Source organism: Arthrobacter glycogeni (genome assembly GCF_054511155.1).
This window is the reverse complement of record NZ_JBTNDE010000006.1, coordinates 1-55,543: the sequence shown is the minus strand read 5'-3', so window position 1 is coordinate 55,543 and position 55,543 is coordinate 1. Positions and strand designations below refer to the sequence as shown.

The window sequence follows — 55,543 nt, the reverse complement described above, 5'->3', positions numbered from 1 at the left end:
TCGGCCGGTCAAACACGCCGTGCGCATTCGTCACGGTGACCGGAGATTCGACCAGGCCAGGGAACAGGAGCTTGTCGACGCCGGCCGCCGCGACGTGGAGCCACTGCAGGGAATCCGCGTGTTTCCAGGCCGGCTCCAGCGCACCAGAAAAGAAGTCCCACAGGTAGAGCACGTCGGCTCCGCGGAGAGCCGACGGCAGGCCAGGGGCGTCGGTCTCACGGATGTCCGCTACTGCTGCCACCCGATCCAGTCCCACCACGGGCCGGTCCCCCACCAGCACGGCAACGACGGGTTTGCGGCCGGCCTGCTCGGTGAAGTTCATGGTCAGCATCTTCCCACGTCCGGATGAGCGCAGTTGTGGCGGGTGTGCCCAGCTTGGGAGGCCGCCGTCGTCAACAAAAGCGCAGCAGTGGTGGGTAAACCACGCGCCAACCCACCACTGCTGCGCAAATGCGTGAAACCACCCACCACAGCTGCGCAGCCGGGGGCAGAGGTAGAGCCGGGGTAGGGGTGGCGCCCGTCCCTACGCCGGGACGGGGAAGCGGTCCCAGACGCGGTGCTTCGCGAGCAGCCCGGTCAGCGTGGTGAGCACCGGCGTTGCGTCGCCGACGACGACGCCCGGCGCGTCAGGGCTGATTCCGGCCGCAGCCAGCACTGAGGACACGTCGCCGATCCCGCCGATGGCCTTCGAGTGCCGGAACGCTTCGGAGAGGAGCAGCGTAACCCGCGGATCGATCGTGGCTCTTGGCGAGCCGGCCTTCGCGTCGCGGCTGTTGGCTGCGTCGTCGCCCGGTGTCGCAGCACCGGCGACGATCAGGGCGTCGAACTCGGTTGAACGCGCGGTCAGGTAGGTCCGCTGGACCACCAGGCCGCCGTCGAGCTTCCCGCCCGTGGGGGCAATGATCAGCGGCACCATTGCGGCGTCGTTGATCGCCGAACTGAGGCTGGCGACGGCGGCGACGTCGCTGTTCGGGTCCGCGATGATGCCGATAATCCGTCCTTCAACCGGCCAGGTGCCCCCGATTTGCGACACCGTCGGGCTTGGCTCGTGATCCTCAACCTCGACGGTCGGCGCCGGGGCGGCCAGGCCCAGGCCGTTGGCAACCTCGGCGCACAGGCGCTCGTCGATGTTGGCGAGGTGCTGCAGCTGACGGATCCGTAGGTTCTCTTCGTAAAGCTTGCCCAGTTCGAACGTGTAAGAGGAGATGACGTGATCCTGCTCCAACGCGGTGAGGGATCTGAAAAACAGCCGTACCTGGCTGAAGTGGTTCTCGAACGTGGCCGGGTTCTCCCGCACCTTGAGCGATGCCGGCAGCTCCTGCGGCACGTCGATGTAGGCACTCATGTCCTCACCGGCCAGGAACGGGCAGCCACCGTCGAGGGAGTTCGGCTTGTACGGTGCCGCTCCCCCGTGGACCGCGGTCTGGTGCATACCGTCGCGCAGCATGTCATTGACCGGCGCGTGCGGCCGGTTGATCGGCAGCTGGGCGAAATTCGGGCCTCCCAGGCGGCTGATCTGGGTATCGATGTAGGAGAACAGCCGGCCCTGTAACAGGGGGTCATTCGTGACGTCGATTCCCGGCACCAGGTGCCCCGGGTGAAACGCGATCTGCTCGGTCTCGGCGAAGTAGTTGGTCGGATTGGCGTTCAGGGTCATCGTGCCGATGATCTGGACGGGAGCCAACTCTTCGGGGACAAACTTGGTGGGGTCGAGCAGGTCGATTCCCTCGAACATTTCGTCGTCGGTGTCCGGGAAGGTCTGGATGCCCAGGTCCCACTGCGGGAAGGCTCCGGCCTCAATCGAGTCCGCCAGGTCGCGGCGGTGGAAGTCGGGGTCCATGCCGTTGATGATCTGGGCTTCCTCCCACACCAATGAATGAACGCCCTGCCTGGGCTTCCAATGGATCTTCACCAGGGTGGTGTCGCCTGCTTCGTTCTGCAACCGGAAGGTGTGGACGCCGAACCCTTCCATGGTCCGGTACGACCGTGGGATGCCGCGATCAGACATGTTCCACATGGTGTGCGCCTGCGCCTCGCTGTGCAGGGAAACGAAATCCCAGAACGTGTCGTGGGCGCTTTGGGCCTGCGGGATCTCACGGTCCGGGTGGGGCTTGGCGGCGTGGACGACGTCGGGAAATTTGATCGCGTCCTGGATGAAGAATACCGGGATGTTGTTCCCCACGAGGTCGTAGGTGCCCTCGTCCGTGTAGAACTTGGTGGCGAAGCCGCGGGTGTCCCGCACTGCGTCGGCCGACCCCCGCGAGCCGAGCACCGTGGAGAACCGCACGAAGACTGGCGTCTCGACGTCTTTGGCGAGGAAGCCAGCCTTCGTGACGCCTGCTGCGGCACCGTTGGCCACAAAGGTGCCGTGAGCACCAGCGCCGCGAGCGTGGACTACCCGCTCCGGGATGCGTTCGTGATCGAAGTGGGTGATTTTTTCACGCAGGTGGTGATCCTGCAGCAGGACCGGCCCCCGCGGGCCCGCCTTGAGCGAATGGTCGGTGTCGGCCACTCGTGTGCCCTGGGCGGTGGTGAGGAACCGGCCGCTCTGGGAGTTCACCGATTTGGCGGCGCCGGTGGGGGTGCCGGTGGGTGACACCGTCTCGGGGGAATCCTGATCCGGTTTGGGCGGCAGCGGCTCGCGGGGTTCCACCGGCTCCGCCAGGCTGGGCGGTTCGACCGACGGCGCACCGGGGATAGGTGGGTTGGTGGCTGGGGAATTCGCTTTGCTCATCGATCGCTCCAAACGCTTGGGTAGTGACAGTGACCACGCCGTTACCCTCCCAGCCTACCCCCACTACTAAGCATGCTTTGTATATGAGTATGGCTGAGCGACCCTAGACCGGGGTGAAGGCTCCGGGGGTGGCACCACCCTTTCGGCGAATCTCGTGCACCAGCCAGTCCACTAACAGGCGGCCCGCTGCTGAATGGCTTGCATCAGGGTCGTGCTGCTGGGCGTGCCAGCGCATTACGTCGTCGACGGCGGGACTGTTATCGAGCAAGCCCGTGAGGGGGCATTCACCGAGCGGCCGCGGATGTGGGGCTCCCAGACGGGCGAACTGCCAGTGATAGGCCAACCCGCCCAGGTAGGTTCGCGGATGGACCGGGTGCACATCAATGACAAACCCGGCGGCCCACGACGCCGCCTCACCGGCAGGCAAGGGACGGGTGAAGTAGTATCCCTGGCCGAGCGGGGCGCCAAGGATCACCGCGGCCTCGGTGATGCCCAGATCCTCGAGCCCCTCGATCGCGACGTTCATTCCGAAGTCCCTCCCCATCTGAATCAGGGAAGCGATCATACTCAGCGTCTCGACGGGCTTCCTGCGGATCTCGGTGAGAAGCTCGCGGTCCAGCTTGATGGCGTTGAACGGGAGAGCCGACAACCGTTTGAGGCTGCTGTAGCCAGCACCGAGGTCATCCATCGCCAGTCCCACACCCAGCCCCACCAGTTGGTCCAGGGCATCCCGCTGTATTTCCCACTCCAGGGTCTGGGATTCGAGCAGTTCCAGTCCCAGCCGGTCCGCGGAGACATGATGACGCCGCAACGCATTACTGACCAGATCCAGGCAATCCGGATTCAGCAGGGTGCTCGGGGGCAGATTCACCGAGATGTTCGCGTGCAGACCCTCCCGATCCCACTGCGCCACCCATCCGAGCGCCTGATCGAGCATCCCGACAAATAGCAGGTCCAGCTCGACGTCGGATAGAAAGGGCAGGAACTCACCGGGTGCCGCGAGGCGCCCGTCGGGCATCCGCAGGCGGGCCAACGCCTCGAACAGGTGAACAGATCCGTCGCGCAGGTCAATCACGGGCTGCATGAAAGCTTCGAGGCCACCCGAGCGCAGCTGGGCCCGGTAGCGTTCGATGACGGCACTGTCGGGGCGCCCGCCGGCGTCAGCAATTCCTGCCTGCAGGTAGGTCAGATCCGACCCAACTTCGGCGGCAGGTTCAACCGCGGCGAGCGTCCACCACCGGTCACGCTTCTTCTTTGTCTTCTTCGATTGATACAGCGCATCATCGGCGTTGCGCAGCAGTGTTGCCATGTCGCAGCCGTCTCGGGGATACAGGGCCAGTCCCATACTCATCCCCACCCTGACACTTTTCCCCGAGGCGAGGAACGGCCGCTCCACAGCGTCAAGCAGCGAGTCCAGAATCCCGGCCAGCACTTCTGGCGCTGTGGCACGGTCAATGTCCTTCACCACGAGAATGAACTCGTCGCCTCCCATCCGTCCGAGGAAATCGCCGTCGCGGAGGTTGGCCTGCATGCGCACAGCCCATTCCTTGAGCACCCGGTCCCCGGCTTCGTGGCCAAACGCGTTATTGACTGCCCGGAAATCGTCGAGATCGATCATGCCCACTGCTGCGGTCACGTAACTGTGGTCGCCTCGAGCGAATACGTCCTGGAACCGTTCGGCGAGCGCCACCCGGTTGGGCAGTCCCGTCACCGGATCGTGCAGCGCCTGGAACCGCAGCTGCTCGTGCAGGGCCATCCGCGTGTTGATGTCCCGTTGGACACTGACGAAGTGAGTGACGTGACCGGCGGCATCGCGCAACGGAACCACACTGAGGTCATTCCAGAACGCTGACCCGTCCTTGCGGTAGTTGAGGATCTCCCCGCGGAAGGCCTCCCCCGCAGCCAGTGCGGTGCGCATGACACGCTTGGTCTCCGGATCGGACCCCGGCCCCTGCAGCAACCGGCAATTGTGCCCGAGCACCTCCTCTGGACGATGCCCGGTGATGGCCGTGAAGGAATCCGAGACGTGGAGGATATTCTGGCGGGCATCGGTGATCAACGAGACCTCAGACGTAGCCGCGTGCGCCCGCGCAAACAATGACTCAGGCAATCCCTCCCCCTTGAACCGGGGTCCCCACTTCAGCGCCATTCAACTCATCCTTTGTTGTTCTTCGGCACCCACACCCACGCCTGCTACCGCCGGAGAGCGTTGCCGGGCAATCGCCGATCTGTCTCCCCAGACCGATTCCTCTACAGGAATGGTAGCGGCAATTGTGAGAGGTACGTCACCACCGCTACATTGGGGCCAGACCCACCCGCCTCAAGGAAGGACGTTGTGAGCAATCGGCAGCTACCGGAGCCAGCCCTTAGAGAGGCGGCTGAGCGCCTGTATGGTCTGCCGCTGGAGGAGTTCACCGCCGGACGCAACGCGCTAGCCAAAAGTACCAAAGACAAGCCGCTTGCCGAGCAGATCAAACGGCTGCCCAAGCCGTCGATGGCCGGGTGGCTAGTGAACATGCTCGTTCAGCGGCACCAGAGTGCCATGAGGGAGGCGCTCGAACTCGGCGTCGCGCTGCGCAGCGCCCAGGATCGTCTCGACCAGAAACTGATGAAGGAGCTCGGGCAGCAACGGCAGCGGGTCCTGACTTCACTCGGCCAGGACAGCGTCGCAGTGGCCACGGAGCTGGGTCACGGTGTGAGCGCCTCCGTCGCAGCGGAAGTGGAGCAGACGTTCCGCGCCGCGATGACCGATCCCGACGCCGCCGCCGCCGTTTCGAGCGGACGCCTCCTCCGCGCCCTGAGCGCCAGCGGTTGGGACGCCGTCGACCTCGCTGGCGCGGTGGGCGGGCCGTTTGAACGACCCACCGGTGCCGGAGCCGACTCAACCGGGGCAGGGGACGGGAACGCAGGGAACTCCGGGGCCGACGACGAGGCGACCGGGAACGCTCGCGCCGACCTTGAGGACGCCGAACGCACCCTGACCGATGCCGACGACGACGCCGAGGACGCAGGACGCCGGCTCGCCAAGTTTCAGAACCGCCGCACCGGCCTGACCGCCGAGATTGAGGATTTGCAGCGCCGTCTCACCGAGCTGAGGGCCGACCTGTCGACCCTCGACGCCCGCATCGACGACGCCGAACGGGAACAGTCGGCCGCAGTCCGCGCCGCCCGTAATGCACAGCGCGCCGTGGACAGCGCGCGGCGCCACCTTGAGAAGCTGCTCTAGCCGAGCCAGCGGTCCTTGCGCGCCGGGCGCTGCCGGGCCAGACTACAAACATCGACCGCCCAGCCCAGCCCCAGTCACGCCACGCCACGCCACGCCACGCCACGCCACGCCACGCCACGCCACGCCACGCCACGAGGAGTCCACCATGTCAGCAATAGCACCGTGTCTCTGGTTCGATGCGCAGGCCGAAGAGGCCGCTACCTTCTACGTTTCCCTCCTCGGCAAGTCGCGGATCGTTGACGTGTCCCGATATGGCGACGGCGGCCCGCAGCCCGCCGGCACGGCGATCATGGTGCAGTTCGAACTGGACGGCGTCGCGTTCCAGGCCCTCAACGGCGGTCCGCTGTTTCCCTTCACCGAAGCCGTATCCCTTGCCGTCAGCACCACGTCGCAGGAAGAAACCGACCGGCTTTGGGCCGCGTTGATCGCCGACGGCGGAGAGGAATCGAGGTGCGGCTGGCTGAAGGACAAGTACGGGTTGTCCTGGCAGATTGTCCCCACCCGGCTCGGGGAACTCCTGTCCGGTCCTGACGCCGAGGGAGCCGGGCGCGCCATGCAGGCGATGCTCGCGATGCGAAAAATCGACATTGCTGGACTGGAGCGCGCCTACCACGGCTAGCTCAACCACGGCCGAGGGCTCTTTTACTGCTAATCCGCCCGAAACCCGGTGTTAATCCGGCGCTGTCACCATTGAGGTAACCACCCGGCCCTCCCCCGAGGAATCAATGTCACGCATCGGCCTCATCAGAGTCCTCACCGCCAGCGATCCACGACTGCTGAACGTCCACGGCCGCGCCCTCCAGGAAGCGTTCGGCGTCGAGGTAATTTCGCGCGCGGTCCACGACCAGCCTGAGGGCGTCTACGACCAGCACACCCACGACTCCGCAGCCCCGAAGGTCCTGGCCCTCGCCGCCGACCTGGCGCCGCACGTGGATGGCATCATGATCAGTTGCTCGTCCGATCCTGGCCTCGCGGAGGTCCGTGCCCTGGTCGGCGTTCCGGTGGTTGGTGCCGGCTCGGCGGGCGCAGCGGCGGCCCTGACACTGGGCTCGCGGATCGGGGTGCTGGCGTTGAGCGCCGACCCGCCCCCGGCCGTCGTCGACGTGCTGGGCCGTCACCTCCATACGGTTCAGTCGCCCGACGGCGTCACCCACACCCAGGAGCTGCTCACGCCGTCGGGGGTGTACGAAACGTACCTCGCGGCTGAGCGGCTGGTCGACGACGGCGCCGACGTCATCCTTCAAGGCTGCACCGGCCTGACCAGCATGGGCGTTTCCCGTGAACTGCGCCGCCGGTACGGTCTTCCCGTGATCGATCCGGTGCTGGCCGCCGGGTCGGCGCTCACCCTCCATCTGGGCCAGGAGCCACCATCCGAGGCGAGGGCGTTCACCTCCGGCCGGGATGGGCTGGTCCCGGCCGGGGGACTTGCCAGTTAGTCGCGGAACAGTAGGTGCTGGCGTTGCGCGAGGTGATGGGTTATCTCGCGGGTGGCCGGATACAGGTCGCGATACAGCGAGTACAGCTCATCATAGTTGTCCCTAACCGCCGGATTCGGGACAATAACCCTGGCGGTGGGATTCCACGACCGGATATCAACGTGTGAATTGCCGGTTGCCAGCGCCGCAAAATAGGCGGCGCCGTAACTGGCGCCGATGGTGTTGGTCGGGACCACCTGCGGAAGACCGGTGATATCCGAGACAATCTGCATCCACAGGTCCCCCTGGGTGCCGCCGCCGACGGCGATAATCCGTTCGATCGCACCTCCCGCCGCTTCGATCTGCTCGATGTTGTGACGCACCCCTAATGCCGTCGCCTCGAGGGCTGCCCGGTAGAGGTCACCGCGTCCATGGGACAACGTGAGCCCCGCGATCAGGCCGCGGGCATCCGGGTCAGCGATGGGTGTGCGCTCCCCGGCGAAGTAGGGCAGCATCACCAGGCCGCCCGCCCCAGGCCCGGAGCGCTCTGCCTCGGCCAGCAATTCCGGGTAATCCACTGAGCCGAAAAGCTCCTTGAGCCACCCGGTGATCGCACCGGAGGTTGCCATGCCACCCGCCAGGCTCCTCGTCCCTTCAAAGGCGCCGATTGTCCCCCACAGGTTCGGGGTGAAAACCTTCCCGGGGACGGTGTGCACGAGGAACATGGTCGAGCCGTACATCAGCATCAGGTCGCCGTCGTTTTGTGCGTCCACGCTGACGGCCTCCGTCCACGCATCGATCGTTCCGGCAATCACCGGCACTCCCGGGGGCAGCCCGGTCTCGCGGGCCGCGCCCGTAGACACCGTCCCCGCGATACCCGACGGCCAGATCAGCCGCGGCAATTGCAGGTCCGGGGCGATGTGCTGCGACCACGGGTGGTACCAGTCGAGGAGATTGGTGTCGTAGAGCGGGGTGGACTGACTGGCTGAGTGATGGTCCAGAACATATTCGCCGGTCAGTTTGAACGCCAGCCAGGACGATGGCATGAACAGTTTCCGGGCTCGCCCCAGCACGGTCGGCTCATGCTCGGCAATCCAGGCGAGCTTCGGGCCAACCGCCTGCGTGGACAGCACGGATCCGCAACGGTCCAGAATTGCCTGGTCCCCACCCAGTTCACTGGTCAGCCTGGAAATCTGGGCGGTAGCGCGGGTGTCCACACCGTAGAGGATGGCCGGACGCAACGGCTGGTCGTGATCGTCAGTGAGCAGCACGCACGGGCCCATGCCGCTGACGCCCACGGCGACGACGGTGTCGGGTGAGTCAGCATTGACGGAATCGAGCAGCAGCGCCCGGCAGATGGCGGTGAATTCGTCCCACCAGATGTGAGCATCCATCTCCACCCAACCCGGGTACGGGCGCTCCACCCGATGCTCGATCACCTTGGTGCGCCGGACCGTCCCGTCCATTGCAACCAGGACACCCTTGCTGCTGCCGGTGCCAATGTCGACTCCGAGGACGACGTCAGCCACTATAGAACCCTTCCCGACCGGTCCGCTTCATGGTTACAGGTCAACCGTCCCGCAGAGGTGAACGTGTACGCCCAACTCAGCGAAAAATGCCGCCTTCGCGACGAGCGCCCTATCCGCTGTCTCCGCATCCGGCGCGTAGACCACCTGGACATGATTGGCCTTATGCCGGGCCATCAACTGGTCCCGGGACACACCGTGAAGTACCGCGTGCATGATGGGCCATTGCTTGTCGGTGGCGTCGAGCCGCCGTTGAGTCTCCTCCTCCGGAAGCTCCACGACGTGCCCGCGACCGAGGTCGAGGTGCAATTCGCCGTCCATAATGAACACCCGGGACCAGACGATGTCGCCGGGCCTGGAAACGCCCGACAAGGTCGAACCGCCCCGCGGGAAGAACACCGCCGGTTGACGCATTCCGTACGACTTCTCGTACCCCCCGTTATGCGATGCTGGCACCGAACCCGAAATTTCGAATACCCACACAAACTCACCGTTGTACTTCTCACCCCACCGGATGTCATGGAGGGTGTTGGCCGGATCCAGGCCCATCGCCGTCCAGATCCTGTTGGTGATCAGTGCGTCCACCGCAACACCCTCATCGACCTCGTTGAAGTGCGGAAGTGCGGCGCCGGGGTAGAGCTCGCGGGATCCGCTCCGGGACAGTACTGGGGGACGGGAGACATTGTTGAGCAGGCCCTCCACCAGGTCCGAGGCGGGGGTCATATCTTTCAGACCCTGCTGGTATTGGATTCCAATGGCGTCGGCGCCGAAATCGTCGGCGATCCGCACAGCTGCGACATACATTTTCAGTTGCTCATGCACCTGCGCCTCGGTGAGTTCAGTGGCGTCGTCGGTACCAAAGTGAAAGGTAAATCGTGCTTCGTCGAGCCAGTTGCGGACAGCCTGTGCCTCCTCGTCGGACACCTTCCCCATTTCGGCCAGAAGCGCCGACTGGGAGAGGCGTTCCTTATAGATGCCCAGCGGATTGAGCAGTTCGTCGTCGATGATGGCGTTGTACATCCCCATGCAACCCTCGTCGAAGATTCCGATGATCGCCTTCTCCGTTGACAATTGCTGGGCAAGGGCCTGCCCCAGTCTGGTTTCAGGTGTCGGGGGCAGCTGGCCCAGATCGCGTACATGGCTGAGATCGTGAACGATAGTTCCGGTCCGCAACCACTCCGCTACCTTGTCGAGCGCCCACGTATCGGTGAAGTCTTCGCTCCACAGCGACGAATAGGCAATCCCGGCCTTTGTCAGGGAGGCTGTCAGGTTCAGTAGCCCCACCAGCCCGGGAAAGTCGCCTGCCCAGTTCGCCACCACCAGGATCGGACCGCGGTGGGACCGCAGCCCGGCCAACACGTGGTGGCTGTACTGCCACACTGCGTCCACCACCACCAAAGGCGCTTCGGCGGGAATGCTGCGAAAAACGTTCATGCCGGCGCGCTGGCTGTCAATGAATCCGTGCCCGGTTTCGGGATTCACCTCATGGCCGCGGTGAACGGCGAATCCGGAACGCTCGACGGCGCCGGCGAAGTCTGCTTCAAGCTTTTGCTGGGTAGTCCAGCCCGCCGTGTTCGCGCTCAGGCGAAGGTCACCGCTGGCCACCGTGTACACGGTTTTGTCCCGCAGGACAGGCAATTCAAGTTCTTTCGGAAAGGCGTAACTGGTCATCTCATTCTCCTTTGAATAGGTCGGGTGTTGGCGCCGCAGGGCGCAGGCGTAGACCCTGCATTCCGCCGTCGACGGCTAGGGACGTTCCAGTGGTCGATCCGGCGGCCGGCGACGCCAGGTACACAATGGCGGCAGCGACTTCATCTGCCTGGACCAATCGTCCGTGTGGCTGGCGGGCGTTGAGCGCCGCACGTTCCGTTGCGGGGTCGTCAGCTTTCGCCAACAGCTTTCCGATCCAGGGGGTGTCCGCCGTTCCGGGGTTCACGCAGTTCACCCTGATGCCTTCGCCCACGTGGTCGGCGGCCATACTGAGGGTCAGAGCCAGGACGGCGCCCTTGCTCGCGCTGTACAGGGCTCGCTGCGGAAGGCCCACCGTAGCGGCGATGGAGCAGACGTTCACGACGGCGGCCGACGGCGATTCGCGCAGGTAGGGCAGCGCCGCCCTGGTCACCCGCACAATTCCCAACACATTGATGTCGAGGACGCGATGCCATTCGTTGTCGTCGTTATCGGCCACCGTGCCCTGGGCACCAATTCCGGCGTTATTCACCACGATATCCAGCCGCCCGAACTTCCCGATCACTGCGTCGATAGCGGCGCGGACCGATCCGTCGTCGGCGATATCACACTGCAGCGCCAGGTGGTCCGGTGCCGCGTCATCCGGGTTCAGGTCCAGCACTGCAACCGAAGCCCCGTCGGCGGCGAGCCGGGCGGCCGTCGACGCACCGATTCCAGATGCACCTCCAGTGACCAACGCGACGAGACCGGTGAAATCCGCCGTCACCGCCCACTCACCGGTTCTCCGGGCGCGTCGAGCTGGGATACGCCGGCAATTACCTGCCGTTGTCGTCCGAGCCCGTCGATTTCAACCTCCACCACGTCACCAGGTTTCAGGTACGGGAATCTGCCGGACAGCGCCACTCCTTGAGGCGTTCCGGTAAGCACCACATCTCCTGGCTCAAGGACGAGGTACTGGCTCAGGTGGTGCACCAGATAATCGGCAGGGAAGATCATGTCCGCCGTGCTGGAATCCTGACGCCGTTCACCATTGACCCAACAGCGGAGACCCAACCTGCCAGGATCCACCTCGTCAGCGGGGATGAGCCAGGGTCCCAGCGGCGAAAACCCGGGTGCACACTTGCCCTTCGACCACTGACCACCGGATTCCTCCAGTTGGAACGTCCGTTCGGAAACGTCGTTGGCTACCAGATAGCCCGCGATATGATCGGCCGACTGCTCGCGCGATTCCAGGTAGCTTGCCCGCCGTCCGATCACGACGCCGAGCTCCACCTCCCAATCGGTGGTGGTGCTGTTCCGTGGAAGGACAGTGGGGTCGTAGGGACCTGCCAGGGTGTTGGGGGTTTTCAGGAAAATAATGGGTAGAGTCGGCGGCTCCGAACCTGACTCAGCTGCGTGTGCTGCGTAGTTCATGCCGACACAAATAATTGCTTGCGGCCTGGCGATGGGCGAACCGATCCGGCCGGCGTGCTGCAGCTCCGGCAGCGTTCCCTCAGCCAACGCCTGCCGGGTTCGTTCAATGCCGTCATCCGCGAGGAACCCGCCGTCGATATCGGCAGTCAGACCAGATAGATCATACGTCTTTTCGACCCCTGACGAGTCTGTGTTAAGGACGGCAGGAGCCTCCACGCCTGGCTCGCCGATTCTGATCAGTTTCACTCGTTGCTCCCTAACTTCTTCCTACCTAGAACCCTGGTGTACCAAACCTGGTGGCGCCGCTTGCCGGGACACCTCGCGACGCCGTCGCCTGTCATGATCCAGAATACAGAATCTGTCGACGTTGACAAGGTAGACATCGGATGTCTAGTCTCAGGAGCACCTGGGCCACGCCAGAAGGTATCGTCCGGGGCCGCAGCAAGGGAGTCAAGTCAGTGAGTACCATCACAGCCGTCTCGATCAGCGACGTCCGCTTCCCCACCTCCACGTCGCTGGACGGTTCGGATGCGATGAATCCTGATCCCGACTATTCGGCCGCCTACCTCAGGATTGAGACCGACGCCGGGGACGGTCACGAAGGCCACGGCTTCGTCTTTACGATTGGTCGCGGAAATGACGTCGTGGCTGGCGCCCTGGCAGCCCTGGTCCCGTTCGTCAAAGGCAGGAACGCGGAGCACCTCCTCGCTGACATGGGTGCTGTATCCCGGAGCATGGTGTACGACTCCCAGCTCCGGTGGTTGGGTCCGGAGAAAGGGGTAATGCATATGGCCATCGGCGCCGTGATCAATGCCCTCTGGGACCTCAAGGCCAAGCGTGCAGCCCTGCCCCTGTGGAAACTACTCGCCCGGATGACACCGGAGGAGCTGGTGTCCCTGGTGGACTTCCGTTATTTGACCGATGCCCTCACCGAGGCGGAGGCCCTTGCTATCCTCCGTGCTGCCCACCCCGGACGAGCCGCGCGGGAAGCCGAATTGCTCGCCGAGGGGTACCCGGCGTACACGACCACACCGGGCTGGCTCGGATACAGCGACGAAAAACTTGCCCGCCTGTGCCGGGAGGCGGCGGCGGAAGGGTTCCACCAGATCAAACTCAAGGTTGGTGCCCACCTGGAGGACGACATTCGCCGGCTGAAAGTAGCCCGCGCGGCATGCGGGCCCGCCATGCGGATTGCCATCGACGCCAACCAGCGCTGGGACACTGCTGAGGCCGTCGCCTGGGTCAAGGCCCTGGCGGATTCCGATATCGCGTGGGTGGAGGAACCGACCAGCCCCGACGACATCCTGGCCCACGCGGCCATCGCGAAGGCCATCGCCCCAATTCCGGTCGCCACCGGCGAACATGCGCAGAACCGGATCATTTTCAAACAGATGCTGCAGGCCGGGTCGCTGGAAGTCCTACAGCTGGACGCTGCGCGGGTGGCGGGGGTGAACGAAAACATTGCCATCCTGCTCCTGGCCGCCAAGTTTGGAGTACGGGTCTGCCCGCACGCTGGCGGCGTTGGATTGTGTGAAGCTGTGCAGCATTTATCGATGTTCGACTTCGTAGCAGTGTCCGGCACGAAGGAGAACCGGATGATCGAATTTGTCGATCACCTGCACGAGCACTTCATCGCCCCGGTCGAGCTGCACCATGGACACTACCGGGCCCCGCTGGTCCCGGGAGGCGGTAGCGAGATGAAGGCAGCCTCCCTCGTCGAGTTTGCGTTCCCTGACGGACCGGTGTGGTCGACCGCCACCCTGACTATGGCAAAGTGACATCATGAAAAGCGAAACAATTGCGGTGCACACCCGGCTCAAACCGGGCAAAGAGGCGGACTATGACCGGATCCACCAGCATATTCCAGCCGAACTTGATGAGGCGATGCGCCAGATTGGTGTCCACAACTGGCGCATCTGGCGCAGCGGCCGGGACTTGTTCCACGTCATCGAGGTCGACGACTATTCCCGCATGCGAACGTTCCTGGCGGAGCACCCAGCCAACCTCCCCTGGCAAGCCCGGATGTCCGAGCTGCTGGAGATCGAGGACAGCTACTCCGGTGAAGACCGCGGCATTCCACTGGTCTGGGGTCTACGTCAGCGATGACCACGCTTGCGCTGGGCACCCTAGGCTACGGAGCCGCCGCGCTGGGGAACCTGTACTCGAGGATTGACGACGACGAAGCCGTCTCAACGCTCGACGCAGCCTGGGACGGCGGCATTCGCTATTTCGACACCGCACCGCATTACGGGCTCGGTCTCTCCGAGAAACGGCTTGGTGCATTCCTGCGAACCAAACTACGTTCAGACTTCGTGCTTTCTACCAAAGTTGGCCGCCTTCTGGTCGACAATCCCCAGTTTCAGCCGGGGAACAGGGACACCGAGGGTTTCGACGTTGAGGCCCGCACACTCAGGCGGTGGGACTATTCGGAGGCGGGCATCCGCCGCAGCCTGGAGGAATCGCTTACCCGGCTCGGCGTCGACTCGGTGGATGTCCTGTACCTGCACGATCCGGAAGCGCACGGGCTGGCAGCCGCCCTTTCGACCGCGCTTCCGGCATTGCAGAAGCTCAAGGCCGAGGGTCTGGTCCAGGCGGTCGGCGTCGGTTCCAACTCGGCGGAAGCCGTCGCCGCGCTGCTCGCCGAGTCCGAGCTCGACGTCGTGATGCTCGCCGGACGCTACACGCTGCTGGAACAGCATGCCCTCGGCACCGTGCTCCACCTCTGTGAGGAGCGGGGCACGCGGGTAGTCGCGGCGGGGGTCTTCAACTCCGGCATCCTGGCGAGGAGCGCGGTTCCGGAGACGGCCCACTACAACTATCAGCGGGCCCCGGCCGATCTGCTCCACCGGGCGCGACTGTTGGCTGGCATCTGCCGCCGATACAGTGTCGAGTTACCCGCTGCCGCCCTGCAGTACCCGCTGCGACACCCAGCCGTGTGCAGTGTGGTGATTGGTGCCCACGGGGCCGATCAGATGTCCAGCAATATCGCCAATATGGCCGCAGCCATACCCGAAGCACTCTGGGCGGACCTCGCCGCTCAAGGCCTGGTTCCTCCGGAGTCCAGCACCGCATGATCGACGCGCACCTCCACCTCTGGGACCTCAGCCGGGGCGGCTATGACTGGATCACACCGCATCTTGGTGCGCTGCACCGCGACTTCACGGCAGCACAGGCACGAGACGAGTTGGACCGGGCCGGTATCGCGGAGGCTGTCCTGGTCCAGGCTGACGACTCGGTCGACGATACCGCGTTCCTGCTCGCTACGGCGGAGGCTAACACCTGGATCCGCGGAGTTGTGGGGTGGGTCCGACTGGACAATTCCCGCACGGCGGCCGCCCAGCTGGAGCGGTGGATGGACCATCAGTTGTTTACCGGCGTGCGTCACCTGGTCCACGACGACCCGCGGGACGGTTTTTTGGCGCTGCCGGAGGTCCGGCGATCGCTTGCACTGGTGGCAGCGGCCGGGCTCCCGTTGGACGTCCCCGACGCGTTCCCCCGTCACCTCTCTGCCACGGCAGACCTGGCCGCCGCACTGCCCGACCTAACCGTGGTGGTGGACCACCTAGGAAAGCCGCCACCCGTTGACGCCGACGCCTGGGACAGGTGGCGGGAGCAACTGGCCCGCTGTGCTGCTTCGCCCAACACCGTGGCGAAACTCTCGGGATTGCAGATTCCTCACGCGGGGTGCAGTGTTGAACTGCTCGAGCCTGTCTTCACCACGGCCCTGGAATTATTCGGCCCGAACCGCCTGATGTACGGCGGAGACTGGCCCATGACCGTACCCTTCGGTGGGTACCAGCCGACGTGGGAAGTGCTGAAGACTCTGATTGGTTCGTTGAGCCCCGCCGAGCAGGAGGCCGTGCTTGCGGGAACCGCCACGCGCACGTACCGGAGAAACACCCTGTAGAAACGCCCCTCAGCTGGAGTGCGACCCTGAATTGTGCCGGAGCCAATCGAGGCTTGACCGTTGATGGCCCCCGCGGGTGCGGAGGCCATCAACGGTCGTTGTTTCCTATTCGTACAGAACCGGAGCGATTTCCGGATCGTCGATGTTGTCTGCGTTATAGAAGTAGAACGGGGTATCCGTGATGGGCTCCTGCTCTTCACCCTCGATCGCCTTCATCGCGGCCTCAACAGTTGCGGCTCCCATACCGATCGGGTCCTGGGTGATAGCACCGGCCATCACTCCACTCTTGATGGCGTCGGTCTGTGCCTTGCCCGAGTCGAATCCGATGATCTTCAACTCGCCCGGTTCAAGTCCGAGCTCGTTGACGCCATTGACGATGCCGATCGCGGAGCCCTCATTTGTGCCGTAGAGGCCTTTGAGGTCGGGGTTGGACTGGATCATGGCCTTCGCGATATCGGCTGATTTCAGGTGGTCGCCGTCCCCGTACTGGATGTCAACAACAGTGATATCCGGGTATTCGGACTCCATCCGTTCCACGAAACCGTCCCTGCGTTCCACTCCGGTGCTGTTGATCTGGCTGTGACCGACGATCCCGACTTCGCCGGATCCCCCGATCAGCTCAGCCATATTGTCTGCGGCGAGCGCCCCAGCGTCCTTGCTGTTGGTCTGGGCCAGGTTGACCGGGTAGTCGCTCGCACAGCCAGCATCGAACTGCACCACCGGGATGCCCGCCGATTCGGCTTCATCCATCAACGCAACACAGGCTTCGGGGTCGAGTGCCGCATAGGCAATGGCGTCGGGGGCGCGGTCGATGGCCGCCTGAAGCATCTGCAGCTGCGCATCTACTTCGGTTTCCGATGCGGGGCCCTCGAACGTCACTTCGACGCCAAGTTCCTCTGCCTTCTCTTCGGCGCCCTGTTTGACAGCCTGCCAGAACTGGTGCTGGAACCCCTTCGAAACCATCGCGATGTAAAGCTCGTCGCCAGTCCCTGCCGAGTCGAGTTCCGAATCGGTGCTGCCAGCTGAATCACCGCAGGCGCTCAGTGCGAGGGCCGAGACCATCAAACCTGCCGCGAGTGCTTTCTTTCCAAATTTCATGATTTCTCCATTTTCGTGTCCGGCTGGCATCGGTGCCGACCTTCGGTGTGGGGTGAGACGTAAAATCGTGTCGGCCTACAGGTGATGGCTGGATGCCCTGGCTGTCAAGCTTTTCGGGCGCCATCGTGATGGTTGGCCAACGGTGTTAGACCTCACGGCGGCGCCGGAGGGAATCGGTGAAGACGGCGACCAGAATCACGACGCCGACGACGACGTTCTGCCATTCGGTCTGCACGGACATGATGCGCAGCCCGTTGATCAGGACGCTCATAATGAGCGCGCCGATCAGGGTACCGAGGATGGACCCCCTGCCTCCCATGAGGGAGGTGCCGCCGATGATGACGGCGGCTATGGCCTGCAGCTCATATCCAACGCCTAGCTGGGGTTGAGCTGAGTCGAGACGGGCCGCGATGACCACTCCGGCGATGCCGGTGAACACGCCAGCAACGGTGTAGATGAGGATCTTCCATTTTTTCGTGTCCACGCCCGAGATTTTTGTTGCTTCCTCGTTGCTGCCGATAGCGAACGTGTACCGGCCCAGAAGTGTCTTGCTCAGAAGCAGGTACGCCACTATCCCCATGATGAACAGGATGAGGACCGCATTCGGCAGCCCGGGTACCAGCTGGCCCAGGGAGATGTCCCGAAAACCTTCCACGTTGCTGAAATAGATCGGGCGGACGCCGGAAATGACCAGCGCCAGACCCTGGGCAATCAGCATCATGGCGAGCGTGGCGATGAACGGGGGCAGGCCGAAGATCGATACGTTGACGCCGTTGATGAATCCCATCAGGGCGCCAGTGGCTATTCCGCCCAGCACTCCCACCAGCAGTGGCAACTCCAGGTTGACCAGCAAGATTCCGGTCACCACGGCACATAAGGTCATGCCCGTTCCGATAGACAGGTCGATGCCCGCGGTGACGATCACCAGGGTGGTGCCGAACGCCAGGATGCCGATCACCGCCGTTGCCAGCAGGATGCCGGAAATGTTACTCCAGGAGAAGAAATTTTCACTGGCTAGCGAAAAGAACAGCATTAGGACCAGCAGGGTGCCGAATGCCAGCGATTGCTGTAGCCGCTGACGCAGGAATGATGCCTGCCTGGCGCCTGGCCGTTCCGGAGCCAGCCTTGACGGCGCCGATGTCGAAGTTTTACTCATTCTGATGTGCTCCCTACTGCGTCATTCTCGTGGCATAGTCCATGATTTTGGCCTGATCGGCGCCTTCGCTGTCTATCTCCCCGGTGATACGACCGGACGCCATCACGATGATGCGGTGGGACAGCCGGAGCACTTCAGGCAGTTCGGAGGAGATCATGATGATCGATTTTCCGCGGTCTGCAAGTTCGTTGAGCAGCCGGTAAATCTCTTCCTTGGCACCAACGTCAATCCCGCGGGTGGGCTCGTCGAAAATCAGGATGTCGCAGTCCCTCGCCAACCATTTGGCAATGACTACCTTCTGCTGGTTTCCACCGGAGAGATTCTTCGTGGTGGCGAACATCGAGGGAGTCTTGATCCGGAGTTGCTCGATGTATTTCTTTGATGTCCCTTTGCCTGGACCGGTCCGCATAAACCCGAACGGATTCGCGTATTGGCCCAGGGATGAGAGGAGTATGTTGGTGTTGACATCCCGGTCGAGCAGCAGGCCGAGGGCCTTGCGGTCTTCCGATAGGTAACCCACGCCCTGGCGGACAGCGTCGGCTGGCTGGCTAATGCGGGTCTCATCACCGTTGATGAAAATCTTTCCGGCGATGATGGGATCGGCTCCGATGATCGCCCGGGCTAGTTCAGTCCGGCCGGCGCCCATGAGTCCAGAGAATCCGAGAATCTCACCTCGCCGGAGTTCAAAACTCACGTCCCGCAGCAGCTTCTTGGTACTGAGGTTCTCGACCCGCAGGACGACATCGTCGACGTTGGACCGCTGGATGCTCGCAGGCCGCGCATTCTCATCGATCTCACGGCCCACCATCATTTTGATGATCTCGTGCTGGTCCACCGTTGCTTTGTCCCGAGTGCCGATGTACTTACCGTCCCGCAGGACCGTGATGCGGTCGGCAATCCGCTTAAGTTCTTCCATCCGGTGGGAAATGTAGATGATCCCTATCCCCGAGGCCTTGAGGTCGCCTATCAGTCGGAAGAGCGTATCCGTCTCCGCGCTGGTGAGAGCCGACGTCGGTTCGTCCATAATGACGACCTTCGCGTCGAAGGACAGAGCCTTGGCAATTTCGACCATCTGCTGCTTGGCCACCGTCAGGTCCTCCACCAGGTCCCCCGGCACAATCTCGGTGATCGCCAGCCGTTGCAGTAGCTCTTCGGTCTGCCTGTTGAGACCGCGTTCGTCCAGCAGTCCCATTCGGAGTGGTTCGCGTCCGATGTAGATGTTCTGGGCGACGGTGAGGTGGGGCATCAGGTTCATCTCCTGATGAACAATGATGATTCCCAGTTCCTGAGCGTCGCGGGGGCCGTGGATCTCCACCGGCAGCCCCTCCAGGTAAATGGTGCCAGCATCTTTTGCATAGATCCCGGAGAGAATCTTCATCAGACTGGACTTACCGGCCCCGTTTTCGCCTACCAGCGCGAGGACTTCTCCACGGTTCACATCGAACTGGACATCACTGAGCGCTTGCACGCCGGGAAAGCTTTTGCTTATCCCCTCAACCTTCAACAGTGTTTCGCTCACTGACGCTCCTGCCTCATCGAAGGACACTTCTCGATCGCTTCCGCGCCCGAACCGAAGGTACCCCTGCTGACAGGCCCAGGGAGAGCGGCCTGTATCTGGATGTATCTTCAGATGATTCATAACTAGAGTAAGGGTAAATATGACGTAGCGCACAGTTTTGGTCGGATGTTTGCAAATAGTTATAAGGAGACGCATGCTCATCGGATGCCACGCACGGGTTTGGACTTGCTCACAGGACGGCCCGTCAATCGAGAACTCGATCCGACGGACCGCTAAAGCGGATTTCGACCTACTGGAAATACCGCTGATGAACCTGACAGATTTCGATACCACGTCCACCAAGAAATCCCTCGCCGGCCACGTCCTGACTGCAACCGCGTCACTCGAGCTCACCGCAGCTACGGATCTAAGCAGCGAGGACGACGTCGTCGCCGCAGGTGAGGCACTGCTTGGACGATGCCTGGAAACAGTTCACGAACTGGAATCAAGCCACCTCCGCGGTGTGATCTACAGCGCCATGAAAAAACCTATGGACCGCTTCGGCCGGGCTGGGAGCCCACGCCAACCGTTACATTCGCGATCGATTGATGGCGGTTAGATCCATCAAACCGCACTAAACATCCGACCTATACTAGGTCGTAGCTACCCGTAGCCGAACGACGCATAGCCGTGCAGGACGAGAAGAAGGAACCCCATGGCCAAGGACCCGCCGGACCCCCCGAATGCTGGTGTGATCATCGTCGGGAGCGTGACAGCCGACGTGACCACGTTTTCTGAGCGGCTCCCCAAGAGGGGAGAAACAATTCTGGGCGATCAGTTCACCCTGCTGCTTGGCGGGAAGGGCGCCAACCAAGCCGTTTCCAGTGGGCTTGCTGGAACTGATTCCTTCATGGTCGGTTGCATTGGCAACGATCTGTTTCAGGAGCTCGTCGGTGGGGGGTTGAGGACTCATGGGGTCGACACTTCCGAATTGCGGGTGGTGAACGCTCCAACCGGTATCGCTCACATCCGCGTCGATGCGTCAGGCGAGAACGACATCGTGATGGTGCCGCTGGCGAATAGCCTCCTCAGCGTGGAACAAATTGACGGCGCAATCGGCCGTCTCAGGTCCCGCGCTTCGGTACTGCTGACCCAGTTGGAGATCCCCCAGGAGATCGCTATTCACGCAGTCCGTGCCGGTCGTGCAGCAGGGCTGACCGTCATCCTGGACCCGGCACCGGCGGCTGTCCTCCCCGAGGACGCCTGGGGCACCGTGGACTATGTGACTCCAAACGAAACCGAGGCGAGCCTCATCACGGGTATTGAAGTGACTGATTTTGCGTCAGCAGTGGAAGCTGGGCATTGGTTCCTGGCCCGGGGGGTGAGGAACGCCATCATCACGATGGCTTCAGCCGGCGCAGTCCTTGTGGCGAAGGACCGCGAGACCGTCTTCCCGGCCTACTCGGTCGTCCCCGTCGATACCACTGCCGCGGGAGATGCATTTTCCGGATATTTCGGTGCGTCGCTGGCGGCCGGTCTGAGTGTCGACGACTCGATCGCGCGGGCTATGGCGGCTGGCGCTCTGGCTGTCACGAAATACGGCGCCTCGAGCAGCCTTCCCACCTCCGACGAGGTGGGTGCCTTCCTTGCAACGCAGACTGACCCGGATGGAGCATCCACATGAGAAAAAATCCCGGAATCCTGAACCCTCAACTGTCAGGGATCATCTCGGCGGTGGGACACACCGATCTCCTGGCCGTTACCGATGCTGGCCTGCCCATCCCTCGTAATGTGGAACGTGTGGATCTGGCCTACCTCCCAGGAGAGCCACCGTTCCTGAAAGTCCTCGACGCTGTACTGTCCGAGGTGGTGATCGAAGGTGCAATTCTGGCCGCTGAAATCAAGGATCACAGTCCCGAGCTGCTCGAGCGTATTCTCGAACGGCTGGAAACGGCGGGGGTCAGACCCTTGTTCGTACCGCACACCGATTTCAAGGCAATGACCGTAGCTGCCCGTGCCGCGGTCCGCTCGGGCGAATTCACGCCTTATGCCAACGTGATTCTTCAGGCGGGCGTCGCCTACGGGTGATCCACCAGGCCGAGCTGATTGACCGGGGGCGGTGGATCTCGTGATTGCCAGGTACTCCCGGGCCCAGGCTGTCCCCCGCCCTCGCGGCGAGAGAAGGTCACGGAGGAGAAGTGAACAGTGGGGACGTTAGCCCGGCCGGTTCGTTTCGTCGAAGTCAGCATTGCCCGACCGGCGGGTTGGGTCCGCCAAGAGGGCCGCGCGTAGCCACTGCTCGACGCCGCTGATGTGGACCACCGTAGCAGCCCGCGCCAGCTCCGCATCGCCACTTTCCAGGGCGGCCGCGATGGCGCGATGTTCGGCAAGGGTTCGCTCGACCGCGTTCTGCTGCGTGAGTGCGCGCCAAATACGGGCCCGCACGGTTCGGCTGTTGAGCCCGGAGAGCAGTCCCGCCAGATACGCGTTGCCAGCAGCCTCAGCGATGATTCCATGGAACCGCAGGTCGTGGTCGAGGAGGTCCTCCACCGAACTGGCATCGACGTCGTCAATCTCGGCGCCCAGCCGGGCGATATCGCCGGCTGTGATCCGGTTTGCGGCAATAAAGGCCGCTGACGATTCGAGGATGCGCCGTACCTCCAGCAGCTCCATCACCGAGGTGTCGCTGTGTAGTTCCACCATGAACGATACTGACTCCTGCAGCAGCTTGGGTTCGAGGCTGGTCACATAGGTGCCATCGCCGCGGCGTACGTCCAGCACACGGATGGTCTCAAGCGCCTTGACCGCTTCGCGCAGCGAACTGCGTGAGAGGCCGAGCTGTTCGCTCAGTTCCTTTTCGGGAGGAAGCCGGTCGCCCGCCGACAGTTGCCCGCCAAGGATCATGTCCTTGATTTTGGTGATCGCGTCGTCGGTGAGAGCCATAAACAGATCCTAGTCGTCAGCAAACCTTTCCAGGTCCGCAAGGCGTGCTACTTCACGCGTCCTTCGCCATCTTGGATGGCCTATGAATGCCGTCATCCGCGCTGACTGTGCACTCACCCGCGTACCGCCCGGCGCCGAATCGAGTAGCCACCACTCGTTACACCACCGCTGTGTTCTTTTAGCCTGTTATCCAACGGGAAAGAAGAGGACACCATGATCGACTACGCCATTGAAGCTTTGCCTCTTCATTCGCCGCGCGCCCTGGACCGGCTGGAGCGCGAACTGGAGAACCCGGTGGCGTGCCAGGCCTTCGTCCAGATCTCCATCGGTATGTGGGACCAGCGGTTCTATCGGCTGACTCGTGCCGCCGAAGCCCGCGACGAAGCCCGACTGATGGACGTCATCCTCAGTATTGAGAGCTCCAGCAAGATGCTTGGGCTCGAGCAGCTCGCCGCTTTGGCCGGGGTACTGAAGTCCCGCCTGGAACGCCACGACCTGGACGCCGTGCTTGGCCTCCTGCCGCCGCTTGAACAGTGCGGCAAGCTCAGCATGCGCGAACTGCGAGCGGCATACCCCGCCTGAATCGCGGATCAGGAATACTCAGCCGCGGCGGCTGTTGTACCGTGCATGACTAACCAGATCAGAACCATCGGATTGATTGGCAGCGGCAACATCGGCTCACAGCTGGCCCGGCTCGCCGTGGCTCAGGGATACGACGTTGTCCTGAGCAACTCACGCGGACCCGAAACCCTTACGGACTTGATCGCCGAGCTGGGGACCTCGGCCCGAGCGGGGACGGTTGACGAGGCAGCGGCGGCCGGAGACGTCGTCGTCGTGACCATCCCCCTGAAAAACATTGACTCGGTTCCCGTCGAGCCGCTCGACGGCAAGATCGTTATTGACACCGGCAACTATTATCCGGAGCGCGATGGGCAGATCGACGTGCTCGACGCCGAAACCACCACCACCAGTGAGTTGCTGCAGGATCATCTGCCGCACTCGCACGTAGTGAAGGCGTTCAACAATATTTACTCCTCCGACCTCACTACCAAGGGCACGCCGACTGGAACTCCGGGGCGCCGCGCACTCCCCATCGCCGGCGACTCGGCTGATGCCAAACAGGCAGTCGCCGCTCTGATCTCGGAGTTCGGCTTCGACACTGTCGACGCCGGGGCGTTGGCTGAGGGCTGGCGCTTCCAGCGGGACACCCCGGGCTATGGTCCAGCATTTGATGCCGGCCAACTGCGGGATGCGCTCGCCCAGGCGAAACGCTACGCGGACATGGGCTAGAAGCCAGCGCCGGTCCGCTACCAGTCGTGGATGGTCCCGTCCTTGAGCCGGTTGAAGGGGAGGTAGGCGGGCGTATAGGGGTGCGCCGCGGCGGCGTCGAGGTCCAGTTCGACGCCGAGCCCGGGTTGCTCGCCCGGGTGCAGGTAGCCGTCCTTAAAGGAGAACGACTGCTGGAACACCTCGTTGGTGAGGTCACCGTGGCGCATGTACTCCTGGATCCCGAAGTTGTGGATCGCCAGGTCCAGGTGCAGCGCCGCGGCCATCCCGACCGGTGAAATGTCGGTGGGCCCGTGGATGCCCGACTTGATCTGGTATTGCGCCGCGTAGTCGAGTATTTTCTTCAGCGCGCTGATTCCGCCGGTGTGGGTGACGGCCGAGCGGACGTAGTCAATCAGCTGCTCACGGATAAGGGTCTGGTAGTCGAACACCGTGTTGAACACCTCGCCGATGGCCAGCGGCGTGGTGGTGTGCTGCCGGACCAACCGCAGCGCCTCCTGGTTCTCCGCCGGTGTGCAATCCTCCAGCCAGAACAGGTCATACGGTTCCAGCGACTTACCCAGCCGCGCGGCCTCGATCGGCGTCATCCGGTGGTGCCCGTCGTGCAGCAGTGGCAGTTCCGGGCCGAACTCGCTGCGGACCGCCTCAAACACTGTCGGAATGTGGCGTAGGTAGGCGCGGGTATCCCAGTCCTCCTCGGCGGGAAGTGCTGCCCGCTGCGCCGGCTCGTAGTCGTACCGGGTGCCACCGGCGCTGGGCTGGGCTGCCACCCCGTAGACCGCGTCGATACCGGGCACGGCGGTCTGAATGCGGATGGCCTTATAGCCCAGGTCCAGGTGCTCCCGTACCGAGTCGAGAATTTCGGGAATGTCCCGTCCGCTCGCATGACCATACGCGCGGATACCGTCCCGGGATGCGCCGCCCAGTAACTGGTACAACGGCATCCCCGCGGCCTTCGCCTTGATATCCCAGAGTGCGACGTCGACGGCAGCGATTGCCGCCATGGTCACCGGCCCTCGACGCCAGTACGCTCCCCGGTACAGGAACTGCCAAGTGTCCTCGATCCGGTGCGCGTCACGCCCGATCAGCAGCGGCACCACGTGGTGCTCAAGGTAGGCGGCGGCTGCGAGCTCACGCCCGTTCAGGGTGGCGTCGCCGAGCCCGGTCAGGCCGTCCTCGGTGGTGATCTTCAGGGTGACGAAGTTCCGGTCCGGACTCGACACGATCACTTCTGCGCTCTTGATCTTCAACTGGGATCTCCTTGGTACGAACTGCTGTAGTTGAACAGGACTGTTCAGCGGATGGTGCTGCCGGCGGATTGCGCGGCCAGGCTCAACTCGCTGCGGTAGGGCAGGTTCTCCCAGTCTCCGGAACCGGCGACGGCGAACGCCCCGAGAGTGACGCCGCGGAGCAGACGCCCGGCAGTCGGTTCTCCGTCCAGGAAGGCGGACAGGTAGCCGGCAGTGAATGCGTCCCCCGCTCCCACCGTGTCCACCACGGGGACCGGTAGCGCCCCCTGGTGGATCGCCGGTTCCCCGGCGGCATAGGCGGAAGCGCCCGCCGCGCCCCGCTTGATGATGACCTCCCTGACCCCGCGCCGGTGCAGGCCCGCCACGGCTTCGGCTTCCGGGACACCGGGAGCCACGAGGGCAAGTTCGTCGTCGGAGGCAATGATGAAGTCGGCCAGCTCCGCCAATGGGCCCAGGATTGCCGCGGCGTCGGAAACGGTCCACAACTTTGCACGGTAGTTAACGTCAAAACTGACCAGGATTCCGCGACGCTTCGCTTCGACCGCAGCCCACAGTGTCGCCGCCGCGGCGCTGCTGGACAGCGCCGGGGTGATCCCGGTCAGGTGCAGGATCCGCGGGTGCCCGTCGAGCGACGCCCGCAGGTCGTCGATGCACAGCGCCGACCCCGCGGAACCCGCCCGGTAGTAGGCGGCACGTGATACATCGGCGATCCGCTTCTCCAACAGCATCAGCCCCGTCGGCCGGGCAGAATCGATGACGACGCCGTCGGTCGCCACAGCTTCGGCCCGCAGGGTCCGCAGCGCGAAGGTGCCCACCTCGTCGGCGCCGAGCCTACCCACCCAGCTCACCCGGTGGCCGAGCCGGGACAGGCCGATCGCGACGTTGGTTTCTGCACCGCCGAGCGACATGGTCATCGCTCCCCCGGCCCGCAACAACCCAGCAGCGCGCAGGGACGCCATCGTTTCACCGAAGGTAACCACGTCCATTTTTAAAGTGCATGCATTGCAGGCAGTGCCTGCACTTTCGCCTTCCCCAGGTGCATGCAGTGCAGGCATTGCCTGCACATTTCCTGAGGGCCTCCCTCGCCCGGCCCCCTCATCTGGGACGGGACCATCCCCGAACGGACCGCTGTCAGTGCCCTCACTCATCCGGCAACCGCCGCCCCAAGCCAAGCTCCAGGTACCGCCGTGCCCGCTGGCGCAACGCAGCGAGGTCCCCACCCGACGCCGAGTCCCCCACCAGCGGCGAGCCAACCCCGACGGCGACGGCACCGCGGGCCAGGTAATCGGCCGCTGCAGCCTCGTCCACTCCACCGACCGGCACAAACGGAATCAAAGGAAAAGGGTCACGCAGGGCCGAGAGGTAGCGCGGCCCGCCGAGGGAGGCCGGGAAGAGTTTGATGCCGGTGGCACCCTGGTCCACCGCCGTGAACACCTCGGTGGGTGTCAACGCACCGGCAATCACCGGCAGCTGGAGCCGCACCGCCGCGGCCACCGACGCCGACACCGCCGGGGTCACCACGAACTGCCCGCCGGCGGCAGCGACCCGCCCGGCGTCGTCGGCGGTCAGGACCGTTCCGGCACCGACGGTCGCCCGGTCCCCCACTTCCTGGCGCACGGCGGCGATGACGTCGACTGCGTCGGGCGTGTTCAGCGACACCTCCAGGTAGCGGATCCCCTCCTCCACCAGGGCGACGGCGACGCGGATCGAGGCGTCCCGGTCGGTGCCGCGGATAATGGCCAGCAGGCGGGAGCTGGAAAGTCCTGCAAGAAAGTCAGACATGGGTGGTCCTTTCGTCGGGCTGGGAGGCCGGCTGCCACGCGGCTTATCCACTCGGGTTTACCTGGCCGGTCTACCACTCGGCGTAGGAACCGTCGTCGTGCCGCCATACGGGTGACCGCCAGGCGTGACCGCTCTTGTCCACCCGGCGGACTGCTGCCTCGTCGATCTCGATCCCGAGGCCCGGACCGGTGAGGCGCTCCACATGCCCGTCCACAAACTTCAGCGGAGTTTTGTCGAGGACGTAGTCGAGCACCTCGGCGCCCTGGTTGTAGTGGATGCCGATGCTCTGTTCCTGGATCAGGAAGTTCGTCGTGGCGAAGCCCACCTGCAAGCAAGCGGCGAGCGCCAGCGGCCCCAGCGGGCAGTGCGGCGCCAGCTGCACATCGTAGATTTCGGCCAGGGACGCGATCTTGCGGACCTCGGTGATGCCGCCGGCGTGGGAGAGGTCCGGCTGCGCGACGGCGATCCCCGCTTGCAGCACCGGGAGGAACTCCTGCCGGTTGTAGAGCCGCTCCCCGGTGGCGATCGGGATGCTGGTGGAGCCGGTGAGGCCACCGATCAGGTGCGAGTTTTCCGGCACCGTCGGCTCCTCCAGGAAGAACGGGTGCAGCGGTTCCAGCAGCGGCGCGACCCGCCGCGTGTTGGCGAGGGTGAAGCGGCCGTGGAAGTCCACGGCGACGTCGCGGTGCGGGCCGAGCACCTCGCGGGCCGCGGCAACCCGTTCAACCACGGCGTCGATCTCAGCGACGCTGCCGAGCGGGCTCATCCTGCCGCTGGCATTCATCTTCACGGCGGTCAGTCCCACCTCAAGCTGCGCGGAGATGGCATCGGCTACCTCGGCGGGTTCGTCGCCGCCCACCCAGCCGTACATCCGGATCCGGTCGCGGACGTGCCCGCCGAGCAACCGGTGCACCGGCACACCGAGAGACTTCCCGGCAATGTCCCACAGGGCCTGGTCCAGGCCGGCGACGGCGCTGGCCAGGATCGCTCCGCCACGGTAGAAGGACCCTTTGGTCATGACCTGCCAGTGGTCCTCGATCCGCAGCGGGTCGGCGCCGATCAGCAGTTCGGACAGCTGCTCGACGGCGGTCCGCACCGTCTCGGACCGTCCCTCCACCACGGGCTCGCCCCACCCGACGATGCCGCTGTCGGTCTCCACCCTGACAAAGAGCCAGCGCGGTGGGACCAGGAAGGTTTCAATCCTGCTAATGCGCATGAATGGTGCTTTCGGTGAGGTACGCGACAATGTGGTCAACCATTGCCTGCGGCGGAAGGGACAGGTCGACGGTCAGGCCACGTTCGTCGTCGCCCAGGGTCTGCAGGCTCTCGTATTGGGACGCCAACAGCGACGGCGGCATGTACTCGTGCTCGCGCGCCGAGATCCGCGCGGCCACCAGTTCCATGGTCCCGTGCGGGTGCACGACCACCAGCTCCGGGGCATGGCCGCGGAGTAGGTCCCGGTAGGCGTGCTTCAGGGCCGAGCAGGCGACGACGACGCCGTCCGGGCTCTCGTCGGCGAGCACCGCGCCGACGGTGTGCAGCCAGGGCAGCCGGTTGTCGTCGGTCAGCGGGGTGCCGGCAGCCATCAGGGCCTTGTTGTCCACAGGGTGCAGGTCGTCGCCGTCAACGAATCCGACGCCGAGACGTTCAGCGAGCAGGCACCCGATGGTGCTTTTGCCAGAGCCCTGCACCCCCATCACCACGATCGGTAGGGTTGATGTGTGTGCCATGGTCTAGCCCTTGGTCGCGCCGGCGGTCAGGCCGGACACGATGTACTTCTGGGTGAACAGGGCGATGACCATGATCGGAATAGTGACCACCACTGAGGCGGCCATCAGTCCTCCCCAGTCGATGCTGGCGTAGGCAACGAAGTTGAAGATCGCCACGGGCAGGGTCTTCGTCTCAGCACCCGAGAGCACCAGGGCGAACATGAAGTTGTTCCACGAGAAGATGAAGGACAGGATCCCGGCCGTCGCCACGCCGCCGATGGACAGTGGCAGGGTGATCCGCAGGAAGGCGCCGATGTGGGTGAGCCCGTCCACCCGGGCCGCCTCCTCGAGTTCCAGAGGCATGGAGTCGTAGTAGGACATCATGATGTACACGATCAGCGGCAGGGCCACGAACATGTGCGACAGGATCAGCACCCCGTACCCGCCCACCAGCGACAGGTTCGAGAACACGTAGTACCAGGGCACGAGCAGGCTGACGCCCGGGATGATGCGGGCCATCAGGACCACCAGCGCCGACCGGCGCATCGCGAACCGGCTCATGGAATAGGCGGCCGGGACACCGATGATCAGCGAGAGCGCGGTTGACGCGAACGCCACCCAGAAGCTGTTGAACACAAACGAGAAGTAGTTGTTGCGGCCCAGCACCGTCTCGTAGTTGGCGGTGGTGGGGGTGAAGACCAGGGTCTTGGACGCGTCGTAGATGTCCACGTTGGTCTTCAGGGAGGCAAGGAACATCCACACCAGCGGGGCGATGAACGCCAGGACCACAAGGGTCAGCGCCACAATGCGGAAGATCTTGTAGCCCTGCCGGCGCAGGGGCTTCTTCCTGCGCTTCGGGATACCGGTGGGCCGGATACTGCCCTGGGCGCGGTGGGGGGTGATCGTGCTCATGAGCTACACGTCCTTCCGGCGTCGGGTGAGAACCCACATGGCCGCAATGATGATGAGGAAGAAGAGGATCAGGACGGTTGAGGACAACCCGTAGTCGTTGTAGTCGAAGCTGAGCCCGTAGGCATAGATGTTCAGCGTCTCCACCTCATTGAAGGATCCGCCGCCGCGGCCCTTGGTGGCGTACAGCAGGTCGAAAGTCTTCAGCGCGTCGATGCTGCGCAGGAGGACGGCGACGATGATGGTCGGCATCAGCAGCGGGGCGGTGACGTAACGGAATCGCTGCCACGCGTTGGCGCCGTCAATCCGGGCCGCTTCGTCGGGCTCCTCGGACAGGGAGGTGAGGCCGGCGAGCAGGATGATGACCACCATGGGGGTCCATTGCCAGATATCAATGAAGATTACCGTGGGCAGGGCGGTCGCCTGACCGGAGAGCCAGGGCTGGGGCGGAATGCCCACGAAACCGAGAACCTGGTTGGCGAAGCCGATGTTCGGGTCGAAGATCAGCCGCCACATCATGCCGACGGCAACCGGGGTGGCGACCAGGGGCAGGAGGATGGCCACGCGGACCCATTTTTCGCCCTTGAACGGGCGCCACAACAGGAGCGCAATGCCCATCCCGAGGATCATCTGGACGGCGAGCGCCACCGAGGTGAAGGCAAAGGTGCGTCCGACGGCGGGCCAAAAGCGTTCGGTGTCGGTGAGCACTTCGGCGTAGTTGGCGAATCCGATGAAGTCGGATTCGGCGCGGACCGACCCCGAGGAGTCGGTCAGGCTCAGGTACATCGTCCAACCGAGCGGGAAGATGATGAGGATGCCGACGAAGATCATGGCCGGCGCTGCGAACAGCCACTTCCGGTGATTGTTTGCCCAGTCGGAATAGGCCTTGTAGCGGGTGTTCCCCGGCCTACGGTCCTTCGGCGGGTTGGTCCTCCGTGGGGAGGCGACAGTCATGCTCAACGTCCTTGGTCCGTTCTGGCTGGGGTGGAGCGCCTAGAGTGGAGCGCGTGAGGGTGATGCGGCCGGTGGTTGCGTCTCTCGGCGGAGGTTGTCTCCGCCGGGCGGCGCCGCATCGCAGGGCAGACTACGGGAGCCGCCGTCGTCCGCTATTCGCGTTCGTCATCCAGGAAGGCCTGGAAGGACTCGCTAGCAGCGTCAGCGGCCTCCTCGACGTCGCCGCCGGTGATGCCGACGACGATCGGATCGCCCACCACCTCGCGGGCTTCAGCAACGTTGATCACGAGCGGGCGGTCGTAACCGACGCCATTTTCGGCGCTGGCTTCGATTGCCGCAGCGAGATCCTCGGGGTAGGTCGAGGTGCCTTCAGGGTCGGCCCAGACCGAGGTGCGGGGGCCGGGGACGCCTTCCTGCTGGATCTCGAGGACCATTTCCTTGCTGGTGGCCCATTCGAGGAACTTCCAGGCGTTGTCCTGGTTGTTGGACGCCTCGTTGATGCCAAGGCCCCACGACGGCACGTTGTAGGGCTTGGAACCGGCGGGGCCGGCAGGTAGTGGAGCGAAGCCGACGTTCTCGGCGACCTGCGAGTTGGCCGGGTCGGTGGCGTTCTGGTAGAGGCTGTCGGCCTCGGTGTAGAAGGCCGCACCACCCTGGGTGAAGATGGCCATCGCCTCAGGCCAGCTCATGTCGGTGCTGACATTTTCCGGACCGTATTCGTTGATCATGCGGCCGTAGTACTCGTACGCCTCTTTGGCTTCCGGTGAGGAGATGGCCGAGTTGCCGTCCTCATCGATGAAGTCGCCGCCGAAGCTGTAGAGGAAGCTGGAGAACTGGGTGACCGCCGGTGACTTGCCGGTGCGGGCAACGAAGCCTGCGACGTCGGGGTTCTCTTCGCTGATCTGCTGGGCAGCCGCTTCAAGTTCCTCGAGGGTCTCGGGGACCTCAAGCCCCGCAGCCTCGAGGAGGTCGGTGCGGTAGTACAGCACTTCGCGCTCGGTGATGGTCGGGATGCCGACCACCTTGTCCTCGAAGGTCGTGGAGTCGACGGGGCCACTCTGGAAGTCGGCCCATTCCCACTCGGAGTTGGACTCGACGCGCTCGGTCAGGTCTGCGAGGTAGCCGTTCTGGGCGAACAGCTTGCCTTCCTGCAACGGCCGGTACATCATGACGTCGATTTCGTCGGTGCCAGCGTTGAGCTGCACGTTGTACTGGGCTGAGAGCTGATCTTCGCCGAGCTGCGTGAGCTCCACCGTCAGACCGGTTTCTTCCTCGAATTCGGGGATGGCCTCAATGATTTTGTCGGTCCACACGTGATTGGCGAGGGTGACCCGCAGAGTGTCGGAAGCTTCATCGCCGCCGGCGCCTCCGCCGCATGCTGCAAGGGTTCCGCCCAGCAATGCCGTGACCGCCAGTCCGGCTACCCGCATAGTTTTGCGCTGCACTGTTGCTCCAGTTCTCTTCGTTGAGGACACCCGCGTTGACCGGGGCCAGGAGTAGATGATCGGTTTACATCTGCTATAAACCACGATAATAGTGACAAAGATCATACTTATGCAACCTCGTTACGTGAATGGGATGCTCTTGATACGCTTCACCTCATGCAGCCAACCGCTCCCCTCTCCCCCGGTGTCGTGTCCCCTGGCCTGCACGCTTCGGTCATTGACCAGATGGGACTGGCTATCGGCGCGGGTGAGTGGGCCCCGGGATCGGTAATGCGGATTGAGGAGCTGGAGGAGCGCTACGGTGTCTCCCGCTCGGTCATCCGTGAGGTGCTGCGCGTCCTCGCCTCGATGGGCATGGTCGAATCCCGACGCCGGGTGGGCGTCCAGGTGCTCCCCGCCACTGAGTGGAACCTCTACGACCGCCAGGTCATCAGGTGGCGGCTAGCATCGCCGGGCAGGGTGGCCCAGCTGCGGTCGCTGACCGAGTTGCGGACCGCCATTGAACCCCAGGCCGCCCGGCTGGCCGCGTTACGGGCTCCTCTCGCCGATGCCAGCGAGCTTATGGGGCTGGCCGGGAAGCTGTGGGCCGCCGGGCAGGACGGGGATACCGAGCTGTTCCTAACCCTCGACATTCAGTTCCACCGTCTGGTCCTCTCAAGTTCGGGCAACGAAATGTTCGGCAAGCTCAACTCGCTGGTCGCCGAGGTTCTCACCGGGCGAACCCACTACGGCTTGATGCCCGAACACCCGCACGAGGAAGCCCTGCAACTGCACGTCGACGTCGCCGGCGCCATCCAGCGCGGCAACCCGGTCGATGCCCACCAGTCGATGCTCGCCATCATGGAACGCGCCATGACCGAAATGAGCACACTGTGGAACGAGGCGGCACACAAGTAGGATCAGCGGCGTCACACTGAGCAAAAAGAGGGATCCGACATGGAACTGATGCGACTGGGCGAGCCTGGCCAGGAAATTCCGGTGGTGCGCGACGGCGGCATCACCTTCGACCTCCGGAAGCTGACCGCCGACATCAACGGTGCTTTCCTCGGCGACGACGGAATCCGACGAGTGCGCGGAGCCCTGGCCGCGGGTGAGTTGCCGGAGCTGGAGCACGCCGCTTCCCTCCGGGTGGGTGCGCCACTGACCGGCATCGGCGCCGTCGTCTGCGTCGGCCAGAACTACGCGGCGCACGCTGCCGAAACCGGGGACCTCCCACCGAAGGCCCCCATTATTTTCTTCAAGCATCCCAACACGGTGGTCGGCGCGTACGACGACGTCGTCATCCCCCCGGGCGCGCAGAAAGTGGATTGGGAGGTGGAACTGGCTGTGGTGATCGGCAACCGGGCCTCCTATCTGGCCAGCACCGAGGAGGCCCTCGAGTGTATCGCCGGATTCACGATCAGCAACGACGTCTCGGAGCGTGACTACCAGATCGGCCATTCTGGCGGTCAGTGGTCCAAGGGCAAATGTGCGCCGACCTTCAACCCGATGGGTCCCGCCCTGGTGCCCGCTGCCGAGGTGGCGGACCCGCAGGCGCTACGGCTGTATTCAGCCGTGAACGGCGAACCCCGACAGGATTCCACCACAGCGGACATGGTGTTCAGTGTCGCCGAGATCATCAGAGACCTCTCCCAGTACATGGCGCTGGACCCGGGCGATGTGGTGAACACCGGCACTCCCGAAGGCGTCGCCCTCTCCGGCAGGTTCCCCTATCTGGGGCCCGGCGACACCATGACGATCGGGATTGAGGGTCTGGGCGAACAGCAACAGCTTGTCGTTGGGTCCTGACTTTTCCCCGCCAGATCAGCGCTCAGGGCGTAAAATTGGAGACCACAGAGATGAAGGAGGATCACCCACAACCCACCCCGCAGCACCTTGTGATGCTGCACAACGCAAGGAGAACTGTGATGGATAAAATTCCGGAGGACCCACAGGTAGTCGTCGGTGTCGACGGCTCGGGGCCCTCCATTCTCGCCTTAAGGCTCGCCGCGACCCTGGCTCCGGCCCTTGGGGCCCGAGTACACGCCGTCGCCTGCTGGGATTATCCGAAAATGTATGAGGAATACCTGCTACCGGATCCCAAGGCTTTCAAGGAGGCTGCAAACAGCCACCTCGTCGCAGCGATCGAGGAGGCTTACGGCGCGGAACCGCCTCCCGGCTTAACCAGCGTCGTCGTGCGCGGGCAGGCCTCCACCCGACTGGTTGAAGCGGGAGCAGCGGCGCAGTTGCTCATTGTGGGCCGACGCGGTCATGGCGGCCTCCGCGGCCTGCATCTCGGGTCGGTGAGCAACGCTTGCGTGGCCCATGCGGCGTGCCCTGTCCTCGTTGTCCACGACGACGGTAAGCCGCAGGTCCATCACCGCTGGAGGGACCGTTACCGCGAGAATCGCCCCCTGGAGCCATATGACCTGCTGTGACGTTCCTTCGTTTCCGCAGCTCAGCCGTTCGGGAACAGGGCGATCAGCCGAAAAACGTCATCGCTTCGTCATAGCGTGACTGTGGGACGGTCTTGAGTTGCGCCACCGACTCTTCGAGGTTCACCCGCACGATGTCGGTCCCGCGCAGGGCAACCATGGTGCCCCAGGCACGGTCGTGCACAGCATCAACCGCCGCCATCCCCAGCCGGGTGGCCAGCACCCGGTCCGACGCACTCGGCGCACCTCCGCGCTGAATATGCCCAAGGGTGGCTGAGCGGGTCTCAATTCCGGTCCGCTGTTCGATGATGGGCGCTAGCCGCTCGCCAATGCCACCCAACCGGGGCCGGTCAAACGCGTCGAGGCCGCGCTCCGAGTGGGGTTGGCTCATCTCGGCTGAGACAAAACCCTCCGCCACAACCACCAGCGGGGTCCGTCCTCGGTGGAAGGGTTTTTCCACCCACGCGCAGATCTCATCCATACTGGGCCGTTGTTCCGGAATGAGAATGGCGTGGGCGCTGGTGGCCATTCCCGCGTGTAGTGCAATCCAGCCGACATGGCGGCCCATCACCTCCGCGATCATGCAGCGGTGGTGCGATTCGCCAGTGGTTTTCAGCCGATCGATCGCTTCGGTCGCAATCTCCACCGCGGTGTCGAACCCAAAGGAATAGTCGGTGGCGGAAAGGTCGTTATCCACAGTCTTGGGGACACCGATAATCCGTACACCGTCGTCACTGAGAATCTTCGCGGCGGCGAGTGTTCCCTCGCCGCCAATCACAATGAGCGCATCCACCCCCAGGGATCGAAGATTGGCTTCGATGTGCTCTACGCCGCCGCCCTCGCCGAAAGGGCTGGTACGGGAGGTGCCGAGGATAGTTCCGCCAAGTTTCGCGATACCCCGGATGCTCATCCAGTCCAGGATGATCGAGTTGTTCTCCACCAGCCCCCGCCAGCCATCGATGTATCCGATGAACTCGTCACCATGGTTGCGGATCCCCCTCAGCACACAGGACCGGATCACGGCGTTCAGCCCGGGGCAATCCCCACCGCTGGTCAAGATTCCAATCCGAGCCATACTGCTTCTCCAACCGTAGTTCCGTCCTGTGAGGGACTGTCGCTCTGCTGACCTCAACGCAACCACCAATCCATCAGACCTGCCATGAGGACTTACCCGCCGTACCCATGGGGGATAACCAGCACGCATCGTGATGTAATGCATGAACCGATGGTGTCGTCGTACTTGTGTCCGGCTGCACGACGGTTTGACGCTCGTTTCGTCAGAGAGGACGAAAATGACCGATTCACGGCTGGGGCCGGACCCGTTGATTCACGGCGTGCTGCAGGTGGATGGCGCGCAAGAGCGGCTGAACACTGTCGCGGAACTGGCGCGAGACCTCGCCGGGCGATTTGAGCTTCAGCCGCTCCTCGAACGGATCCTGGGGAATGCCGCCACGCTGTTGGGGTGCGAATCGGGCTCCCTCTCGCTGGTCAATGAAGCGAGCGGAACCTACGCCAAGAAGGTTGACTTCGGCGTCGGCTGCCAGGAAGGGCAGACGTTCTCACTGGCGGAAGGCGTTACCGGTCTTGTGGTGCGGGACCGCTCGACAGTGATCCTTCGTACCTACAGCGAGGTGGCACAGGGCCACATTTCCCCCGGTGATCCGCGCTGGAACTGCGCTGTGATTGGGGTACCCATCCAGTGGGACGAGCGCGTGATCGGCACCTGCATCATTTTCGGCGCCGATCCGCAACGGGTGTTTACGCCCGACGACGCCGCGCTGGCTGAGCTGTTCGCCAGCCATGCAGCGATAGCACTAAAGAATTCCGAACTGCACGCCATCGCGTCAGAACGCGAGCAGGAAGCGGCGATCGGGGCGGAACGGGAACGAGCAGTACGGGACGTCCACGAGACCATCGGCCGGTCCCTGGCGAGCCTGCTCCTCAGCCTTGATGATGCTGACAAAGCGGTCCGGCGGGACAGTCTGGAGGCCGCAGCTTCCCTGCACATCGGAACCGCCCGGAATATAGCCCATGACGCTCTGGCGGAAACACGCCGCACAGTCCTCGGGATGGGCCCGGCGTCGCTCGCGGGCCGGGACCTCGACGTGGCGGTCGCGGCGGAACTGGCCTGGGCAGAGTCGATGGGCGCGGCGGAAACGCAGCTCACCGTCATCGGAACCCCCCGCGCACTGGTTCCGGAGATTACCCATCAGGCGTTCAAGATCATCCAGGAGGCGCTGGGCAACGTGGTAACTCACTCACGGGCGACGAGCGTGCGGGTTGGACTCGTCTATGAAAGCGATTCGCTAGCCGTCCTGGTGGAAGACAACGGGCGGGGGTTTGACCTGGCCACTACCCACGGCGACCACTCCGCCCTGCCCTCGGGATGCCTGGGGCTGCATGGGATGACCTCGCGTGCGGTCCATCTGGGCGGGGACCTACAGATCGATACGATGCCCGGGTGGGGCACCAAGGTCAGGGCTACCCTGCCTGACAAGGTTCCGGAGCGGGGCGGGCACCCCCAACCGCGGTGGAAGGTACTGATCGCCAACGACAAACCCCTCATCAGTGCTGGCCTGGTCAGGCTGCTTCATCTGAGCGAGCCCGCGGTCCAGGTGGCGGCAGAGGTCAGCTCCGCGGGGCAGCTGTTGGATGCTTACGAGCTGCTCCGCCCCGACGTCCTGGTGGTTGATCTGGACATGATCCAGGAAACCGATCCGGGGGTACTCGCGGGGGTCCGGAAACTCGATCCGCACGCCGCCATCGTGGTCCTGACGGATAATCCCACGGTCGACCAGGTACGGTCAGCCAAACAAGCTGGTGTGCGGGGATTCATTAACCGCAAAGCTGGCGGGGAGGCGATTGCGCGGGTCATCGTCGCAGCTGGCCAGGGTCAGGCCCTGGTGGAGGGCGACATTTTCGATTCCCTCATGGCATCCGCCACGGAAGACCCCGTACTGGACAATTTCACGGTGCGCGAGCGCCAGGTGCGTGACATGGTGCTCAAGGGCATGGCCGACAAGCAGATCGCGCGTGAACTGCAGATCTCGGCGAAGACCGTCGAGAAACACGTGGGGTCCCTGCTCCGCAAGACTGGTGCCAGCAACCGCACCATGCTGGTCAGCATGAGCGGCGCCGAGCTCCCCCGTTCCGGTCCGGACGTAGCTGCGACCCCCGGCATCCGCCGGGGGTCGCAGCTACGAACCAAATCCTCCTGAGGAGAATTCGGCTAGAACACCCGCATTGCAATCTCGGCGGGATCGCTCAGCAACGACTCAATCTCGTCGTCGAGCCGGACCAGGGTGATTGACGCACCCGCCATGTCGAGCGACGTGCAGTACTCGCCCACATAGCTACGGCCAACAGTGATGCCCTTGGCGGCCAGCTGCTTGTGGGCCTGCCCGTACAGCAGGTAAAGCTCGCTGATCGGGGTGCCGCCGAGGCCGTTCACCATCAGGGCCACCCGGTCGCCGTCCTTGAACGGCAGGTCGCTGACCACCGGCTCGAGGATTTCATCGACAATGTCGTTGGCTGGCATCATCTTGGCCCGACGCCGGCCGGGTTCGCCGTGAATGCCCACGCCGACCTCGATCTCGTCCTCGCCCAGTTCGAAAAGCGGACTTCCCTTGGCTGGCGGCGTGCACGCGGTGAGGGCGACACCCATGGTGCGCGTCACCGAGTTCACTTTCTCTCCGATCCGGATCACCTCGTCGAGATCGGCGCCGCGTTCGGCTGCGGCAGCCACTGCTTTGATCACGAAGAAGTTTCCCGCGACGCCACGACGGCCGATGGTGTAGGTGGAGTCCTGCACCGACACGTCGTCGTCGATGAAGAGAGTTTTCACGTTGATACCCTCGGCGGCCGCCATCTCCTGGGCCATGTCGAAGACCATTTTGTCGCCGGTGTAGTTGTTTACCAGCAGCAGGACACCTTTGGGGGAGGCGAGCAGCTTGGTGGTTTCGAACACATAGTCGAACGGGGGCGCCGCGAAGACGTCGCCTGGGCAGGCGGCGTCGAGCATGCCCTGGCCCACAGCCATCACGTGGGCTGGCTCGTGACCCGACCCCGAGCCCTGGACGATCGACACCCTATTCTCGTTGGGGCTGTCCGACCGCATGATGAGGTTGTATTCCGGCACATACTTCAGGGTCTCGGGGTTGGCCAGGGCCAGGCCCTCGAGCATTTCTGGAACAAATTGCTTGGGATCATTGACGAACTTTTTCATGGGGGCTCCACATCGTTGTGTTGAATTGAAGGTCAGATTGGATAGCAGGTCGCTGAAGGGGCTAGCGTGCCGCCCATTCGGAGGTGAGTCGTTCGATCATGATGGCTACAGCCACCGCGCCGGCGTCGGGCGAGCCGATGCTTCTTTTTCCGCTATAGCTGGCCCGGCCGCGCCTGGCCTCCAGGGTGCTGGTGGCATCGGCTGCGGCCCGGGCGGTGTCGCAGAAGACCTTGAGACAGCCGGCGGCGTCGGTTCCCTTGCCGAGTTCGCGTTCAAGCTCGTCGGTCGCTGGGACGATCGCGTCGAGGAGGGTCTTGTCCCCCAACTCGGCGCTTCCACGCGCTTTGATGCCATCGGTCGCGCCGCGCAGCATGGCGACGACTGTGGCGCCGTCCATGATTCCCGACGCCTTCGCCGCCGCCGAGGCCCTGAGGAAGGCTGTCCCCCAGAGCGGGCCCGAGGTCCCGCCAATACGGCTCGAGATGGCCAGCGCAATCTGCTGCAGAAAAGTGGCAGGATCGTCGCGTTTAAAGGTGTCCCAGTCGGCCAGGACTTTCTCGAAACCGCGAGCCAGTGAATAGCCCAGGTCGCCGTCGCCGACGACGGCGTCAAGGTCACCAAATTCCTGCTCCTTATCCACAGCCGTCTGCGCGATGGAGCGGACCACGAATTCGACGTTCTCAAGGTCGGTGGATGTCATGATGCCTCCGGATGGGTTGTGGCGGACGGTGAATCCAGTAACTGGCGCAGGGTGGTGAGGGAGACGACGTCGGCTACCTCAACGCCGAGGGGGTTGGCCAGCACTTCGGCGTGCTCGCCGGGATCTCCCAACGAACTGACCACCAGGGCCGCTCCGGTGAAATCTTCGGAGCGCGTGAAGCTGCTGACGGTGACAACAGTGCGCAGGCCCGCGGCGACTGCCGCGCGGAGTCCGTTCGAGCTGTCCTCGACCACCACGGCGTCGTCGGTGCTCAGGCCGAGGTCCTTCAGGGCCAGCAGGTAAATGTCTGGCGCCGGTTTCTTGCGTGGCACCACGTCCCCAGCGAAGACGGCGAAGCCTGCCGCGAGTTCTCCCCCGACGGCGTGCGTCAGCACCGCGCGAACTGCGGGCTCCGCGGAGGTGGAGGCAACCGCGAGGCCCCAGCCGGCGTCGTGCGCTTCCTGCACCAACCGGGCAATTCCATGCCGCGCCGGCATAACACCGCCGTCCACCAGATCCGTGTAGATGGCGGTTTTGCGTTTGTGCCAGGCGAGGATCGATTCGTCCTTCGCGGCGTCGTCGAGCAGTCCCAACTGGGTGCTCACCTCGTCGGTGAGGATGCTGCGCATACGTTCCTTACCGCCGCCGATCTTCACCTTCTCGGCGTAGTCATCGACGCTCCAGTGCACGGGTACCGAGAATTCCTCGAATGTACGGTTGAAGGCCGGGAGGTGGCCAAACTGTTCGGTGTCGGCGAGCACGCCGTCGCAGTCAAAGATCAGGGTGGGCATGGGCGGCTACCTGCCCTTCCCGGCGCTGCCGAACTGCTCGGCCAGCACCTTGACCATGTCGATCACGTCGCCGCGGGTGTGCTTGAACAGCGACGGCGGATCCCATTTGTTGTTGTGTTCGGCCTGCTTCAGGAAGGTCAGGCTTGATTGCATGAACGTTTCCTTCAACGCCGTGGAGATGTTCACCTTGGCGCAGCCGCGGGCAATCAGGTCCTGGAACTGTGCAGGGCTGAGCCCGCTACCGCCGTGCAGGGCGATGGGAATGGAACGAGCTTCAACAATTTCGGTGACCCGGTTGACGTCCAGCACAGGCGCGGCCTTGTACGTGCCGTGGGCGTTGCCAATGGATGGAGCGAAAACATCGATCCCAGTAGCGTCGATGAAGTTCAGCGCCGTCTCGAGACTCTGCTGCTTGGACACTTCGTCGGAGCCGTGGTCGTCCTCGACGCCGGTGATTGCTTCGATCTCGCCTTCCACCTGAGCGCCGTAACTGCGGGCCTCCCGGACCACCTCGATGGTCTGGCGTTGGTTTTCTTCAACCGGGAGCTCTGAAGCGTCGAACAGCACCGAGTTCCAGCCGGCCTTCAGGCACTCAGTGACTACCTCACGGTCTGGGCAATGGTCGAGGTGAAGGGTGACCGGTACCTCGATGCCGCGGGTCAATGACTCCCACATCTCAAAGAGGACCCGGGAGCCAATGCTGCGCACTGTCTTCACTGAGGTCTGCAGGATCACCGGGGAATTGCACTCCACCGCGCCGGCGAGCACCGCCTCCATGGTCAGATCGTTGAATACGTTAATGGCAGGCACACCATAGCGCGCCGAAAATGCCGGATCGACAATGTCCTTCAAGGGCACAACACCCACGTCAAACCTCCTTGTTAGCTGATTTACACGGTAGGCGAGAACCCTCAAGAATGGGTATGAGGGAACACCCTCCCCCTCATGGGGGTAATCACCACCACGCCCGGTTCCCCGGTCGTCGATGGGGCACATCCAGCCTGCAGACGCATTCTCACAGGGCGAGAACGCGTCTTGGCAGGGATGACCGGGGCAGCAACGCTGTCCTGAGCACAGAGCTGTGCTTACTGACATTGAGGAAGAGGAAACTCATGGCAACTGGAACCGTACTGGAAACCGTCACGCTGAATGAGGCCCGCCGCGTGATCGACGCCGCCGCTGCGAAGGCAACCGAGATTGGGCAGCCCATGGACATCGCGGTGGTCGACGCCGGCGGCAATCTGAAGGCACACGTCCGGATGGACGGGGCCAATATCGGCAGCATCACCATCGCGATCAATAAGGCGTACACGGCCATCGCCTTCCAGTGCGAGACGGGCGACCTGCAGGGGATGACCCGGCCGGACGGTCCGATCTATGGCCTGAACGACGCGCACGGCGGCCGGCTGGTGGTGTTCCCCGGCGGCATTCCGCTGGTGCGGGACGGGAGCATCGTCGGTGCTATCGGCGTCTCTACGGGATCGATCGAACAGGATCAGCAGGTAGCCGAAGCGGGCGTTGCTGCGTTCGCCGGGTAGCTGCATTCTCCGGGTAGCTGCGTTCGCCGAAGTAGCGGTGTCTTGATTCCTGCGCCGCCCGGCAAGGGGAAGACTCGACCCGCGGCATAGGTAGGCCGCAGGGGGTGACGGGGAGAATGACTAGCGTCTGGAGGACTACTGCCAACCAAAGTGTGCATGCAATGCATGCAGTGCATGCACACCGGCCGCCGAAAGTGCATGCACTGCATGCATTGCCTGCACTTTTCCGCAGCAGTACCGTCTGCCGAGGCGCGTTCGATGGTCCGGGACACGAATGCCCAAGTCCAGGCCAATATTTAGCCGGCCATGACCCGCGCCATCAGGGCGGGGTCGACGGAGCCGCCCGAGACGATCGCCGCGACGGTGGCACCGCGAGGCGCCAGGTCATGCATCCACGCTGCGGTGGCGACGGCGCCCGACGGTTCGGCGACGAGGCGGCCCTCCACAGCAATGTGGCGCACCGCGGTGAGGATCTGCTCTTCGGAGACGGTGACGACGTCGTCGACGTACCGTCTGATGTGCTCCCACGGGTGCACGCCGAGGGCCGGTGTCCGCAGCCCGTCCGCCACCGTGCGGTAGGTGAGTGTGGTGTCCCAGGTGATTCTGCGCTGCTCGCGCAGGCTTTCCGCGGCGTCAGCCGCGAGTTCGGGTTCGACACCGATCACCTGGACCTCCGGGCGTAGCGACTTGATGGCGGTGGCAATCCCGGAGATCAGTCCGCCGCCGGAAATGGGGACGAGGACGACGTCGACGTCGGGCAGTTGCTCGATGAGCTCGAGCCCAACGGTGCCTTGGCCGGCGATGATGCGGAGGTCGTCGTAGGGCGGCACCTCGACGTAGCCGTGTTCGGCAGCGAGCTCAAGCGTCCGGCTGTCCCGCTCCGATGCCGGCACCAGCACCACCTCGGCTCCCAGTGCCCGGACGGCGGCGATCTTGGTGGCCGGGGCGGCGTCGGGCATGACGATGACGGCGTGCAGGTCGAGCCGCTTGGCGAGCCAGGCGACGGCGCGCGCGTGGTTGCCCGAGGACTGGGCGATGATGCCGCGGTCGCGGGACTCATCGAGCACCTGGGAGATGGTGTTGTAGGCGCCACGGAGCTTGAAGGCACCCGTCGGTTGCAGAGATTCGGCTTTCAGGTGGAGGACGTCGGACGGTCGGTCCGGGTGCGGGAGCGCGACGATCGGCGTGCGCAACACCAGGTCCTGGATCCGCTCGGCTGCGGCCCTGATGTCGTTGAGGGTAACTAGCAGGGTGGCGGTGCTGGCGCGCGCATTATCCATAGGTGGATCCTACGTTGTCTCGCTGACGGAGGTGGCTTGACCCCTCGCGCCTGGAAACGCTGGTCCGGCGGGCCGTTGACTTGTGTATACAGTGGGCAAGCTGCCTACGCTTTCGTGGTCGGCGTCACACCAATCAGGGGGATTCATGAACAAGCGCACAACCGGTCTCGCCATTGCGGCAGCAGTAGGATTCACAGCATTATCGGCAACACCCGCCCTGGCAGTAGCACTTCCATTCGAGAACTGCGACGCAGCCAAAGCGGTAGGCGTCTTCAATATTCCCGCAAACACGCCGGGCTACCAGCTCAAACTTGACGCAGACAAAGACGGATTCGGATGCGACGCCGCGGGAAACCCACCCTACGACGAGTCGATCGTTGCCGGCATCGTTGCCGAGAACACTCCGCCAGTAGTGGTGGTACCTCCCGTCGAGCCGCCAGTAGTGGTGACGCCTCCCGTGGTGGAGCCCGCTCAGGTAAGCCAAATGCCGGTGGGCGGCGCCGACACCGGCGTGGCGCAGCCGTCGGGTCGGGATCTGGGAGCGATCGTACTTGGCGGTGGCTTGGTTCTCACTTTGGCTCTGGGTGGCGCCTATGCGGTTCGCCGGGCTGCTGCTCAGGCATAAGCTCAGCCGCCAACTGGCGACCCTGACCAGCTAGAAAAGCCCCGGTCGGTGTAAGCGTTTCGGCGCTTGCACCGACCGCGTCAGTTAAGGAGCCCGCTGCTACTCGCAGCCCACCCCGTCGCCGTCGCGGTCCAGATGCGTGCCGTAACCGGGCTGCCCCGCGTAGACGGGAGCGGCGCCCGCAGACCGCGCGGCCGTGCAGTTCGCGAACGGCGCAGCGGGCGCCGGAGCCGGTGCCGGCACGGGTTGCGGAGCGGGTGCCGGTGCGGGTGCGAGAGCGGGTGCTGGGGCGGGAGCCGGTTCAGGTGCTGGCGCCGGAGCCGGTTCAGGAGCCGCGGCCTGGGTGGGTGCCGGCTCGGGGATCGGCTCGGGCGGCGCGGTCTGGCTGGTCGGGGCCATGGTGTCCGAGCAGTTGGCGAGAATACGGGCCATGGCGTCGCGTTCAGCCTGGGTGACCCAGAGACTGTACGTCGCCTTCACCGAGATTTGCCGGGCAACATACTCGCAGCGGAACGACTGATTCGGCGGCAGCCAGGTGGCGGCGTCGCCCGCTCCCTTTTGTGAATTGGTGGGTCCGTCGGTGGCCTGGAGGTTCAGCGGATCATTGGCGAAGGCGAGGCGCTGGTCTGCGCTGAGCTGCTGGGCTCCCTTCTGCCAGGCGTCGGACAGCGCAACGACATGGTCAATCTGGACGTCGATGCTGGTGGACTGCCCCCTGAGGAAGTCAATGGTGGTACCGGTGTAGGGGTCGTTGAGGATGCCCGACTGGACCTTGCACGGCACCGAGTTGGCATGGATGATCGCCGTCAGGTCGCGGTTGAGCATGTCGTTGCGGGTGTCGCAGCCGTTGCGATCAACGTCGGCCCAGGCCTGGCCGAACAGGTCTCGGTCGTACCCAGTTTTCGGTGCCCGGCCTTTGATGGGGAGGGTATCCAGCAGATCGAGGGCACGGATGCCGTGTCCGGGCTGGTCGCCGGGTGCACTGGGGTTGCCGTCGACGGCAACCACGTCGGCGCTGTCGACCGGTGCCAGATCCGGACTTGGCGTGGGCGACGGCGTGGCGGTCGCCGTCTTGCTTGGGGTGGGTGTCCGGGTAGGTGTGGGCGTCTTGCTCGCGGTGGGCGTCGGCGTGGGTGTCGGGGTGGGCGTAGGCGTCTCGTCGGCGGCCTGTGCTGAGGTGGTTTCTTCAGCGACGGCGGCCGGAGCGGTGGTGTCGCTGGGCGGAGCGAGGAGTCCCCCGACAACCAAGGCGACCAAGGCAGCCGCCATGGTGATGGCGCCCATTTTCCGGCCCGCGATTCCGGCCCACGACGCCCGGTTGGTGATGACGACGTACAGCCCGGTAATGAACGCCGCAAGTCCCGCCATGATGACGGCGCCGCTCACCCCGCTGCTGACGAGGCCGACGACGATCAGGAAGAGAACCGCCCCAGCGGCCAGGCCCGTGGAAATCCTGATCTTGCGTCTACCCGTCGAGGGAGCGGTGTTCAGGGCGGGCGGCAGCGACGGATCGTTCAAGTGGTTCCCCCAGGTAAGTGATTGTGACCGAAGCATACAGCCCGTGCGGTACCGCGCACTGAACACTGAACCGTGAACACTGAACCGTGATCAGACCAGCCGGTCTTCCCGGGCGATGATGGCTGCCTGCGTGCGCGACCTGCAGCCGAGCTTGGTCAGCACCCGCGACACGTGGGTCTTGGTGGTTCCGGGGGAGATGTTGAGCCGCGCGGCAATGTCCCGGTTGGACAGTCCCTCGGCGATCAGGGTCAGCACCTCGGTCTCGCGGTCTGTCAACTGTTCACCCTGCACCCCCGCGTTATCGCTCCCACGCTGGCCGGAGCTGGCCTGGGGAGACAGCCGTTCGGCAGTAGCCCGCGCGGCTGAGTTCCGCGCGGCTTCGTGATCCAGGGAGACGAACGCCTCGAGCAGTCGACGGGTCGCTTCCGGTGCGATCACCGCGTCACCGGCAGCCACCCGCCGCACAGCATCGAGCAGTGCGGCCGGTTCGGCTGTCTTCAGCAGGAATCCGGCGGCTCCGGCGCGCAGCGCACCGAAAATGTACTCGTCGACGTCGAACGTGGTCAGGATAAGGACCTGTGACAACCCGGCGGCTACGATCGCCCGCGTCGCAGCGATCCCATCCATTCCTGGCATCCTTACATCCATCAGAACGACGTCGGGGCGCAACGCGGTCGCGTTGGTTATCGCGGCGTTGCCGTCGGAGGCTTCACCCACTACCTCGAACCCGGCCGCAGATTCCAGGATGAACCTCATGCCAGCCCGGATCGCCGCGTGGTCGTCGACAATGAGCACCCTGATGGAAGGGCTTGCACCGGCGGTCACGAAACTACCGTCGTGCCGGTTGCCGCCAGCGGGAGCTCAGCCGAGACGGCCCACTGGTCTCCGTCGGCACCGGCTGTGACCCATCCACCGATAGAAGCGGCTCGTTCCTTCATGGAAATTAGCCCCAGGCCGAGACCGGGCGGTCCGTTGGCTCCGGCCGGCGACACTTGCGAGGGGCTGGCAGGGAGTGTGGTGCCTGGCAGTGCGGTGGCTGGCAGTGCGTTGCGAAGGCGGATACTTACGTGGCCCTGGCCGAGCAGGAGCTGCAGGGTGACCTTGCTCCCCGGGGCGTGTTTCGCCGCGTTCGTCAGCGCTTCCTGCACTATCCGGTAGCCCACCAGCTCGGTGGCCGCGCTGAGCTGGCCGTCGCGGGGCACCGAGAGGCGGTCGTCGAGGGCGACTGACAATCCATTGGTTTCCGCCTGATCCAGGAGGGGCTGCAGGTGAGTGAGCCGCGGCAGGAGGGCGGCGCCGTCGTCGTCGGGCGCGGAATCGACCACTGGATCGGGATCCGGTGCGCGCAGCAGCGTGATCATGGTGCGCATATCCTCCATCGATTCGAGAGCTGAGCGGCGCACCTGGGTCAGCGCCGCGCGGTCCTTGGTCTCGTTGGGCGGGGTGGCCAGCGCGCCGCCGGAGTGCAGGGCGATCGCCGAGAGGTGGGAGGCAACGACGTCGTGCAGGTCCCGGGCGAGGGAATCCCGTTCCTGCCGGATGGCCTGCTGTCGACTGGCCAGCGAGAGGCGTTCGACGGCGTCGGCGCGGTCGGCCGCGACTGTCGCCAGTTCGGTTTTGCGTCGCACATCCATCGCCCACCAGAGCGGGCAAACGAAGATAGCGGCCTGTTGGAGGCCGATCAGGACGGTGACCCGGAGGTCGGCGGTGTCCGCCAGCCGGTCGATCACCGGAATCGCCACGAACACTCCGGCGATACCCCACAGCGCACGGCGCACCGGCGGCGGAACGACCAACGCCGCCGTGTAGAGGAGGTCGAAGAATGGCAGGAGAATGGCGATGCTCCCGCCGAGCAGGGCGTCGGCGGCGAGCGCAAGGAAGCCGACGCTGAGGGCGGTCACCGGTGCGCGACGCTTGAACGCCATCGCGACGCAGGACACAGTGAAGGGCAGGGCCAGCCACCACCGCTGGTCACCGGTGAGCTGCACCACCCCGGTCTGGCTTCCCCACACGCCGGTGAGGCCCAGACCGATCAGCAGTAGACCGCACACCAACGCGATGGCTGCGGTGCGTGCGTCACGGCGCAGGTTGGTGGTGTCCACCTGATAATTTGACCACGGCCCGGCTGGTGCCGGATCGGTCTAAAGATGTATCGGAGTCCCTGGGATCATCCTTTTCGCAGACGCCGTCGAGCGGCGAGTCCCCGTAGCGTCCTAGCCATGACCCTTGCACTTGCCGGAACGTTGGCCGCCCTCGCCCTGATCGATTCCACCAGCTTTGGCACCCTGATGATCCCGCTGTGGCTGATGTTGGCGCCCGGCAGGATGCGCGTCGGCCGGATCGTGGTGTTTCTCCTGACGGTGGCTGTCTTCTACTTCGGTGTGGGGCTGGCAATCACGTTCGGGGCGGAGGCGGCGATCACCCAACTGGGTGACTTCTTCAATTCCCGGCTGGCACGCAGTGGGCTCTTCGTTGCGGGGATTGCCCTCATCGTCTGGAGCTTCCGACTGGAGGCGAGGGCCAAACGGGAGAAGAAGGAGGGCGCTCCGCCGTCGGCCCGGATCCTGCGGTGGCGTGACCGTGCTGTCGGATCCGGAACGCCGGGTGCGGGTGGCGCGGGTGGCGGTGCGGGCGCGGGCGGCGTCGCGCTGATCGGGTTGGCGCTGGGCGCTGCGACGGTTGAGGTGGCAACGATGCTCCCCTATCTGGGGGCGATCGGCCTGTTGACCACTTCGGGCGTTCAGTGGCCGGTGTCCGGTGTGGTGCTCGCGGCGTATTGCCTGGTGATGATCCTTCCAGCACTGGCCATCCTGGTCCTGCGGTTAGTGGCGGCGCGACGGGTTGATCCGACGTTGGTGAACCTCGACGGCTGGCTGACCCGCAACTCGACGAACACCCTGTCCTGGGTGGTGGGGATTCTCGGCGTCCTGTTGGTGGTCAACACGGTGCGCGAGGTGCTGTGACGCGGACACTTGCGGTGACGGCATCTAACCCGTGATGATTACGTAGCGCGCAACGGGCCTCTTCGTCGAGCACTACCAGGAGTACAACGTCATCTGGAACGGCGAAAACGGCCGCACTGTCTTCTTCCAGAACGAGCTCCCCTACGATCCACCCAACCAGGCGGCCTGGCAGCACGACGGCGTCCTCGGCTGGGCCGGCTACAAGGTGGCCGACGACGTCAGGAACCACACCCTCTGGGGCGGCGGCTCCTACATTTTCACCGACGTGGATCCCACCATCCGCGCCACCCGGGGCTTCGAGGTTCCCGACACTGCGGGGGTACAGCTGAACCACATCCTCACCGTCGACCTCGGGGCCGGCACCATCGACCATGTCGTCAACGACACCGGGGCTCCCGTCAGCAACGCCGACACGGGCATCCCCAGCTACGTGGTGCAGTACCAGTAGGTCCCGGGCTGCATCACCCGGCTCAGACGAATCAACCTGAGCCGCGAACCACCAGCACCATACCGTCGCCCGAAGGGGCGGCCCACCTGGTTTCTCCGGGCGGGTCGCCCAGACCGGCGAGGACAAGTCCGGCGAGGTACCGGGCCTGCTGGTCAATGGATTGGGAGATGGTAGTAAGCGGCGGGTCAGCCAGACGTGCGGCGGGCGTGTCGTCCACTCCCACGACCGCAACTTCCGCGGGACACTGGAGTCCATGCGTTCGGAGCCCCGCCAGGACAGCGAGCGCCACGTCGTCGTTATAGGCCGCGACGCCGGTCACTGGGTCCGGGCCTTGCCGCCAGGCCTGCAGGGCGGCAGCGGCGGAGACGGCCCGATAGGTCAACCGGGCGCACCTCCGGCTCGGGCAAGCCGTGCTCAGCGCATTCGCGGCGGACACCCTCCAGCCGGTCTGCTGCGAAGTGCTCCACGCGGGAATCGGTGGGCCAGGCATAGGCAATCCTGCGCCGCCCGGTAGCGATGAGTTGCTGAGCCTGCAGTCGACCGATCCGGAGCTGACTTTCGGAGGGTCGATGGGCACCTGCCGCCTCGGCGTCGCCGGCGGCTCCCAACACCTGGATCCCGGCCTGACGCATGGCCCGGAGGTCGTCGTCGTCGAAAGGAGCGAAACCGATCACGGCGCGCGGAGTGACGGCACGCCAAAGTTCCTGCAGCGGTCGCTGCCCCCGCGCATGATGCACCAGTACTGACAGCCCCCGCTCGGCCATTTCGTCGGCGAGGTGGTCCATGAGAGTTTCAATCACGGGTCCGATCGGCCAGTCGGGAAGGATGCACAGCACCAGGTCACTGCGCCCGGTCTTCAACGCCCGCGCAGCGGCGGATGGCGCGTACCCCAGACGCGCCGCCGGTCTCCTCGGAAATGCTCACGCCTTCGCGCCCGGTCAGGACATAGCTGACCGTGGTGCGCGAGACGCCACTCTCACGAGCCACGTCGGCACTGGTGATCCCCGCCATTTAGCATCCCTTCGGACCTTGATCCCTGTCTTCCGCCATCCTGACGGCTCACTCCGTCGCCGGGCCCCTGGGTTCGTGACGCACGCCTCTGGCCCTGAAGCCGAAACCGGAGTAAACATGGCTATGAGCAAAGCACAGGGAGCCGCCGCATTGTTGGCCGAGGCGCTCGGGATCGTTCTGGGGACCGAGGAAATTCCGCTCCGACTCCGGGCCTGGGACGGGTCGGAGGCGGGCCCGCCGACCGCTCCGGTGATCGAATTCCGTTCCCGACGGGCGCTGCGTCGCATGCTCTGGTCCCCCGGCATGCTGGGCCTGAGCCGGGCCTACGTGGCCGGGGATATCGACGCCCCCGGCGACCTCTACGAAAGTTTCACCGCCCTCAGCGCCGTCGGGAAGTTCGCCGAACTCGAACCCTTCAGCCCGCCAACGCTCCGCGAGCGGGCAAAACTGCTCACCACCGCCGTCCGGCTGGGCGCCATCGGTCTCAACCCTGCTCCCCCGCCCGAGGAAATCACCATCGACCGGGCGGGCCGGAAACACTCGAAGAGGCGCGACGCCGCCGCCATCTCCCACCATTACGACGTCGGCAACGATTTCTACGCGCTCGTCCTCGGCCCGTCAATGGTGTATTCCTGCGCGGTCTGGGACTCCCCCGATACCGGTCTGGACGCGGCGCAGGAGGCGAAACTTGATCTGGTCTGCCGGAAACTCGGGCTACAAGCCGGCATGCGGGTGCTGGATGTGGGGTGCGGTTGGGGTAGTTTCGCCCTGCACGCGGCGGAGCGCTACGGGGCCGACGTCGTCGGCGTCACCCTGTCCACCGAACAGGCGGAGCGCGCCCGCAAACGGGTGGCCCACGCCGGGCTCAGCGAGCGCGTGCAGATCCGGGTGCAGGACTATCGCGACGTCGACGACGGCCCGTACCACGCGATCAGTTCCATCGGGATGTCCGAGCACGTCGGACGCGACCAGATCGCCGCGTACGCGAGCCACCTGTTCGGTCTGCTGGCCCCCGGCGGCCGGCTGCTCAACCACGCCATTTCATGGAATGCCGGGGACACCATGCGCCCGGACCCCGATTCGTTCATCCCGAAATATGTCTTTCCCGACGGCGAGATGCTCAGCCTCACCGTGATGCTCGGCGCGCTGGAATCGGCCAGGTTCGAAGTGCTCGACGTCGAAGCGCTGCGCCGACACTATGCGCTCACCCTGCGGGCGTGGGTCCAGAACCTGGAGGATCATTGGGAGGAAGCGGTGGGCCTGACCAGCGAGGGCCGGGCCCGGGTGTGGCGTCTCTATATGGCGACCAGCGCACTGGGGTTTGAGAACGGGCTGACCGGTGTGAACCAGGTGCTGGTGCAGCGACCCGGCGGGGCCGAGCCGCCGTCGCGGCGGACCATCTGACCCGTCGCGCCCCCACGATGGGGGCGCCGTGCCCGAGCACTGAAGACCCCAGGTGTACTGGTCCTCGGTGGACTCAGAACGGATGGGTTTCTGCGGGACCAATTCCCTGCGACGCCTACCGCATGAGTAGCACAAGTGCTACCGTGGTTTGATGAAACATATTGGCCTGAAAGAACTTCGCCAGCATGCCAGCGATGTCATCAAGAGAGCCGAGGCTGGTGAGACGATGACCATTACCGTATCCGGGCGTGACGCCGCGGTGCTTAGCCCAATAGCAGAGCGATCCTGGCATCGATTCAGCGAAGTACAAGACCTCTTCTCCTCCCCGACCGATCCGGAATGGGCAGACGATCTGCGAGCATTTGACCAGCCGCCTCGCGACCCATGGACCCAGCAGTGAAAGCCATCTTTGACACAAACCTGCTGATTGCCAATGATGTACGGGCTGTCCCCGAGGAAATCGGTATCAGCACGATCAGCCTCGCCGAACTTCACTACGGCGTATTGGTTGCCACCGAAGCGCAACGCGCACTACGCCTCCGCCGGCTTGCTGCAATTGAGAGCCGGTTTTCTGCGTTACCAGTCGACAGCGAGGTGGCCCGGAACTACGGATTGATATCTCACCTGGTCGCAGAATCGGGCAGGAAGCCCCAAGCGCGCAGCTTCGACCTGCTCATCGCCGCCACGGCAATGACCCATAATGCGATCCTGTACACGCGCAACATCACGGACTTCAGCGGACTTGAGTCTGTCGTCGAGGTGCGGCCCCTCTGACACCGCGATGCCAGTGGTGCTGATGGACCGTCCTGGCTTCCTATTGCCCTGCGGGGCGTCGACCAGCGCCGTACACACTTTCGACCAGGTCCACCAGCCCCTCGATGCCCGGATCGAAGCGCCGATCCGCCGACTGGCCTCCCGGTATGAGGGAACGGAGAGGACGGTGCGGACGGCGGCGGCGACGGCGACGGCCGCAGGCTTGGCGCGATTTGTGCGCAGGTTAATTCCAGTGCCAGATTAGGCAACGCGGGCCGACACCCCAGTTTTTTCCTCAGTTTCACCCGCAACCACCAACGGCACGCCGTGGCGCAACGCAAAGTGCACCCCACCGTATCCGCCGTTGGTCACCAGAACGTCGGTCTTCGGCAGGAGTTCGTCGTAGTGCAGGTAGGAGGAGACTCGAACGTTTGCAGGTAGCGGACCGTCGAGTGAGCCCGCTGGGCGTCCGCCGGTGCTGACGACGACGACGAGGACGTCGTCGTCAGCCAGGCCATCGATGGTCGGGCGGACCAGGTCGCTAAAATCCCGATTGGCAACAGTGCCCTGGGTGACATGGACCAGCGGGCGGCCGGCGTCGAGCTCGTCCCACCATTCGGGGAGTTCCGCCGTCCCCATAGCCCCCACGAGCCTGCCACCCCGGGACACACGGACCCACGAAATGCACGCTGGCCGGCAGGTCGGAGCGTGGGTACTCGAACTCGGGAACAGTGAACTGGACGAGGTGGTCGGCAGCGCGGGGCCAGTCCATAAAGAAGGTCTGGTATTGTGCGCGTCCGGGGCGCATGAAGATTTCCTTGAGGTCGTACCTGATCCCTTTGGGGCCTTTGAGACCTGCGCGGCCGGGGAAGAATTCGTCAAGTGCGCTGTCGTCGAAGTCCGTCTCCGGCGGCAATCCGATGAACGTGGTGCCTGTTCCGGTCACCCGATCCTCGAATCGCCGACCTGTGAGGAACCGGACATCGTGCCTACGGTCAACGAGGCCCGCGGCGACCGCGAGCATCGGTGTGACGTGGCCGACTAGTGGACTGGAACACACAAGAACCGATGCCATGATGACTCCCGGGAATTGGGTAAGTGCGAGCGCCATCGGCTTCACCACTTGAGCAGCTACTCCTTGTCAGGCAAGGCCAGACCGGCCATTGACGGCGGCGTGGATTTTCGTCTGCTACCCCGGACCTCAGGTGGGAGCACCATTGGAATCCTGGCCGATCTGCGGGGAGACCGGTGATCGTCTACGTCGATACATCGGCTGCACTCAAATTGATCGTCGACGAAAAGGAGTCCGGCGCCCTGGCTGACTTCCTCACCACAGCGGCCCAGGCGGGCGACCAGCTCGTCTCGTCGATGCTGCTCTACACCGAGCTTCACTGTGCGTCCCGGCGACGTCGGGGCATCCCCTCCACCGTGATCAACGCTGTTCTCAACGGAATCACGTTCGCGGACCTCACGAGGTCGGACCTGATGTTCTCGGCCGCGTTGTCCGGCGGGCTGCGCAGCGCAGATGCGATTCACCTGGCCGTGGCGCTTCGGCTGCAGACGGACCTGCCGGTCGCTTACGACGGCGAGCTATTGGCAGCTGCGGTCGACGCGGGACCCTTCGTAGTATCGCCTGGCAGTAAATCACCGCAGTGCGGCGAAGAGGCCATCACGCAGGTTGCATCTCTGCCATAGAAGAATGTTACATGTAACATTCTTCTATGGCAGAGATGCGTGATCGGGTTCGTGAACACCGACAGCGGTTGCGAGAACAGGGGCTTCGACCCCTTCAGCTGTGGGTGCCCGATGTTCGATCACTGGAATTTGCTGCAGAAGCGCATCGCCAATCGCTCCTCATGGCCGCAAGCGAGGAAGAAGCCAAGAACCAGGCGTTTGTCGACGCTGTTACTGCCGACTGGGACATTGAGGCGGACCCTCACGCATGAAACGCGGCGACGTCGTCATCGCCGCAGCTCGAGGCGGCTACACCGGCAAGCCAAGGCCGGTGATAGTCATTCAGGACGATCGGTTCGACGCGACACCATCGGTAACCGTGTGCCCACTAACAACCCATCCGATCGAGGCCCCACTGATCCGTATTTCCGTGGACCCTGCTGCCGGTAACGGGATTGAGCGACCGAGCCAGATCATGATCGACAAGGTAGTCACCATGCCGCGAGCAAACGTGGGTGATCACCTCGGCCGGCTGAGCGATGCTGATCTGACGAGACTCGATCGGGGTCTGCTGGTGTTTCTCGGGCTCGCCGGGTGAACGGATTGCGCTAGTAAGGTGAACCAGGTCACCACAACCCGCGAAAGGCAGCAATGACGCTTGCGACAGTTTTGAGGAACGGCCACGTGTTCGACGGCGAACGCTTCCTCCCCGGCCAAACCGACGTCGTCATCCGCGACGGAATGATCGAAGCAGTGGGCCGCGACGCCGGCCTGGCCGGGGCTCATGCGGATGCCACGGTGGTGGATTGTGCTGGTCGCACTGTCCTGCCCGGTCTGATCGACCTGCACGTTCACGTCATGACCTCCACCCCTGGCTCCATCCAGGCGATGGTCGAGCCCTACTCCCTGCAGTTCTACGAATCCGTGCGGAACCTCGAGGCCACCCTGCGCGCCGGCGTCACCACGGTGCGCGACGCTGGCGGCGCCGACCTGGGCGCGAAAGTGGCGGTCGAGACCGGACTCGTCAAGGGTTCACGGCTCCGCATCGCCGTCAGCATCATGTCCCAGACCGGCGGGCACGGCGATCTGTGGCACCCCTCGGGGCTCGACTCCCCCGATTTTGGCCCTCATCCCGGTCGACCGAGCGGGATTGCCGACGGCGCCGATGAGGTCCGCAAGGTCACTCGCACCCTCTTGCGGGCCGGCGCCGACCAGATCAAGATCTGCTCCACCGGCGGCGTGCTTTCGCCGACCACCGACCCGAGGCACTCCCAGTTCACCCCCGCGGAGATCGCCGTCGTCGTCGAGGAAGCTGAAATGCAGGGCAAGTACGTGATGGCCCATGCGCAGGGCACCGCCGGGATCATCAATGCGCTGCGGGCGGGAGTGCGCACCATCGAGCACGGCATTTACCTCACCGACGAGGCAATCCAACTGTTCCTGGACACCAAGGCTTACCTGGTTCCCACCCTTTCGGCTCCGCTGGCCGTGATCCGCAAGGGCGAATCCGGCACCAGCGGCCTGTCCCAGCAGGTCATCGATAAGGCCCAACGGGTAGCGGAGGACCACCGCCGGTCGGTCGCCCGAGCCATCGCCGCCGGCGTCAAGGTCGGCATGGGCACCGACGCCGGGGTCGGCGCGCACGGCGACAACCTGGAGGAGCTCGCTCTGATGGCCGACGCCGGCATGACCCTTGATCAGGTCCTGGCGGCTTCCACGTCGGTGCCGGGTGAACTCATCACGCCGGTCGGCTCGGTGGGCCGGTTGGTACAGGGGCACCTGGCCGACGTCGTCGTGCTCACTGGCCTGCTGGAATCGGCGGGGCAGTTGGTTGGTTTGCGATCCATGATCGGGCAGGTTTATCAGGGTGGCGTACTGCAGTTTCCGACGGCGTGACCCTTCCCTCGGCATGATCACCCTGGTTGCTGAGGCCGAGGTACCTGGACGGAACCGACTTCGTCTGACGCCTCACTCCGGGCGTCTCCTTAATTCGAATATTGGTTCGAGAGATTTGTCCACATAGGGCGGTCAGTCCCCGAAATGTCGGGGCGGTTTGGGACAATTGAGGTATGGACGGAAGCGCAGCTCCAGTGTTGATTCGGAAGGGATTTCCCCTCCCGGTGACGGCTCAGCGTGGAGCATTTAGTGCCGGGTCCGCCACTGTTCCGGGGTCCTACCGTGTTCCGGGGGTTGGGGCTGTCGCTGATGGTGGGATCCGGGTGTTGCTCGACGCCTTGAAGGCACTGAGGCCGGCTATG

The 55,543-nt window shown here is 64.3% G+C and carries 56 protein-coding genes and 3 pseudogenes (1 of these 59 cut by a window edge); 28 read left to right on the top strand and 31 right to left on the bottom strand.

From position 1 onward, the window contains the following. The 3 genes from ACX80O_RS05920 to ACX80O_RS05910 form a co-directional block, all read right to left on the bottom strand. Window positions 1-322 carry the start of a D-2-hydroxyacid dehydrogenase gene (locus ACX80O_RS05920; RefSeq protein WP_459332852.1) on the bottom strand. The gene continues 677 nt to the left of window position 1, outside the view, so only the first 322 of its 999 coding nucleotides appear in the window; the start codon lies at window positions 320-322; its stop codon lies beyond the left edge, outside the window. Between the two features lie 201 nt (window positions 323-523). After that, window positions 524-2,734 carry a catalase gene (locus tag ACX80O_RS05915; protein WP_459332851.1) on the bottom strand — a complete coding sequence of 737 codons (2,211 nt, stop codon included), beginning with the start codon at window positions 2,732-2,734 and terminating at the stop codon, window positions 524-526. 103 nt (window positions 2,735-2,837) lie between these two features. Further along, window positions 2,838-4,883: a putative bifunctional diguanylate cyclase/phosphodiesterase gene (locus ACX80O_RS05910; protein WP_459332850.1), complete on the bottom strand. Its 2,046-nt coding sequence runs from the start codon at window positions 4,881-4,883 to the stop codon at window positions 2,838-2,840. A gap of 186 nt (window positions 4,884-5,069) precedes the next feature. Between ACX80O_RS05910 and sctO the strand changes: the two genes are divergently transcribed. From sctO to ACX80O_RS05895, 3 genes are all read left to right on the top strand, one after another. Further along, window positions 5,070-5,960 (top strand): type III secretion system stalk subunit SctO, encoded by an 891-nt coding sequence (gene sctO, locus ACX80O_RS05905; protein ID WP_459332849.1) that lies wholly within the window; start codon window positions 5,070-5,072, stop codon window positions 5,958-5,960. 145 nt (window positions 5,961-6,105) lie between these two features. After that, window positions 6,106-6,579, top strand: a complete 474-nt coding sequence (locus ACX80O_RS05900) for a VOC family protein (RefSeq protein ID WP_459332848.1) — start codon at window positions 6,106-6,108, stop codon at window positions 6,577-6,579. Window positions 6,580-6,685: 106 nt separating this feature from the next. Next, window positions 6,686-7,396, top strand: coding sequence for an aspartate/glutamate racemase family protein (locus ACX80O_RS05895; RefSeq protein ID WP_459305070.1), 711 nt, complete (start codon window positions 6,686-6,688; stop codon window positions 7,394-7,396). Here ACX80O_RS05895 and ACX80O_RS05890 read toward each other — a convergent pair. Genes ACX80O_RS05890 through ACX80O_RS05875 form a run of 4 tightly spaced genes read right to left on the bottom strand, consistent with a single transcriptional unit; the run spans window position 7,393 to window position 12,249 of the window. Beyond that, window positions 7,393-8,904 (bottom strand): FGGY-family carbohydrate kinase, encoded by a 1,512-nt coding sequence (locus tag ACX80O_RS05890; RefSeq protein ID WP_459332847.1) that lies wholly within the window; start codon window positions 8,902-8,904, stop codon window positions 7,393-7,395. The two genes, ACX80O_RS05895 and ACX80O_RS05890, sit on opposite strands and share 4 nt — an antisense overlap. Window positions 8,905-8,937: 33 nt before the next feature. After that, a complete protein-coding gene (locus ACX80O_RS05885; protein ID WP_459332846.1) occupies window positions 8,938-10,572 on the bottom strand; it encodes a fucose isomerase in 1,635 nt (544 codons plus the stop codon). 1 nt (window position 10,573) lies between these two features. Then, window positions 10,574-11,356 (bottom strand): SDR family NAD(P)-dependent oxidoreductase, encoded by a 783-nt coding sequence (locus tag ACX80O_RS05880; RefSeq protein WP_459305073.1) that lies wholly within the window; start codon window positions 11,354-11,356, stop codon window positions 10,574-10,576. After that, complete coding sequence (locus tag ACX80O_RS05875; protein WP_459332845.1) at window positions 11,353-12,249, bottom strand: fumarylacetoacetate hydrolase family protein; 897 nt, start codon at window positions 12,247-12,249, stop codon at window positions 11,353-11,355. Before ACX80O_RS05875 ends, ACX80O_RS05880 begins: the two co-directional genes overlap by 4 nt. A 212-nt stretch (window positions 12,250-12,461) precedes the next feature. Here ACX80O_RS05875 and ACX80O_RS05870 point away from each other — a divergent pair, with 212 nt between their 5' ends. Genes ACX80O_RS05870 through ACX80O_RS05855 form a run of 4 tightly spaced genes read left to right on the top strand, consistent with a single transcriptional unit; the run spans window position 12,462 to window position 15,910 of the window. After that, a complete protein-coding gene (locus ACX80O_RS05870; protein WP_459332844.1) occupies window positions 12,462-13,781 on the top strand; it encodes an enolase C-terminal domain-like protein in 1,320 nt (439 codons plus the stop codon). Between the two features lie 4 nt (window positions 13,782-13,785). After that, window positions 13,786-14,109: an L-rhamnose mutarotase gene (locus tag ACX80O_RS05865; protein WP_459305076.1), complete on the top strand. Its 324-nt coding sequence runs from the start codon at window positions 13,786-13,788 to the stop codon at window positions 14,107-14,109. Then, window positions 14,106-15,077, top strand: a complete 972-nt coding sequence (locus ACX80O_RS05860) for an aldo/keto reductase (RefSeq protein ID WP_459332843.1) — start codon at window positions 14,106-14,108, stop codon at window positions 15,075-15,077. The genes ACX80O_RS05865 and ACX80O_RS05860 overlap by 4 nt, the downstream gene beginning before the upstream one ends. Further along, window positions 15,074-15,910, top strand: a complete 837-nt coding sequence (locus ACX80O_RS05855) for an amidohydrolase family protein (RefSeq protein WP_459332842.1) — start codon at window positions 15,074-15,076, stop codon at window positions 15,908-15,910. The genes ACX80O_RS05860 and ACX80O_RS05855 overlap by 4 nt, the downstream gene beginning before the upstream one ends. 105 nt (window positions 15,911-16,015) lie before the next feature. Here ACX80O_RS05855 and ACX80O_RS05850 read toward each other — a convergent pair whose 3' ends face one another. The 3 genes from ACX80O_RS05850 to ACX80O_RS05840 form a co-directional block, all read right to left on the bottom strand. Beyond that, window positions 16,016-17,008, bottom strand: a complete 993-nt coding sequence (locus ACX80O_RS05850; protein ID WP_459305079.1) for an ABC transporter substrate-binding protein — start codon at window positions 17,006-17,008, stop codon at window positions 16,016-16,018. 145 nt (window positions 17,009-17,153) lie between these two features. Then, on the bottom strand, window positions 17,154-18,164 hold the full coding sequence (locus ACX80O_RS05845) for an ABC transporter permease (protein ID WP_459332841.1): 1,011 nt from the start codon (window positions 18,162-18,164) through the stop codon (window positions 17,154-17,156). Between the two features lie 13 nt (window positions 18,165-18,177). Then, window positions 18,178-19,683 (bottom strand): sugar ABC transporter ATP-binding protein, encoded by a 1,506-nt coding sequence (locus ACX80O_RS05840; RefSeq protein WP_459332840.1) that lies wholly within the window; start codon window positions 19,681-19,683, stop codon window positions 18,178-18,180. Between the two features lie 307 nt (window positions 19,684-19,990). Here ACX80O_RS05840 and ACX80O_RS05835 point away from each other — a divergent pair, with 307 nt between their 5' ends. From ACX80O_RS05835 to rbsD, 3 genes are all read left to right on the top strand, one after another. After that, window positions 19,991-20,281 (top strand): hypothetical protein, encoded by a 291-nt coding sequence (locus ACX80O_RS05835; protein ID WP_459332839.1) that lies wholly within the window; start codon window positions 19,991-19,993, stop codon window positions 20,279-20,281. A 96-nt stretch (window positions 20,282-20,377) separates the two neighbouring features. Continuing rightward, window positions 20,378-21,346 (top strand): ribokinase, encoded by a 969-nt coding sequence (locus tag ACX80O_RS05830; protein WP_459332838.1) that lies wholly within the window; start codon window positions 20,378-20,380, stop codon window positions 21,344-21,346. Beyond that, window positions 21,343-21,750 (top strand): D-ribose pyranase, encoded by a 408-nt coding sequence (gene rbsD / locus ACX80O_RS05825; protein WP_459332837.1) that lies wholly within the window; start codon window positions 21,343-21,345, stop codon window positions 21,748-21,750. Before ACX80O_RS05830 ends, rbsD begins: the two co-directional genes overlap by 4 nt. A 126-nt stretch (window positions 21,751-21,876) precedes the next feature. Here rbsD and ACX80O_RS05820 read toward each other — a convergent pair whose 3' ends face one another. Next, window positions 21,877-22,605 carry a FadR/GntR family transcriptional regulator gene (locus ACX80O_RS05820; RefSeq protein WP_459332836.1) on the bottom strand — a complete coding sequence of 243 codons (729 nt, stop codon included), beginning with the start codon at window positions 22,603-22,605 and terminating at the stop codon, window positions 21,877-21,879. A gap of 213 nt (window positions 22,606-22,818) precedes the next feature. Here ACX80O_RS05820 and ACX80O_RS05815 point away from each other — a divergent pair, with 213 nt between their 5' ends. Together ACX80O_RS05815 and ACX80O_RS05810 are read left to right on the top strand one after the other, a co-directional pair. Next, complete coding sequence (locus ACX80O_RS05815) at window positions 22,819-23,187, top strand: hypothetical protein (RefSeq protein ID WP_459305086.1); 369 nt, start codon at window positions 22,819-22,821, stop codon at window positions 23,185-23,187. A gap of 57 nt (window positions 23,188-23,244) precedes the next feature. Continuing rightward, a complete protein-coding gene (locus ACX80O_RS05810; protein ID WP_459332899.1) occupies window positions 23,245-23,895 on the top strand; it encodes an NADPH-dependent F420 reductase in 651 nt (216 codons plus the stop codon). A 17-nt stretch (window positions 23,896-23,912) separates the two neighbouring features. Here ACX80O_RS05810 and manD read toward each other — a convergent pair whose 3' ends face one another. From manD to ACX80O_RS05770, 8 genes are all read right to left on the bottom strand, one after another. Beyond that, window positions 23,913-25,142 (bottom strand): D-mannonate dehydratase ManD, encoded by a 1,230-nt coding sequence (gene manD, locus ACX80O_RS05805; protein WP_459332835.1) that lies wholly within the window; start codon window positions 25,140-25,142, stop codon window positions 23,913-23,915. Window positions 25,143-25,186: 44 nt separating this feature from the next. Beyond that, window positions 25,187-26,128 carry a sugar kinase gene (locus tag ACX80O_RS05800; RefSeq protein WP_459305088.1) on the bottom strand — a complete coding sequence of 314 codons (942 nt, stop codon included), beginning with the start codon at window positions 26,126-26,128 and terminating at the stop codon, window positions 25,187-25,189. A gap of 154 nt (window positions 26,129-26,282) precedes the next feature. Then, window positions 26,283-26,924 carry a bifunctional 4-hydroxy-2-oxoglutarate aldolase/2-dehydro-3-deoxy-phosphogluconate aldolase gene (locus ACX80O_RS05795; RefSeq protein WP_459332834.1) on the bottom strand — a complete coding sequence of 214 codons (642 nt, stop codon included), beginning with the start codon at window positions 26,922-26,924 and terminating at the stop codon, window positions 26,283-26,285. Window positions 26,925-26,994: 70 nt separating this feature from the next. After that, entirely contained in the window at window positions 26,995-28,140 is a 1,146-nt protein-coding gene (dgoD, locus tag ACX80O_RS05790; protein ID WP_459332833.1) for a galactonate dehydratase, read from the bottom strand. After that, window positions 28,130-28,654: a gluconokinase gene (locus ACX80O_RS05785; RefSeq protein WP_459332832.1), complete on the bottom strand. Its 525-nt coding sequence runs from the start codon at window positions 28,652-28,654 to the stop codon at window positions 28,130-28,132. The genes dgoD and ACX80O_RS05785 overlap by 11 nt, the downstream gene beginning before the upstream one ends. 3 nt (window positions 28,655-28,657) lie before the next feature. Then, the gene (locus tag ACX80O_RS05780) at window positions 28,658-29,545 is read right to left on the bottom strand and encodes a carbohydrate ABC transporter permease (protein WP_459305092.1); all 888 of its coding nucleotides are present in this window, start codon (window positions 29,543-29,545) and stop codon (window positions 28,658-28,660) included. A gap of 3 nt (window positions 29,546-29,548) precedes the next feature. Continuing rightward, complete coding sequence (locus tag ACX80O_RS05775) at window positions 29,549-30,496, bottom strand: carbohydrate ABC transporter permease (RefSeq protein ID WP_459332831.1); 948 nt, start codon at window positions 30,494-30,496, stop codon at window positions 29,549-29,551. A gap of 152 nt (window positions 30,497-30,648) precedes the next feature. Beyond that, on the bottom strand, window positions 30,649-32,046 hold the full coding sequence (locus ACX80O_RS05770) for an ABC transporter substrate-binding protein (protein ID WP_459332830.1): 1,398 nt from the start codon (window positions 32,044-32,046) through the stop codon (window positions 30,649-30,651). Between the two features lie 51 nt (window positions 32,047-32,097). On the opposite strand from ACX80O_RS05770, the gene ACX80O_RS05765 reads away from it, so the two are divergent. The 3 genes from ACX80O_RS05765 to ACX80O_RS05755 all read left to right on the top strand — a co-directional run bounded on the left by ACX80O_RS05765 (window position 32,098) and on the right by ACX80O_RS05755 (window position 34,358). Beyond that, complete coding sequence (locus tag ACX80O_RS05765) at window positions 32,098-32,838, top strand: FadR/GntR family transcriptional regulator (protein ID WP_459305095.1); 741 nt, start codon at window positions 32,098-32,100, stop codon at window positions 32,836-32,838. Window positions 32,839-32,877: 39 nt separating this feature from the next. Then, window positions 32,878-33,729, top strand: coding sequence for a fumarylacetoacetate hydrolase family protein (locus tag ACX80O_RS05760; RefSeq protein WP_459332829.1), 852 nt, complete (start codon window positions 32,878-32,880; stop codon window positions 33,727-33,729). Between the two features lie 119 nt (window positions 33,730-33,848). Then, window positions 33,849-34,358 carry a universal stress protein gene (locus ACX80O_RS05755; protein WP_459305096.1) on the top strand — a complete coding sequence of 170 codons (510 nt, stop codon included), beginning with the start codon at window positions 33,849-33,851 and terminating at the stop codon, window positions 34,356-34,358. 43 nt (window positions 34,359-34,401) lie between these two features. Here ACX80O_RS05755 and ACX80O_RS05750 read toward each other — a convergent pair whose 3' ends face one another. Further along, on the bottom strand, window positions 34,402-35,430 hold the full coding sequence (locus ACX80O_RS05750) for a 6-phosphofructokinase (protein WP_459332828.1): 1,029 nt from the start codon (window positions 35,428-35,430) through the stop codon (window positions 34,402-34,404). 217 nt (window positions 35,431-35,647) lie between these two features. Between ACX80O_RS05750 and ACX80O_RS05745 the strand changes: the two genes are divergently transcribed. Beyond that, window positions 35,648-37,573 (top strand): LuxR C-terminal-related transcriptional regulator, encoded by a 1,926-nt coding sequence (locus tag ACX80O_RS05745; RefSeq protein ID WP_459332827.1) that lies wholly within the window; start codon window positions 35,648-35,650, stop codon window positions 37,571-37,573. 11 nt (window positions 37,574-37,584) lie between these two features. Here ACX80O_RS05745 and dhaK read toward each other — a convergent pair whose 3' ends face one another. From dhaK to ACX80O_RS05725, 4 genes are all read right to left on the bottom strand, one after another. Next, entirely contained in the window at window positions 37,585-38,580 is a 996-nt protein-coding gene (dhaK, locus tag ACX80O_RS05740; RefSeq protein WP_459305099.1) for a dihydroxyacetone kinase subunit DhaK, read from the bottom strand. A gap of 61 nt (window positions 38,581-38,641) precedes the next feature. Continuing rightward, window positions 38,642-39,280 carry a dihydroxyacetone kinase subunit DhaL gene (gene dhaL, locus ACX80O_RS05735; protein WP_459305100.1) on the bottom strand — a complete coding sequence of 213 codons (639 nt, stop codon included), beginning with the start codon at window positions 39,278-39,280 and terminating at the stop codon, window positions 38,642-38,644. Beyond that, the gene (locus tag ACX80O_RS05730; protein ID WP_459332826.1) at window positions 39,277-40,071 is read right to left on the bottom strand and encodes an HAD-IA family hydrolase; all 795 of its coding nucleotides are present in this window, start codon (window positions 40,069-40,071) and stop codon (window positions 39,277-39,279) included. The genes dhaL and ACX80O_RS05730 overlap by 4 nt, the downstream gene beginning before the upstream one ends. Before the next feature lie 6 nt (window positions 40,072-40,077). Further along, window positions 40,078-40,938: a class II fructose-bisphosphate aldolase gene (locus ACX80O_RS05725; protein ID WP_459305102.1), complete on the bottom strand. Its 861-nt coding sequence runs from the start codon at window positions 40,936-40,938 to the stop codon at window positions 40,078-40,080. A 245-nt stretch (window positions 40,939-41,183) separates the two neighbouring features. Between ACX80O_RS05725 and ACX80O_RS05720 the strand changes: the two genes are divergently transcribed. Beyond that, a complete protein-coding gene (locus tag ACX80O_RS05720) occupies window positions 41,184-41,609 on the top strand; it encodes a GlcG/HbpS family heme-binding protein (RefSeq protein WP_459305103.1) in 426 nt (141 codons plus the stop codon). A gap of 296 nt (window positions 41,610-41,905) precedes the next feature. Here ACX80O_RS05720 and ACX80O_RS05715 read toward each other — a convergent pair whose 3' ends face one another. Next, on the bottom strand, window positions 41,906-42,889 hold the full coding sequence (locus tag ACX80O_RS05715; protein ID WP_459305104.1) for a threonine ammonia-lyase: 984 nt from the start codon (window positions 42,887-42,889) through the stop codon (window positions 41,906-41,908). 145 nt (window positions 42,890-43,034) lie between these two features. Between ACX80O_RS05715 and ACX80O_RS05710 the strand changes: the two genes are divergently transcribed. Further along, a complete protein-coding gene (locus ACX80O_RS05710) occupies window positions 43,035-43,514 on the top strand; it encodes an excalibur calcium-binding domain-containing protein (protein ID WP_459332825.1) in 480 nt (159 codons plus the stop codon). 99 nt (window positions 43,515-43,613) lie between these two features. On the opposite strand, the gene ACX80O_RS05705 is transcribed toward ACX80O_RS05710, so the two are convergent. From ACX80O_RS05705 to ACX80O_RS05695, 3 genes are all read right to left on the bottom strand, one after another. After that, window positions 43,614-45,032: a GmrSD restriction endonuclease domain-containing protein gene (locus ACX80O_RS05705; RefSeq protein WP_459332824.1), complete on the bottom strand. Its 1,419-nt coding sequence runs from the start codon at window positions 45,030-45,032 to the stop codon at window positions 43,614-43,616. A 90-nt stretch (window positions 45,033-45,122) separates the two neighbouring features. After that, on the bottom strand, window positions 45,123-45,788 hold the full coding sequence (locus tag ACX80O_RS05700) for a LuxR C-terminal-related transcriptional regulator (protein ID WP_459332898.1): 666 nt from the start codon (window positions 45,786-45,788) through the stop codon (window positions 45,123-45,125). Window positions 45,789-45,853: 65 nt separating this feature from the next. After that, window positions 45,854-47,134 (bottom strand): sensor histidine kinase, encoded by a 1,281-nt coding sequence (locus tag ACX80O_RS05695; protein WP_459332823.1) that lies wholly within the window; start codon window positions 47,132-47,134, stop codon window positions 45,854-45,856. A 117-nt stretch (window positions 47,135-47,251) separates the two neighbouring features. On the opposite strand from ACX80O_RS05695, the gene ACX80O_RS05690 reads away from it, so the two are divergent. After that, window positions 47,252-47,995, top strand: a complete 744-nt coding sequence (locus tag ACX80O_RS05690; RefSeq protein ID WP_459332822.1) for a GAP family protein — start codon at window positions 47,252-47,254, stop codon at window positions 47,993-47,995. 49 nt (window positions 47,996-48,044) lie between these two features. Next, window positions 48,045-48,443, top strand: a pseudogene (locus tag ACX80O_RS05685) (pectate lyase-like domain-containing protein); the annotation flags it as partial. 31 nt (window positions 48,444-48,474) lie between these two features. Here ACX80O_RS05685 and ACX80O_RS05680 read toward each other — a convergent pair. Then, window positions 48,475-49,454, bottom strand: a pseudogene (locus ACX80O_RS05680) (LacI family DNA-binding transcriptional regulator). A 123-nt stretch (window positions 49,455-49,577) separates the two neighbouring features. On the opposite strand from ACX80O_RS05680, the gene ACX80O_RS05675 reads away from it, so the two are divergent. From ACX80O_RS05675 to ACX80O_RS05665, 3 genes are all read left to right on the top strand, one after another. Then, on the top strand, window positions 49,578-50,858 hold the full coding sequence (locus ACX80O_RS05675) for a class I SAM-dependent methyltransferase (RefSeq protein ID WP_459305107.1): 1,281 nt from the start codon (window positions 49,578-49,580) through the stop codon (window positions 50,856-50,858). A 151-nt stretch (window positions 50,859-51,009) separates the two neighbouring features. Then, a complete protein-coding gene (locus ACX80O_RS05670) occupies window positions 51,010-51,258 on the top strand; it encodes a type II toxin-antitoxin system Phd/YefM family antitoxin (protein WP_459305108.1) in 249 nt (82 codons plus the stop codon). Further along, on the top strand, window positions 51,255-51,632 hold the full coding sequence (locus ACX80O_RS05665; protein ID WP_459305109.1) for a type II toxin-antitoxin system VapC family toxin: 378 nt from the start codon (window positions 51,255-51,257) through the stop codon (window positions 51,630-51,632). Before ACX80O_RS05670 ends, ACX80O_RS05665 begins: the two co-directional genes overlap by 4 nt. Before the next feature lie 240 nt (window positions 51,633-51,872). Here ACX80O_RS05665 and ACX80O_RS05660 read toward each other — a convergent pair whose 3' ends face one another. Continuing rightward, window positions 51,873-52,250, bottom strand: coding sequence for a glycosyltransferase (locus ACX80O_RS05660; RefSeq protein ID WP_459332821.1), 378 nt, complete (start codon window positions 52,248-52,250; stop codon window positions 51,873-51,875). After that, complete coding sequence (locus ACX80O_RS05655; RefSeq protein WP_459332897.1) at window positions 52,153-52,635, bottom strand: glycosyltransferase; 483 nt, start codon at window positions 52,633-52,635, stop codon at window positions 52,153-52,155. The genes ACX80O_RS05660 and ACX80O_RS05655 overlap by 98 nt, the downstream gene beginning before the upstream one ends. A gap of 224 nt (window positions 52,636-52,859) precedes the next feature. On the opposite strand from ACX80O_RS05655, the gene ACX80O_RS05650 reads away from it, so the two are divergent. The 5 genes and pseudogenes from ACX80O_RS05650 to ACX80O_RS05630 form a co-directional block, all read left to right on the top strand. Beyond that, on the top strand, window positions 52,860-53,306 hold the full coding sequence (locus tag ACX80O_RS05650; protein WP_459332820.1) for a type II toxin-antitoxin system VapC family toxin: 447 nt from the start codon (window positions 52,860-52,862) through the stop codon (window positions 53,304-53,306). Between the two features lie 26 nt (window positions 53,307-53,332). After that, window positions 53,333-53,557, top strand: coding sequence for an antitoxin MazE family protein (locus tag ACX80O_RS05645; RefSeq protein WP_459332819.1), 225 nt, complete (start codon window positions 53,333-53,335; stop codon window positions 53,555-53,557). Continuing rightward, the gene (locus tag ACX80O_RS05640; RefSeq protein WP_459332818.1) at window positions 53,554-53,883 is read left to right on the top strand and encodes a type II toxin-antitoxin system PemK/MazF family toxin; all 330 of its coding nucleotides are present in this window, start codon (window positions 53,554-53,556) and stop codon (window positions 53,881-53,883) included. The genes ACX80O_RS05645 and ACX80O_RS05640 overlap by 4 nt, the downstream gene beginning before the upstream one ends. Before the next feature lie 53 nt (window positions 53,884-53,936). After that, window positions 53,937-55,181 carry a metal-dependent hydrolase family protein gene (locus ACX80O_RS05635; RefSeq protein ID WP_459305115.1) on the top strand — a complete coding sequence of 415 codons (1,245 nt, stop codon included), beginning with the start codon at window positions 53,937-53,939 and terminating at the stop codon, window positions 55,179-55,181. Window positions 55,182-55,354: 173 nt separating this feature from the next. Continuing rightward, window positions 55,355-55,543 (top strand): annotated as a pseudogene (locus ACX80O_RS05630) (HNH endonuclease); the annotation flags it as partial.

Excerpts from the sequence above, each read along its gene's own strand:
- ACX80O_RS05915 (WP_459332851.1), bottom strand. The coding sequence starts at position 2,734 with ATGAGCAAAGCGAATTCCCCAGCCACCAACCCACCTATCCCCGGTGCG.
- ACX80O_RS05910 (WP_459332850.1), bottom strand. The coding sequence starts at position 4,883 with ATGGCGCTGAAGTGGGGACCCCGGTTCAAGGGGGAGGGATTGCCTGAG.
- ACX80O_RS05900 (WP_459332848.1), top strand. The coding sequence starts at position 6,106 with ATGTCAGCAATAGCACCGTGTCTCTGGTTCGATGCGCAGGCCGAAGAG.
- ACX80O_RS05895 (WP_459305070.1), top strand. The coding sequence starts at position 6,686 with ATGTCACGCATCGGCCTCATCAGAGTCCTCACCGCCAGCGATCCACGA.
- ACX80O_RS05885 (WP_459332846.1), bottom strand. The coding sequence starts at position 10,572 with ATGACCAGTTACGCCTTTCCGAAAGAACTTGAATTGCCTGTCCTGCGG.
- ACX80O_RS05865 (WP_459305076.1), top strand. The coding sequence starts at position 13,786 with ATGAAAAGCGAAACAATTGCGGTGCACACCCGGCTCAAACCGGGCAAA.
- ACX80O_RS05860 (WP_459332843.1), top strand. The coding sequence starts at position 14,106 with ATGACCACGCTTGCGCTGGGCACCCTAGGCTACGGAGCCGCCGCGCTG.
- ACX80O_RS05855 (WP_459332842.1), top strand. The coding sequence starts at position 15,074 with ATGATCGACGCGCACCTCCACCTCTGGGACCTCAGCCGGGGCGGCTAT.
- ACX80O_RS05850 (WP_459305079.1), bottom strand. The coding sequence starts at position 17,008 with ATGAAATTTGGAAAGAAAGCACTCGCGGCAGGTTTGATGGTCTCGGCC.
- ACX80O_RS05845 (WP_459332841.1), bottom strand. The coding sequence starts at position 18,164 with ATGAGTAAAACTTCGACATCGGCGCCGTCAAGGCTGGCTCCGGAACGG.
- ACX80O_RS05835 (WP_459332839.1), top strand. The coding sequence starts at position 19,991 with ATGAACCTGACAGATTTCGATACCACGTCCACCAAGAAATCCCTCGCC.
- ACX80O_RS05830 (WP_459332838.1), top strand. The coding sequence starts at position 20,378 with ATGGCCAAGGACCCGCCGGACCCCCCGAATGCTGGTGTGATCATCGTC.
- rbsD (WP_459332837.1), top strand. The coding sequence starts at position 21,343 with ATGAGAAAAAATCCCGGAATCCTGAACCCTCAACTGTCAGGGATCATC.
- ACX80O_RS05820 (WP_459332836.1), bottom strand. The coding sequence starts at position 22,605 with ATGGCTCTCACCGACGACGCGATCACCAAAATCAAGGACATGATCCTT.
- ACX80O_RS05815 (WP_459305086.1), top strand. The coding sequence starts at position 22,819 with ATGATCGACTACGCCATTGAAGCTTTGCCTCTTCATTCGCCGCGCGCC.
- ACX80O_RS05800 (WP_459305088.1), bottom strand. The coding sequence starts at position 26,128 with ATGGACGTGGTTACCTTCGGTGAAACGATGGCGTCCCTGCGCGCTGCT.
- ACX80O_RS05795 (WP_459332834.1), bottom strand. The coding sequence starts at position 26,924 with ATGTCTGACTTTCTTGCAGGACTTTCCAGCTCCCGCCTGCTGGCCATT.
- dgoD (WP_459332833.1), bottom strand. The coding sequence starts at position 28,140 with ATGCGCATTAGCAGGATTGAAACCTTCCTGGTCCCACCGCGCTGGCTC.
- ACX80O_RS05785 (WP_459332832.1), bottom strand. The coding sequence starts at position 28,654 with ATGGCACACACATCAACCCTACCGATCGTGGTGATGGGGGTGCAGGGC.
- ACX80O_RS05780 (WP_459305092.1), bottom strand. The coding sequence starts at position 29,545 with ATGAGCACGATCACCCCCCACCGCGCCCAGGGCAGTATCCGGCCCACC.
- ACX80O_RS05775 (WP_459332831.1), bottom strand. The coding sequence starts at position 30,496 with ATGACTGTCGCCTCCCCACGGAGGACCAACCCGCCGAAGGACCGTAGG.
- ACX80O_RS05770 (WP_459332830.1), bottom strand. The coding sequence starts at position 32,046 with ATGATCTTTGTCACTATTATCGTGGTTTATAGCAGATGTAAACCGATC.
- ACX80O_RS05765 (WP_459305095.1), top strand. The coding sequence starts at position 32,098 with ATGCAGCCAACCGCTCCCCTCTCCCCCGGTGTCGTGTCCCCTGGCCTG.
- ACX80O_RS05760 (WP_459332829.1), top strand. The coding sequence starts at position 32,878 with ATGGAACTGATGCGACTGGGCGAGCCTGGCCAGGAAATTCCGGTGGTG.
- ACX80O_RS05755 (WP_459305096.1), top strand. The coding sequence starts at position 33,849 with ATGGATAAAATTCCGGAGGACCCACAGGTAGTCGTCGGTGTCGACGGC.
- ACX80O_RS05750 (WP_459332828.1), bottom strand. The coding sequence starts at position 35,430 with ATGGCTCGGATTGGAATCTTGACCAGCGGTGGGGATTGCCCCGGGCTG.
- ACX80O_RS05745 (WP_459332827.1), top strand. The coding sequence starts at position 35,648 with ATGACCGATTCACGGCTGGGGCCGGACCCGTTGATTCACGGCGTGCTG.
- dhaK (WP_459305099.1), bottom strand. The coding sequence starts at position 38,580 with ATGAAAAAGTTCGTCAATGATCCCAAGCAATTTGTTCCAGAAATGCTC.
- dhaL (WP_459305100.1), bottom strand. The coding sequence starts at position 39,280 with ATGACATCCACCGACCTTGAGAACGTCGAATTCGTGGTCCGCTCCATC.
- ACX80O_RS05730 (WP_459332826.1), bottom strand. The coding sequence starts at position 40,071 with ATGCCCACCCTGATCTTTGACTGCGACGGCGTGCTCGCCGACACCGAA.
- ACX80O_RS05720 (WP_459305103.1), top strand. The coding sequence starts at position 41,184 with ATGGCAACTGGAACCGTACTGGAAACCGTCACGCTGAATGAGGCCCGC.
- ACX80O_RS05715 (WP_459305104.1), bottom strand. The coding sequence starts at position 42,889 with ATGGATAATGCGCGCGCCAGCACCGCCACCCTGCTAGTTACCCTCAAC.
- ACX80O_RS05710 (WP_459332825.1), top strand. The coding sequence starts at position 43,035 with ATGAACAAGCGCACAACCGGTCTCGCCATTGCGGCAGCAGTAGGATTC.
- ACX80O_RS05700 (WP_459332898.1), bottom strand. The coding sequence starts at position 45,788 with ATGAGGTTCATCCTGGAATCTGCGGCCGGGTTCGAGGTAGTGGGTGAA.
- ACX80O_RS05690 (WP_459332822.1), top strand. The coding sequence starts at position 47,252 with ATGACCCTTGCACTTGCCGGAACGTTGGCCGCCCTCGCCCTGATCGAT.
- ACX80O_RS05675 (WP_459305107.1), top strand. The coding sequence starts at position 49,578 with ATGAGCAAAGCACAGGGAGCCGCCGCATTGTTGGCCGAGGCGCTCGGG.
- ACX80O_RS05670 (WP_459305108.1), top strand. The coding sequence starts at position 51,010 with ATGAAACATATTGGCCTGAAAGAACTTCGCCAGCATGCCAGCGATGTC.
- ACX80O_RS05660 (WP_459332821.1), bottom strand. The coding sequence starts at position 52,250 with ATGGGGACGGCGGAACTCCCCGAATGGTGGGACGAGCTCGACGCCGGC.
- ACX80O_RS05655 (WP_459332897.1), bottom strand. The coding sequence starts at position 52,635 with ATGCTCGCGGTCGCCGCGGGCCTCGTTGACCGTAGGCACGATGTCCGG.
- ACX80O_RS05645 (WP_459332819.1), top strand. The coding sequence starts at position 53,333 with ATGGCAGAGATGCGTGATCGGGTTCGTGAACACCGACAGCGGTTGCGA.
- ACX80O_RS05640 (WP_459332818.1), top strand. The coding sequence starts at position 53,554 with ATGAAACGCGGCGACGTCGTCATCGCCGCAGCTCGAGGCGGCTACACC.
- ACX80O_RS05635 (WP_459305115.1), top strand. The coding sequence starts at position 53,937 with ATGACGCTTGCGACAGTTTTGAGGAACGGCCACGTGTTCGACGGCGAA.